Below are 57,544 nucleotides of genomic sequence, written 5' to 3'. Positions count from 1 at the left end.
ATGGCGCTTTGCGGCATTTGTCGGAGCCGGTGTGGACGAAGTTCTAACCACACTGGGCAATCAACGAGAAGGCCTCCTCGGACCTGCCCAATGGCTCCCGACGGCAGCCTTCGAGCCCGATGAAGGCCCAGATTCGGATTGGTTTGTTGAGGCCTATCGGAAAGAGGCGGGGAACGATCCTCCTTACGTTGCGGCACAGGCTTTTGCGGCCGGCGTTCTGTACGCACGATGTCTGCGAGAGGCGCAGCAAACAACCGACGCGGCCATCCAAGCCGTGGCTCAAACGCTAGAATGCACAACACTTTTCGGCAAATTTCGGCTCGACCCTTCCAGCGGCTTACAGTCGGGGCATCAGGGTCTGATCGTCCAGTGGCAACAGGGGAGACGCCGTGCCGTGTGGCCGCCAGAGCGGGCGGAATGCCCCGTTGTTTTCCCCTTACCGTCGCAGCATCGCCGAGCTGGCCGGTGAACCTCGGGGCACCCACGACATCGTTCGTGGGGGCACGTGTTACCTCGCAACTGGTGGAAATGGAACAAACGGCATGGTTACCCGCCGGGGAGGTCCGCGTCGACCCTCGGGGCGCAAGCGTGGCCGCGGCCAACCGAGATCCGCGACGCTTAGATGACCCCGACCGCGTTCTGATCACCCGGTCTGCGTACTGTCCTGCGTGATTCCTCCACTTCGCCGTCCCGCGATCCCGCGGCGATGTCAGCTTGCGGGCCGCTCACCGGCTGCGACTTCGTCGGGATAGTCGTCGTAGTACGGGACGTAGCCTTCCTCGCGACCGTTGAGCACGTAGACCGGATCGTCGACGTCGGGTCCGTATCCTTGCTCGCGCAGATCGACCTTCTTGGTCTTGACCGTCGCGGTGTGCTCCAGCGAATCTACGACCCTTATGAACAGCGGCACCGCGTAGCCGGGGAGGCGGTCGTACACGGTACGGGCCAGCGACGCGCCGTCGAACTCTGTGCCGTCCTGCAACACCGCGGCCGCCATCCCTGCGCGCCCGTCCGCGCCGGGCACCTTCACCCCGAAGACCGTCACCGCCTCGACCCGCGGGTCGGCCGCCACGGCGGCCTCGACGTCCGTCGTCGCCACGTTCTCGCCCTTCCATCGGAAGGTGTCACCGAGCCGGTCGACGAACACAGCGTGGCGCCAGCCCTGTGGGCGCAGCAGGTCACCGCTGTTGAGCCACACGTCACCGTCGCGAAAAGCGTTGCGAATCAACTTCTTCTCGCTGGCTTCCGGGTCGGTGTAGCCGTCGAACGGCTGTGCCTTGGTGATTTTGCTCAACAGCAGACCGGGCTGGCCGCGACGCACTTTGCGGACCCGGCCGTTCTGATCGCGAACCGGCTCGCCAGTTTCCGGGTCGTACTCGACGAACCTGACCGCGGTAGGGCAGAGGCCAGCGGTCTTGGGGATGTGAAAGATATTGACGAATCCCGTGTTTCCCTCACTGGCCCCGTATAACTCGAACACCTGCGGGATATTGAAGCGAGCAGTGAACTCGTCCCAGATATCCGGGCGCAGTCCGTTGCCGCCGATCACGCGCACTTTGTTGGTTCGGTCCGTGTGCCTCTCGGGCTGGTTGAGCAGATAGCGGCAAACCTCGCCGATGTAGACGAAGGCGGTGGCGTCGTACCGAGTCACGTCGTCCCAGAACCTCGAGGCCGAAAACGACTGGCCCAAAGCAAGAGTGGCCCCTGCGCTGATCACTCCCGACACCGCCACGGTCAGCGCGGTGTTGTGGTACAGCGGCAGGCAGCAGTACACGGTGTCGCTGCTCTTCAACCGCATGCCTATGGCGCCGGACCCACCCATCGCGCGCAGCCACCGGTAGTGCGTCATGACGCTGGCCTTTGGGGCGCCGGTGGTGCCCGAGGTGAAGATGTAGAACGCGGGGTCCTTGGCCCGCACCGACGACGTGACTGCCGGGTTGTCGGTGGGCGCGTCGGCAGCGAGGCGATCCAACTCGTCGATGGTCACGGTGTCGGCGACTTCCGCCCCTGATTCGTCGACCGCAGAAAGCAGGTCCTGCTCGCCGACGATCACCTGGGCATGCAACAGCCCGACGCTGTGTGCCAGCACGTTGCCGCGCTGCTTTTCGTTCAGCATTCCCGCGATCGCACCGAGTTTGACCGCGGCGAGTATCACTAGCAGCGTTCGCGCCGAATTGCGCATGATGATGCCCACGACGTCACCGCGACCGACGCCGCGTTCGGCCAGCGTGGCCGCGTAGCGGTTGACGGTTTCATTGGCCTCGCGGTAGGTCAGCCCTTCGTCGTCGAAGTGGATGAAAACGTGGTCGGGGTAACGCGCCGCACGGTCTTGGAAGACCCGGCCGATCGACTTCTTTGCGGACCCGCGGACGAGAATTGCGGTGAGCGTGCCTCGCGCAACGACGGGCGCGTCCAGAACCAAGGCCGGCAGGCGCGCGGCGATGTCGATCAGCCCGACGGTGTCACCGGCCACTGGCGCCGGCTCAGTCCGAGTGCTTGGCGCGTCGCCGCCACCACTCCTGCGTCGCCCGCTCCACCGGCGCACGCAGCACGACGGAGGCGACTTCGGCCGGCCACAACCACCACGGGGCGATCGTGCGGGGTCGATCGGTGATCGCCTTTGCAACGATCTCCGCCGCCTGCTCGGCAGACAGGCCGGGCGCGTTGCGCAGGCTCTTGGTCGGTTCCATCATCCGGGTGTTGACGAGTCCGAAGTAGATCGATGTGACGTCCACTCCGTCGGTGTGCAGCTCGGGTGCAACGCTGCGCAGCCACATGTCGAATGCCCCCTTCGACGCCTGGTAGGCGCCCCACCGGGGTCCCGGCGGGGTGCGGATGCCGACGCTCGACACGTTCACGATGTGCCCGCTGCCGCGCCGCCGCATCTCTGGAACCAGTTCCAGCAGCAGCCGAATAGGGCCAAGGTAGTTGACGCCGATCGTGCGGTCGAAGTCGTGCGGTCGCTCGTACTGTTCGTGCAGCGACCGGCGGATCGACTTGCCCGCGTTGTTTACCACGATGTCCGGCGCGCCATGCTCGGCGCAGATGCGTTTCGCCAATTCAGCGACGGCGGCCTCGTCGCTGATGTCGGCCGGGTAGCTCACCGCATGCCTGCCGTCGGCGGCGATCGTCGCTGTGAGTTCGTCGAGTTTGTCCGCCGATCGTGCCGCGAGCAGCACGGTCGCTCCCGCCGAGGCGAGTTTGCGTGCGGTGGCCGCGCCGATGCCGAACGAGGCGCCGGTGACCAGCACGGTCGCGCCCGACACCGCGTCATGCAATCGGTCGGGGTCGGATGCTCGCGGATGGTTCACAAGCATCCCGAGCACTGTTCTGGCTGAGCTCACGAAGTGGGGCTTCCCACGATGCCGCCTGATCAATCCCGGGCGATTCCTTCGTCGCTCCCGGTCGGCGGCGGGATCTCGTTACCGGTGTCGACGATTTAGCCCATGCCGCCCGCACCAGTCCGCTGGCCGTAGCTGACACGCATTGCCCCGATAGTTACTTGCCGTGCAACCGGATACAGGTACTCGGGACGCGCCGGGCGGACCTTGTGGGACGATAGCCTCGATCGCTACCCTGCGGCGCCGCGCGGGAAGGAAGCGCCACGCCATCACGTCGCCCTGAGCTCTCGAGCATGGCGGACGACTATGCGCGACACGCCCTCTCGCAGCGCGCATCCTTCGAGGCGACCCACCCTGCCGTGCTGGCCGCCGCGGCGCAGCTTGTGAACGAGCCCGTGCTCTGGGTGGCCGATCTGGGTGCGGCTGACGGGGGAAACTCCCACGGCCTCATCCGTGACCTCGCGGCGCTGCGCGCCGGCCGGCCGCTGATATACGCCCTCGTCGATCTCCCGACAAATGCGTGGGGGGTCGCAGCCGCGAATCTCCGGAACACCTTCGGCCCAGCGGCGGACCAGGGTGCGATCATCGTGATCCCTGCGCCGGGCGAGGCCGGGCCCGAGGTCGCCGACACGGGCACGGGCGCCCATTACGCCTTGCCGGAGGCCCACGGCCAGGCCTGCCGGCGAGCGCTCGATCGCGTTCCGCCGCCGGCGACGGTCGTCTCCATGGCCGGAATTCCGCTCCACCAGGCGCCCTCCCTTCCAGGGGGCACAGTGCACCTCGCGGTTAGCGGGACGTGCATGCACTGGATCGCCGACGCCGCCGGCCTGGCGTCCACCGGCTCAATCTTTCCCGGCCACCCGGACCACGGGAACGAGGACGAGCGGCGCAACTGGCGCGTCGCCGCGGAACGGCAATGGGAGCGACTACTCAAGATGCGCGCGGCGGAGCTGGCCCCGGGGGGATGGTTCATCGCCGCAATCCCGGCTTCCCCCACGCCGTGCCCAGACAGGACGGGGCTCTACGTCGAGATCATCGGAGACATGAACCGGCTGCTCGCCGACTGGCGCCACGTGGGGCGCATCGGCAGCGCCACCGTCGAGGCCGCCGTCGTTCCGGTCTGGTCGCGCACGCTCAACGAGTTCCGGGCCCCCTTCCAAGCGGACGGCGGGCGCTTCGCTGGGCTCGAGCTCGAGAGCGTCGAGCTATTCCGTCTGGACAACCCCTACTGGCACGACGATCCCGCGGTGTTCGCGCGCGACTACGTTCAGAGCTTGGCTGCATGGGGAGGGCCGCTTCTCCTCCGTGCCTTCGCGCACGAGGGCGAAGCGCGCGCTGCCGGTCTTCTAGCGGAGTTCCTCCGAGAGCTCCAGAAGCGCGTCGCGGACGCCCCGCACCGCTATCGCTGGGATTATGTCGAGGCCCTCGTCATCTGCCGGAAGGTGGACGAGGCGGGTACCGACGCAACCAGCGGCTCGGCCACGATCACCATCGGCATCGAGGCGGTCAGCGCACCACAAGCAACACTTAATACAACGCCACGCAGCACCACGTCAGCACAGACCCTACAAGTCTACTAAAGTACTAAAATGTCCATGATAGTGGACACTGCCTGCTAGGGTCTTGCTCCGCGAACAAGCTTTTGATCGTCCCTGCAATGACCCTTGCTGCCCTGGCGTTCTCGATACCACGCCCGCACCGGCCTGGACGGAGGCAGTGCGGGCCAGTGATATACCCCTTAGGGGGTATGGCGGGGACGGACTGTCACACAACTAGGAGCGGCACCCGGCTGTAAGCGCCTCGGGCCCGTACTCTTCGACGGTGAACGCGATCGACCCGGAAAAGCTCAACACGTGCCTGATGGTGCTGGCCGACATCGAGTCGTTGCCGCCCGAGCACCCCGATGCCGTTGCCGTCCGTCGCGCGACCGCGGGCATTTTCAAGTCCGTGAAGAAGGCCCGCCGCCACGCCAAGCGTGACGCGGTGGCAGCCGCAGATCACGCCGTCACCGCGGCCACCGCCACCGGTGCGCCCGGCCGCATCGACGACGAAACCGCGGGCCTGCCATTGGTGTCCACCGCGGTTGGTGCCACCGCAGGCAAATTGCTCCGGTCGCGCGCCTGCTACATGTGCAAGAACCAGTACACGGTCGTCGACGCGTTCTACCACCAACTCTGTCCCGAGTGCGCGGAACTCAGCCACGCCAAGCGCGACGCCCGCACCGACCTCACCGGTAGAAGCGCCCTGCTCACCGGTGGCCGCGCCAAGATCGGTATGTATATCGCGCTGCGACTGCTCCGCGATGGCGCCCACACGACAATCACCACCCGCTTTCCGAACGACGCCGTGCGCCGCTTTGCCGCGATGCCCGACAGTGCCGACTGGCTGCACCGGCTACGCATCGTCGGGATCGACCTGCGCGACCCCGCTCAGGTCGTCGCGCTCGCGGACACCGTCGCGGCGCAGGGCCCGCTGGACATTCTGGTCAACAACGCCGCCCAGACGGTGCGCCGACCCGCCGGCTCCTACGCTGCGCTCGTCGAGGCGGAACGGACTCCGGGGCTGGAAGTCGCCGATGTGATCACGTTCGACCGCGTCAGCGACGCCCATCCGGCGGCGCTTGGCGGCAGCCTCGCCGAGCATTGCGCGCCGCACGCCTTGACCGAATTGGCCCTCGCCGCCCGCAGCGCGTCCCCGGACCGGATCGCCGCGGGCACCGCTATCGACGCCGGTGGCCTGCTGCCCGACACCGCGTCGATCAACAGTTGGACTCAACGCGTGCACGAGATCAATCCGATGGAATTACTTGAGGTTCAACTCTGCAACCAGACCGCGCCGTTCATTCTGGTGAGCCGGTTGCGTCCGGCAATGGCCGCCTCGCCTGCCCGGCGCACGTATGTGGTGAACGTGTCGGCAATGGAGGGGCAGTTCGGCCGGGCATACAAGGGCCCGGGACATCCGCACACCAACATGGCGAAGGCCGCGCTGAATATGCTCACCCGGACCAGCGCCGCCGAAATGCTCGAGCAGGACGGCATTCTCATGACCGCCGTCGATACGGGCTGGATCACTGATGAGCGTCCACACCCGACCAAGCTGCGGCTAGCCGACGAAGGCTTCCACGCCCCGCTCGACCTCGTCGACGGCGCCGCCCGCGTGTATGACCCGATCGTGCGGGGGGAGTCAGGCGAAGATCTGCACGGCTGCTTCCTGAAGGACTACTCGCCGAGTAACTGGTAGCCGCAGGGGCTAGGCCGCTTGGGTGTCGATCCCGGCCGACTCTGAGCGGAAGACGAGCTGCGTGATGTTCGCCGGGTTGACCGCCGCCGTCGCTTTGCGCACCAAGTCGTTGGGCAGCGAGAGCCGGAACACCTTCTTCCACGCCGAGCCGACCTGCTTGACCATCGGGCCGCTGACGTAAGTCAGGCCGTAGCGGTCGAACAAGGCTTGGACCTTTGGCGCGATCTCCTGGTAACGGTTGCTCGGCAGATCTGGGAACAGATGGTGTTCGATCTGGAAGGACAGATTGCCGGTCAGGAAGTGCAGCAACCGGTTTCCGCTGATGTTGGCGGACCCGAGCATCTGCCGCAGGTACCACTCGCCACGGGTTTCGCCGTCGATCGATTTCTTCTCGTAGGTCTGGACGCCCTCGGGAAAGTGTCCGCACATGATGACCGAGTGCGTCCACAGATTGCGGACCAGGTTGGCGGTCAGGTTCGCGGTCAGCGTGGTGACCGCCGATGGTCCGGACAGCAGCGGGTGCAGGACATAGTCCTTCGTCATCTGCCTGCGGATCTTGTCGAGCACATTCTTGCCTTGGCGGCGGAATTCCTCTTTGTCCGTTTTGCCCTTGAGGTACTTGCCGATTTTGAGATCGTAGGCGGCGATTCCGTACTGGAAGAAGCAGGCGTTGATGAAGTTCCACAGTGGCTGAGCGAGATAGAAGGCTATCCAGCGTTGGTCCTCGTCAACTCGCATGATGCCGTATCCGAGGTCCTCGTCTTTTCCGACCACGTTGGTGTAGGTGTGGTGGATCTCGTTGTGCGAGTGCTTCCACATGTCGGAGGGGGAGGCGTTGTCCCATTCCCATGTAGTGGAGTGGATCTTGTTGTCGCGCATCCAGTCCCACTGACCGTGCATCACGTTATGGCCGATCTCCATGTTCTCGACGATCTTCGCGACCGAGAGTCCGGCCGTGCCGGCCAGCCATGCCGGTGGGAACAGCGAGAACAACAGCACGGCGCGGCTGCCCAGTTCGAGCTTGCGCTGGAAGTCGATAACGTTGCGGATGTAGTCCGCGTCGCACTCGCCGCGGCTGTCGAGCACCTGCTGACGGATGGTGTCGAGTTCGCGGCCGAGATTCTCGATATCGTCCGCACTGAGGTGGGCGATCGGATTCTGTTCTTGGCGTTGCAGAGTGGTCACTAAAGTTCCTTTACAGGTCGATGTCGCAGGTGCCCGCTGCTGCGGAAACACAGGTCTGAATCAGGACGCCGTCACCGGGTGCGGCGGTGGTGACGTCGCCGTTACGAAGGTCGCGTACCGCTCCCTGGCGCAGCGGCGCCACGCAGCCAAAGCAGATGCCCATCCGGCATCCCGAAGGCATCAGTACACCGGCGGCTTCGCCGGCGTCGAGCAGTGTCTGGTCGCCCGAGACGTCGAGGGTGGTCGCTGACTTGCTGAAGGTGACAACCCCTCCTTCACCGGCGGTGACCACGGTGGGCCGGAACCGCTCGGTGTGCAGGCGCTCAGGTATGCCGTTGTCATTCCAGTGCTGCTCGAGTGCGTCGAGCATGCCAGTCGGTCCGCATGCCCACGTCTCGCGCTCAGGGAGGTCACTGACCAGATCGCTGAGTTCGGCGGCGCTGAGCATGCCGTCGGTGTCAGTGTGCTTCTCGATCAAGCGAATTCGGCCCTGGCGGGCCAGCATGCGCAGTTCGCCGGCGAAGATCACATCGTCGGGTGTTGGCGCGCTGTGCACCACCACGACGTCAGTGTGTTCGACCATGTTGCGAAGCATGCCCATCACCGGGGTGATACCGCTGCCCGCCGTGAGGAACAAGATCTTGGCCGGCGCCGCGGCTGGGAGCGTGAAGTCTCCTGCAGCGTGGTCGAGTTGGACGATGGTGCCGACTGTGGCCCGTCGCACGAGGTGGTTGGAGACCTTGCCATCGGGGATCGCCTTGACGGTGATGGCGATGCAGCCGTCGGCCCGCTCGGTATCGGAGGTCAGGGAGTAGGCGCGCCACTGCCGCACGCCGTCGACGTCGACACCGATGCGGATGTACTGCCCGGGGGTATGGCTGCGCCAGCCGCGGCCCGGCTTGATGACCAGGCTGACGGCGTCGCGGGTTTCGGGGTGGATTGCGACTATCCGGCCGCGCAGCGTCGTGCCGGAGCGGAGCGGGTCGACGATGTCGAGGTAATCGGCGGGGACCAGCGGCGTGGTGATCCGCTCGGCGAGCCGGAGGAACCGGTCGCGCAGCGTGCCCATCGGGGCGACCCTGGGTGCTGTTGTTGTCATGAGACCACGATCCCTCGATCTCAGGTATAAACTCTTGACCAGCTAGGGTAAATTACTGTCATAAAGTTGTTCGGAAAGAATAGATATGATGGACGACGTTGCAGAAGCTGACGACCGGCGGGACACCGGCTTGGTGCTGAATGACCAGGTCGTCGCCGCTTTGCAGGGCGTTCTGCCCGCCGTCGCCGAACGCACTGTGGCAGCAGTCACCGTCGAAGTACCCAGCTACGCGGATGCGTTCAGCGGGCGGATGGGTCAACGGATCGAGAGTGCAGTCCAGATGGCGCTGGGTGCCTTCCTCCAACTGGCAGCCCGTCCACGCGATTCCGATCCCGGCCCGCCGTTGTCCCCTGCGCTCGAAGGCGCCTACGAACTCGGGCGCGGCGAGGCGCGTCAAGGGCGTTCCATGGACGCGCTGTTATCTGCCTATCGCGTCGGCGCGCGGGTGGCGTGGCGCGAGCTGTCGGAAACCGCCGTCGACCGGCGACTGCCACCGCTGATGATCGCCCGGTTCGCCGAATTGGTGTTCGCATTCATCGACGAGCTCTCCGCGGCAAGCGTTTCCGGGCACGCCGACGAACTGGCCTCCTCGGACCGAGAACGGCGGCGTCATCTTGACCGCCTCGGGCAGCACCTGCTCGCCGGGGCGCCGACCGAGATACTGCTGGCAAGTGCCGAGCGCGCCGAGTGGCATCCCCCGGACACCCTTACCGCGGTACTACTTCCTTCGGCCCAGATGCGTGGCGTGGTATCCAGGTTCGGACAGTCCACATTGCAACTCAGTGGGGACCTGCCCGGTATCGAGTCCTCCGAGGATGTCGGTGTGCTGCTCATCCCAGATATGCACGGCCCCAACCGATCCCGGCTGCTGCGAGAACTCCAAGATCGCCGGGCGGTGGTCGGTCCTTTCCGCACGTGGACTCAGGCTCATTCGTCCTATCGTCGCGTCGTGCAGGCGCGCGAACTCCATCTCGCGGTAGACGACATCGGCACGATCGACACCGACACTCATCTTGTCGCACTCGTGCTGGGCGCCGACCGCGAAGCCGCTGACGATCTTCGCCGCCAGGTGCTCGCACCGCTCGATCAGTTGCGTCCCAACACCGCCGAACGGCTCGCGGAGACACTGCGATCGTGGCTGTTACATCAAGGCCAACGCGATGCTGTGGCTGCCGATCTCTTCGTGCACGCCCAAACCGTGCGATATCGGATGACCCAACTCCGTGAGCTCTACGGCGAACGCCTCAACGACCCCCAGACTGTCCTCGAACTCATCGTGGCCCTGTCCATTCCGACAACGGCCGGCTCACCTGCCGCGTCATGAGGTTTGTCGTTCGTATGCTGCGCGTCGTTTTTCCGCTCGTCGCAGGTGGCGGACGCTTAATCTCCTGGCATGGACCGCATCTGGCAGTGGACGTGGGACCGGTACGGAACGAGGTACGGGTGGGCGCTCAGCGTGATCGCCTTTCTCGTTTCGCTGCCGATCTACTTCGCGTTTTCACTCTCGACTCAAAGACCTCGTCGTCAAGCTGATTTCGCGTCGCCTGGCGCACTAACTGTTAGGGCCAATGACGAAGCACCGCCCAGCGCTCGTCGTCAGCAAGACCTCCATTACTGCTGATGCATCGATGCCGGGGAACTGAATCCGATCGTTCGCTTGACCCGGTTCGATCGCGGCGATCTGGGAGGCCGTGCTGCCGTCCTTCAGGCGAACGTCGGCGGTCACCTGCTCGCCGCTAGCTGCACTGGACGACTCGGGGAAGTAGTAGACGTTGATCCCGGAGCCAGCCGTGTCGGCGGCCCAACCATCGCGGTAGTAGCAGGCCGCGTTGCCCTCGGCGTCCGGCGGCGGCGGGGTGCAGATCGACAACCCGACGCAGGGTGTGGTCGTGCTGGGAACGGCAGTCGCACTGGGCGCTGCTGTGGCGCTGGGGGCGGCCCCGGTCGTGGTAACAATTGGCTGGATCGTTGAGCTTGCTGTGGCGGCTTGTGGGCGCGGCGGGGACGACGACGAACAGGCGGCCAGGCCCAAGCAGCCCCCTGCGGCGACAAGTGTCCACACAACAGAGAAGGACAGCGAAAGCCTCATGCCGGGAAATTCCTGCCGCTCAAGGCTATCCGACGGTGTGGACGATGAGGATGTCTACTTTGGCTCTGCGGGCGACGGTGTCGGGCACGGAGCCCAGTAGACGCCCGGCGACCGTGCCCAGTCCCAAGTTGCCGACGACGAGCAAGTCGCCGTTGACCTCATCGGCCAAATGCAGCAGCGCAGTGACTGGCGCGCCGACAATCGCTTGCTCTTCGATCTCTCGGGCGCCGGCGGCCTTTGCTCGGTCGCGGGCATCCTGAAGGATCGCGTAGACAGAGGCGCTTCCATGCATCCTGTAGCCCGCGCCCCCGAGGCTGTCGGCGGCGCGACCGTCAGTCAACCGATCGGGGGCGGGCGCTCTTGACCAGCCGCCTTTTTCCGACGTGTCGAGATGCGCGCTCGCGATGATCAGCTTCGCATGCTCTTGCGCCGCGAGTGCGGCTGCGCGGTCGACCGCACGTAACGACGATTCCGAACCGTCCGTCCCGACGATAATTGTCCGATAGCTCATGTCGCTCCATCAGTCGGTCAACGACGACAACCAGACAATATCGGTCCGACTACTTATTCGGAGCGCATTGGGCTCATCCCGGCGCACGCTCTGGCTCCACCGAACATGGCCGACTAATTGCCTGCCTCGATAGCCGCAACTCGTGCGGCAGCGTCGGGTCCGCAAAAACGTTGGAGATCAACCCCGCCGGCGGCAAGCATGTCGTCGATGCGGCGTTTGAGGTCACCGGAGGAGAGATGGGCGTAGAGGTTCGCGCCCGGGCAAGAAGTCGCGGCCAGGTCGCGGTGGCCTGCCAAAGTATTGGACGCGATGCGAAAATTCTGAGCGGCCCATGCGAATGCGACAGCGGTTCCATGAAGTTGCGCCTCCGACACCGCCTCTTTATCGAAGTCTCCTTCGCAGAGGACCAGGAAGTGGCCCGTGGTGTCGTAGTCCGTCGCGGTGTCGCCGGCAATCTCGGTGCTCCGCAGTTCGTAGATGTTGCCGTTGCGATCGACGCCGACGTGATACGCGATGTCGACCCACCCATGTTGGTCTTGGTGGTACCGCTGATCCTGGCGGAATCGCCCTGGGGCATTGCGGTTGTCGCCGAGGACCACGGCCTCGTGGTGCAGGGTCATCCGGGTGATGGTGTGACGCTTGCCTCCCGGCCGGGCGGGTCGCGCGCCCCACGAGTCTCGGCACAGCAACATTGCCGACGTGGTAGCCGTCAGGCGGGTATTGATAGTCCGGGTTTCAGGTGAGCAGGCGCTGACTATTGACGCAAACCCGACGCCGCCTGCCAGCCGGAGCAGCTGACGGCGGTTGACGAAATTGGGATTCACCAATTCACCCTACGGATGGTCGCGACGGCACTTACCCGGAGAACAGATCGGCGGGGTTGAGCAGCGTCCCAAGGTCGGCCAGCAGGGCGCTCCCAGTCGCCTGGACCAACTCCGACATGTTGGCCCACTCCAGGGTCGCCAGATTGCCCAGCTCAGTGGGCCAATCGTTGTTGGCGGTCAGGACCGCGGTTGCCAGGTCGTCGCGGGCATTGAGGAACCCGGCGAGGATTCCGGTGTTCGGGTCGAAAACCGTGTCATTCAACAAAGATCCGAGCTGCTGGGGCAACAGCAGCGACAGCACGGTCTGGCCCATCGCCAATTCGGTGGGCAAGTTGATGTCGCTGGCCGCCAGCGGCAGATTGTTGAAGATTGCCTCCAGGCTGCCGACCGGATTGGTGAGCAGGTCGTGGTCGACGGTGGCCCAGTCCGGAGACAACGCCGGGGTGAACCTCAGCTCCAGCGGAGTGGTCGGGTCGCTGCCGAACACCGCGGCGAAGTTGTCGCTACCCATCACGCCCTGCAGCCCGTGGAGCAGCAGTTCCTGAAGCACCCAGTCGGGTTGGGCATGTTCGCGGGACACGTCCAAGGCGTAGTCGTAGGAAAAGACGCGCTGTGCCATGTCAGCGGCATACTCCGCGGGACTGACGGTCGGTGTATCGGCGGGCAGATAGCCGGCAACGTCGGCCACCGGCACCACTTCGGTCGTCACCGGCAGGCCTGTCGGGTCCGTGCCGTCGGGAAGATTCTCGAACCGGGCGAAGATCTCACCGCTGTTAACACCGCTGCTGTCAAGCCAATTCGCCACGCCCGGGTTGGTCGCGCTGACCACGTAGTAGGTATATCCGTCGGGGTCGGCAAATGCCGTGGTGTTGTTCAAGGTGGTCTGAGCCAGGGTATACGGCAGAGCCGCGCCGAAGACGTTCATCAGCTCGATCCCGCTGTAACCGGACGGCACGTCGGGTACCTGGACGATCAGCGCCTGGTCGGCAGTCAGGTCGAAGTTACCCCCGGAGACGTCCGCACTGGGCAGACCCGTTGCAAACACGCTTGTTTCGGGGGCCAGCGGGCTCATCGTATTGGCCGGTAGCTCGATGCCGGCGACCTCGGCCAGGCCCATGTTTTCTTGGTTGAAAGGCCCGACGATGTTGCCGAAGGCAGTGAACAATGTCGTCAACAGCGAGTCGACCGAGGTGACCTGAGTCGTGGAAGTTCCTGCGAGCGAGCCGATCTCGGCAGCAGACCCGTCGGCGCCGGGAAATATGCCCGTGCTCGGTATGGAGAAAAACGCCGGGCAGTCGGACACGCAGTGGATGCTGATGCTCCCAGGGCCCTGCGCCCAGTCGCCCAGCACATCTCGAATCAGCAGGGAGGCATCGCCGTTGGTGGTGGCATCGGTGTCATTGATGAAATTGACTGCGTCGCTTGGTTCGGTGGGGCCGATGTCGACAGTGAACGTGCCGTCGGGATTGACGACGAGGCCGTGATCGAGTTCCAGGCTCTCCTTGCTGACAGCTGTTGAACCGGTGATTGCTTCGGTCGCAATGGCCAGGGCTTCGGTCCCTTTGCCGAGCGTGCCGGTGAGCTCGTAGGTCGCGCCCGGAGCCAGGCCGGCGGTCGCGTGGTAGTAGATATCGGGGGTGAAGAATTGAAAGTACTGGCGGGAATCGGCGGCATCGCCGGCCACCGCTTCCGGCGACTGGAAAAAGACCCCTTTGAAAAGCTCGGTGACCCTGGATAATCCGGCCGAGAGCAATTCGTAGTTCGTGTTCTGCAGGCCCGTCAGCAGCATGGCGTCGCTGTCCGGTGTCGCAAACGGCAGTGCCGAGTCGTAGGCCGCCGCCTGCTGCATGGCGCTCAGGAGTTGATCAAGCGCCGGCTGGTAATCGGCGGCTGAACTATCAGCCGCGGCGTGCGGCGCGGTCATCATGACCGACAGCGCGCCGGCCAGCGCGGTCGCCGTCATTCCTACCTGCCGCGTCCAACGCGGCAGGAATGAAAACATCGTCTCGTCGCGCATCGCCGTGGTCATGCCGGTCCCTTCGCTGGGATGCGATCCACGAATTATTCGTCATGTCGACGACAAAGACAGTGCTTTCAGACTTACTGCTCAGCAAGGTCTGCGAGCTGGTGATTCCGCGTCAAAAAGGTGAAGGGCGCACCCCCGTGGTTCGGGCTATGCTTCAGCGCGCAGGACCACTGAACAGAAGGGATCATCGTGGCCGACAACTTGAAGGTCGATCCCGTCGCGCTGCACAACGGCAGCAACGACATGCTCGATTCGGTCGGCGAGGCTGCCTTGAGTTTCGTCAGCCATGAGGATGGGCTGGCCGAGGCCGCGCCCGGCTGGATCGGATCCTCGCAGCAGGCGTTGGGTGAGCTGGCGTCGCGGTGGGAAGCCCGGCACGGCCACCACAAGTGGCAGGTGGGCGGGCTCGGGTCGCACGTTGCCGACGCGATGACCCGTTTTGTCGAGAACGAAGACGAGTCGGCCCAGGCGCTCCATTCGGTAGGAGAGTAAGGGGGCAGCGCGTGGAGCCGCTGACCCCGGCGGACGCCAGACGCTGGGATCCCGGTGCGATCCACGACGTGTTCCAGACCGCCAGCAATCGGGCGGCTACCTTGCACAGGTTGGGCGACAGCCTGCAGCAGATTCACAACAATCTCAGCGACTGGCACGGCGAAGCGGGAGATGCCTTTCGTGTCGATCTGGGTAAGACACGGCGCGACGTCGAGGCCGACGGTCAGGAATCCAAGCAGGTAGCCGCGGCGGTATCGCGCGCCGAAGCGGACGTGCGCGCGGTCAAGGCTGAACTCGATGGAATCGAGCAAACCGCCGAAGGCTACGGCTGGACCATCACCCCGGACTGGCGAATCGACATCGGCGACACCGGGTTTGGGGTCGATCGGCTGGCGCTAGCCGCAGAACAACAGCTGCTGCAGGGACAGCTCGACACCTGCAAAGCGCACGCCGACAACGCCGACCACGAGCTTGCCACCGCTGTGCGGGGCGCCGTCGGCGACATCCCGCTGGATGCCACCGGGCATCAACCGGGCGATGCTCCACCGGGACCGGGTGCCGGCGGGCCGAAGCCAAAGTCGTTGCAGGACATGCTGTTACCGGCTGGCCCCGCCAGCGCCGGGCCGGGCGCTGGCCAGCCCAAAGGTCCGCCGGTTCCGGCCGGCGTAGGGGGCAAGCCACCGTCGCTGGAAGACCTCATGATTGGGCGGGGTCAGCCGTCCGGGCCTGACGGCCAAAAGCCGCCACCTGGCAGCCTGCCGGATCTGCTGAGTCGACTTCACCAACCGGGTGTCCCGGCCGCTCCGCCGCCTCGGCTTAAGCCCGCGGAAGTGGAGAGCTTCAAAGCGATGGCCCGCCAAACGATGATCAGAGACGGGATGCCGCCGGATCAGATCGAGGCAAGGCTGGATGATGTCGTCGCTCGCACTCAGCAGTGGATGGACAACGGGATGCCGAATTACGTCCCGCCGGAGCCGCCGCCCCCGCCGCCACCGGGATTCGGCGAAGGGTTCGGTGACCGGTGGTTTGCCACCGAGCAGGGCATCAAGAACCTCATCGGGCAGGGAGGCCCGGGCGCGCCAGGCGTCTTGCAGTCGTGGGAGCAGATGCTTAAGGGCACCGTGGAGACTGCCCAGAATCCAATAGGCGCCGCGATTGGGGAAGTGCAACACGCCCTCGACTCACCGAGCCTGCCCTATTACCTGGGTGAGAAAGGCGCCGACGGTGCCTTCACGCTGCCGGCACTGATGTTCGGCGGCGAGGGAGCCGCTGTTAAAGCAGGGCTCCCCGCAGAAACCGTCACCCCGGGCGGCGCACCGCTAGCCGTAATGCACGGCTGGGATCCATTAGGCGGAATGCCATGGGATGACTTTGCGTCCCATTTTGGCACCCTCGAGACGCGCGTTTGGCCTGGAAATGACGGGTTCCCGCCGGCGTATGACCCCCAGCCAGCGCATCTGCCTGCGGGCACGCTCATCGACCGGTTCGGTTCTGAGTACGGCCGCTATCTTGCACCCGACGGCACACCTTTTGCAGATCGAGCGCTACCGCCGGAATCGATGGAAGGAGATTACAACCGATACATGGTAACCGGAAAGCCACTGCCTCCGGGATGGCAAATTGTAGAAGGGCCGGTTGAACCCTGGTACGGCCAGACGCTTTCGCCGGGCTCGCTTCAGTACATGATTGTGGGCCCCGACGGCGTGAAAGTGAATGTAAAAGAACTGGTAGATAGGGGAATTCTTGACGAATACGGACCGCGTCTCGGGCGATAAATCTGGTAGACTGCAGAGCGAGATAAATCGACTGTCAAATGAGTTGGGTGTACCTCCTATGCAGGTGGGCCTTCGAACAACCGATGGCCTCAATATCTATGTTGCCGAGGATGGCGTATATCATTTCACTTTCTACGAGCGAGGAAAGCTCGGCTTCGATCAAGCAGGCAGTCTTGATGACCTCCTATATTGGTACTGCGAGGGCATCGTCACGCGTAACGCGGCCAAATTGGTTGGGGATCGCGCAGAACGCTTCAAGTACGAATATCAGGTTCTGAGTCGCTTTGACGTTCGGTGGGCAAAACGGCGCGTACACGAACTTGCTGCTCTCTTCCGTAACGGACAACCCGAGGATATTTCCTTGCTTCCCAATATCGGCGAACCTCTGTGACGGTCGCTCATGCCAGCATCTTTTGTCGGAAAGAGATAACCATGACGGCTGAATTCTCTGCAGATGTCCAAATAATCGTCGGACCGTTGTTGGAAGGGTTCGGCTTAGTACTCGATGAGGTCGACAATACTCCCGATAAGGGCGGACGACCTCAGCACATCGTGTTCTACCGTTCGGATGATTGCAAAATTCAGGTCTACGACTCATCTCGCGAGGGCGAAGTAAATTGCATGATTGCGCCGGTAAACGCTCCCAATGAGTTTGGTCTACGGGCAAAGAAGTGGCAGTTTCTTAGCCGATTTTCGACACGACCTGATCTTCCGCTGGACGAACTGGCAGAATTATCTAGAGCCGAATATGAGGATTACGCGAATCCATTGGAATGGGTGCGTGACCGCATTGGGAAATACTATGAGGCGGCACGCAAGGGAATTCTCGAAATGTACGGGACGGGCTAATCGATATCAAGTGTCCGCGCTTCCTATTGCGGACGCAGTGGTCCATCGCAGGCCCCCAGAGCTGACTCCGTTGACCGGCCTGTTCCAAGACGGTGCGTTCTGGGTACAGGATCGGCATGCGTCGCCCCGACACGATCATCGAGATCCATCGCGAACGCGTCCAGGATCAGACCGTCGAAATGTTCGGTGGCGACAAGTACACGAAGTCCGTCGACGGCCCCGGCTACTCCGCGACAGCCACCCTCGACCTCACGCTGGACCGCGTCTGGTTCGTCTTCGATGCACAGCAGCGGCTGTGGCAGGAGGTTGACGAAGATGAATCCCACGACCCGCTAAGGCATTTCGCGATCGATCTGACCATCTTCGATTCGAAGATCGTCATCGATTCGGTGACCTGTATCCCGCTGGTGTCATTGCCGCCGACGACGATCACGATCCCTGAGGGTCCGCGCGCCGAGGAGTCGCGCGAAATCCCATACAACGAGATCCCGCTGTTCGGACGGTTGACGATTCATGACCAGCTCGAGCCGCGGCAAACCGAGCGAGGCAAGCAGACGATCGCGCTTGACTTCACCACGCAGGATTCCCCTGTGCTGCTTGCCAACTCGCTGAGTGGAGACTACGGACCGCGCTTGTTCGGCGCGCACATCGATCGGCGCTCCGACGGCAGCATCGCTTTGACCGGTCAAGACCCCCGCATCAGCTGGGAACTCGACTACGCAGAGGCGTACTGGATCACCCACAGCATCGCCGGAGAGCTGCTGGTGAACCTGGAAAAGCTGCAACACCCCAGGCTCTCCGACGACCAAGCCAGAATCAGAGTGCTCGATTCGCTGGCCACCCAGATCTCCGACGCTGTCCGTCCCAAACTCGCCGAGATGGGCGTCGACGGGGTGATGGACCTGCTGCCCGCTGCGATGGACGTCGACCCCGAATCGCAGGACGACAGCGCGGTGAAGGTGCTCGACGCCGTCGTGCAACGCTTCGACGTCGGCGGGGTCGCGCACGAATCCATGGTGGTCCAGCTGCAAACACTGCGCGCATTGCCGCTCGGAGAAGAACTGCCTGCATCGATCCTCGCCGAAAACCCTGATGAGAGAACCGGATTGGCTGTCACCGGCTGGAGCATTCTTCGCCAGGTCCGTGACACGGTGATGAACACCTTCGATCTCGACTACAGCGATTTCGACGCCGACGTGCCGTGCCTGCTGGCAGGTCCGAAGACCATCACGATCGGCGGGCAGGACCGCTGCCTGCAGGCTCTTGACGCCGACATCGTGCCCCGCACCCAGGACGGCCGGTTGGTCGTCGACGGCACCGTCAGCGCCGAAACCACGCTCTACGACTTCAACGCGACCTTCAAGGTCACCTACGAGATGGGCCTCGATGACATCCCGCGTGATCCGGATGCGCAGGAGGCCCGACGAGCCGACCTGGAAACCATCGAGAGTCTCGAGCAGGCGTTGAAGGCCGCCGGCGACCGGAAACGTGCCGGCCAGTTGAGCAACCAGGACTACGAAGCGGAAGTCAAACGAGTCCGCGATCGGCTCGAGAACCTCCCCAAAACCGTCGGCGTGCGACCGACTCAGAATCCGCCCGAGGCGGAGGTCAATCCGGACTTCAGCCTGACGGTGCCCGGCAAGGTGGCCGCGGCCGCCGGCGCTGCGGCTACCGTCGGATTGCTTGCGTTGCCGGTGACGTGGGCCGCGGGAGCGGCCGGAGTGGGGGCTGCCGGCGCCGGCGGTCTGCTGACCCTGGCGATCGTGCAGTACCTCACCACCGTGCTGACCATCGACTGGTTTGGTGTCGGGCTCGGATCGCGGCAAGTCAAACAGTCGCTGAATGATCATCCGGAAGGCACATCGTTGCCCCCGATTGGCATACCGGTCGACGTGGATTTCAACCGGCAGCGCCTCGCGGTGTACTTCCGTCCGCTGCCGGCCAAGTTGTGGATCGGTTGCGTGACGACCGACAACGAGGAAGCTGACCGCACCGAGGTCCGGCTCGTCGGCGGTCGCTGGCCCACCGACGGTCAGCCGTGGAAGCTGTCTAACGACGACGCCATGCTCTACGCCGAGTCCGGTGAACTGCAGTTGCGGATGGAACCGGACAGCGTCAGCGGTGACGGGCCGGCCATCAGCGTTGGGACCGCCGCCGATGGCCGCCGTTACCTTCAGGTGGACAACGAGGACGCCGACAAACTGCAACGGCTTCCGCGGTGCTGTGGTCAAGACAACGAGATCGACTGAAAGTGAGCCCCCGAGGTGGAACGAACGGACAGTTCAAGACTCATCTGCAGTGCGCCGCCGGGTCAGCGGCGCGCACGTCGGAATCGACGTCTGTAGGGTTGTTCAGGTGTGTGGAGCCACCGGTGAGGTGCGACTCGACGGCCGAGCGCCCGATGTAGCAGCGGTGGCGGCGATGGCCGCCGTGATGACGCCGCGAGGGCCGGATAGCTCGGGCGTTTGGTCACAAGGTCGAGTCGCCTTGGGTCACCGTCGTCTCAAAATCATTGACTTGACCGAGGCCGGCGCTCAGCCGATGGTCGACTCCGACCTGGGGCTGACGATCGCCTGGAACGGCTGCATCTACAACTACAAGGAGCTCCGCAGCGAGCTCCAGGGTTACGGCTACCGGTTTTTCTCACACAGCGACAGCGAGGTTCTACTCAAGGCCTACCACCGCTGGGGCGATGACTTTGTCAGCCACTTCAAAGGCATGTTCGCATTCGCCATTGTCGAGCGCGACAGCGGTCGGGTGCTGCTCGGCCGCGACCGACTCGGCATCAAGCCGCTGTACGTGACCGAGGACAGTCATCGAGTCAGGTTCGCCTCGACGCTGCCGGCGCTGCTGGCCGGGGGCGGCGTGGACACGCGCATCGATCACGTCGCGCTGCACCACTACATGATGTTCCACTCCGTCGTGCCCGCGCCGGCCACCATCCTGCGCGGCGTGCGCAAAATCCCGCCGGCATCGCTGCTCGCCATCGAGCCCGACGGCCGCCGCGTCGCCACCACCTACTGGACGCCGGACTTCAGCCGGCACGCGGATCGTGCCGACTGGTCCGAGCGCGACTGGGAAGACGCCGTGCTGTCCTCGCTGCGGACCGCCGTGGAGCGTCGACTCGTCGCGGACGTTCCGGTCGGATGCCTGCTTTCCGGCGGGGTGGATTCCAGCTTGATCGTCGGCCTGCTCGCCGAAGCCGGTCAGCACGGGCTGTCGACGTTCTCCATCGGCTTCGAGTCGGTCGGCGACGTCCGAGGTGACGAATTCCAGTACTCCGACATCGTGGCCAAACGGTTCGACACTGATCATCACCAGATTCGTATCGGCACCGAGCGCATGCTGCCCGCGCTGGACGGCGCGATCGGGGCCATGAGCGAACCGATGGTCAGCCACGACTGTGTGGCCTTTTATCTGCTCAGCCAGGAAGTCGCCCGACATGTAAAGGTCGTGCAATCGGGACAGGGCGCCGACGAGGTGTTTGCGGGCTACCACTGGTATCCGCCGATGGGGGCACCGGCCGCCGCCACTGTCGAGGGCTCGGTCGCCGAATACCGGACTGCCTTTTTCGACCGTGACGAGGCCGGCCTGGCCGCCCTTCTCGCGGCGGGCAACGTCGCGCCGGGAGATCCAAGCGAGCGTTTCGTCACCGAGCACTTCGCCCACGCCGGCGCCGAAACCGGCATCGACCGGGCACTGCGGCTCGACACGATGGTGATGTTGGTCGACGATCCGGTCAAGCGGGTCGACAACATGACCATGGCGTGGGGGTTGGAAGGGCGGGTTCCTTTCCTCGACCACGAACTGGTCGAGCTCGCGGCCACCTGCCCCCCAGAGCTGAAGGTCGCGCACGGCGGCAAGGGTGTTCTCAAAGAGGCTGCGCGACGGGTCATTCCGTCCGAGGTGATCGATCGTCCCAAAGGCTACTTCCCCGTCCCCGCGCTGACCCACCTCGAGGGGCCATACCTCGACATGGTCCGCGATGCGCTCTACGCACCGGTCGCCAAAGAGCGCGGGCTGTTCGACACCGCCGCGGTGGACGCGCTGTTGGCCGACCCCAATGGCCGGCTGACCCCGCTCCGCGGGAATGAACTCTGGCAGATCGCGCTGCTCGAGCTCTGGTTGCAACGCCATGGTGTGACCGGACCGGCGGCATGACCGCCACCGGTCCTTCAGGGGACCATACCGAGGCGATCACGCTCGGCCTGCACGACGCGTCGCCGCCGGATTTGGTGGACGCGATGGCCAAGGACGTCGAGCTTGAATTAGGCTGGGGCAGGCTGATTTTCGGCCAGACCTTCGCCGATCCCGACACTCTGGCAGAGGCGCTTCGACGCGAGGCGCCCGGGCGCCGCGACATCTGCATCTACGCGCGCGAATCCCACGTCGTGGTTGCCGGAGCGCCGTCGGAGCTCTTCATCGACCCCAGCCATACTTACCGGCTGCGCTTCACCGATCCGCCTCCCGGGGAAGAGCCGACGCCGTCGCCGGTCGGTGTCACGGTGCGCACACTCAACGACGCTGCTGATGCAGATCTCATGAACCGCGTCTACGTCCGGTGCGGAATGGTCCCGGCACCGGTCGAGGTGATTTGGGACAACCACCAGAATGAGCGCGCCGTCACCTACCTGCTCGCGGTGCGCGAGGACGACGGCGCTGTGGTGGGAACGGTGACCGGCGTCGACCACGAACTGCTCTTCTCCGATCCCGAAGAGGGTTCGAGCTTATGGACGCTGGCCGTCGATCCCGCGGCCGGGATACCGGGTGTCGGCATCGCGCTGACCCGAAAGTTGGCCTCGCACTTCAGAACCCTGGGCCGCGCCTACATGGACTTGTCCGTTGCCCATGACAATGCGGCGGCTATTCGGCTGTACGACAAGTTGGGTTTCCGCCGCGTGCCGGTGCTGGCGATCAAGCGGAAGAACGCGATCAATGAGCCGTTGTTCAGCCCGCCGCCGGAGACCGTCGACGACCTCAATCCCTACGCGCGGATCATCGCCGACGAAGCGTTGCGCCGGGGGATCTGGGTCGAGGTCCTCGATGCCGAGACCGGTGAGATGCGGCTCAGCCACGGTGGTCGAAGCGTGATCACCCGTGAATCCCTGTCGGAGTTCACCTCGGCAATTGCGATGTGCCGTTGCGACGACAAAAGGTTGACACGGCGACTGGTCTCGGATGCGGGAATCACCGTCCCGCGGGCCCGGTTGGCCACTTCCGACGAAGGCGACTACGAGTTCCTCGACGAGGTGGGGGAGGTGGTGGTCAAACCCACGCGGGGCGAGCAGGGCAAAGGCATCACGGTGGGCATCACCGTCGACGACGGTCGCGACGAGCTGTCGGCCGCGGTGGCGCGCGCCCGGGCGGAGTTCCCCGAGGTGCTCATCGAGCAGCGGGTGAATGGCGACGACCTTCGACTGGTGGTTATCAACGGGCAGGTGGTCGCCGCGGCCCTGCGGATGCCGCCCGAGATCATCGGAACCGGCGAGCACTCGGTGCGGGATTTGATTATCGCGGAGAGCCGTCGGCGCTCTGCGGCTACCGGCGGTGAGTCCCGTATCCCGCTCGACGAGCTCACCGAGGCGACTGTCGTCGAAGCCGGTTGGCAACTGGATAATATTCTCCCGCAAGGAAATCGGCTACGCGTCCGCCATACCGCCAACCTGCATCAGGGCGGCACCATTCACGACGTCACGCCCGAGGTGAATTCAGAGTTGTGCAAGGTCGCGGTGGCCGCCGCCGAGGCGATCGGCATACCGGTGACCGGGATCGACCTCCTTGTTCCCGACATCACCGGCGAGGACTACGCCTTCATCGAAGCCAACGAGCGACCGGGTCTGGCCAATCATGAGCCACAGCCCACCGCGGCGGCTTTCATCGATTTCCTGTTTCCCGGCCAGCCCGGCCAGCCCTTGGCGTGGACTCCCGAAGAATCTCCGCGGGTAAACTGATTCACCACGGCGACGGTACGCCGGCGCGGATCCGGGCGACCTCCGAGCGGGCGAAGCGCACCCGGTCGGTGTCGGTGCCACGCGCTGTGGCTAGTTCGTCGGCGAGCGCGTAGGCGGCATTGAGAATGTAGCGTGCGCGCCTGCGTTCGTGACGACTGCGGCCGGCTTTACGGTAAGCCTTGCGGGCCTTACGGTTACCGGCCATCGCGTCCAGTTCGACCGGAGTGATGACGTCACGGGCCTGTTCGGGAGCCATCACGTCGCGGACGAAGTCGCGTTCCCTGGATACGGTCAACTTGTAAACCCGCGCAACGATGATCAGCGCGATGACGACGGTCCCGACCAGCAGTCCGATCAGCGCTAGCACGTTGGGGCCGGCGGTGGTGGCCACCGAGTCCCAGGTCCCGTGCAACAGCATCGGTATCGCGATGAGAAGCAGGCCCCGACCGATCTTGCGCGGCTCAGCCGGCCGGCCGAAAAGGTAGACGACGCCGGCGCAGAAGATTGCGCTGTAGAGGATGTGAGCGGCCACCCCACTGACCATCCGAAGAACGATGGTCCCCACCGATGCCCCAATCTGGTTGGCGCCGAACTGGGTTCCGGCCGACGTCATGGCATAGGTGATGTCCTCGACAATCTGAAAGCCCAGGCCGATGAACGCGCCAAGGATGAACCCGTCGAACGCAGTCCGGATGTGCCGTCGCGCCAACGCGATGAGCAACAGCAGTCCCGATCCTTTGGCCAGTTCTTCGGTGAACGGGGCGGCGAGCCCGGCCCCCCAGTTCAGCGCCCAGACCTGACCGAAGGTCTTTGCGTACAGGGCGAGGATCGCGTCGTTGGCATTGGCGGCCATCGTGCCGGTGGCCGCGAACCCGCCCCACAGGAACGCGACGGCCATCAGCTTGTGCGGCAGTTTGGCGTAGTGGTCGATGCGGTCGGTGAACCACCAGAACAGAGCGGCGTAGATGGCGAATGACGTGACCGCCAGCCCGATCGCCTCGCCGTAGGCGTTGTATTCGCGGGCCAGTGTGGAAAAGAACGTGAGAACGCCGATCCCGACCAGTGCCAGATATCCCCAGAATGCAAAGTTGCGCGGCTGATAAAAGACGAACCGCCTGCCCCAGCCGGAAAGGTCGAGGGCGACCTCGCGGGCACGATCGAGTTCGGTGAGTGTCGTCGTCATTGCTTTTCCTGCCCGGATTCGCTGATGCTGCCGATCATCCGCAGCACCGCGGCGCTCGGTTCGGAACCGGCGTCGGTCGGTCCGGTCGCCACCGCTTCGACTCCGCGTCCGTTGAATACGAACGCGGCAATCAGGCCCGCGGTGTGCGGCCCGGTGACTCGAACTGTCGCGCCCTGTTTGCCCTGAGTGGTGACGATGTTGGCGGGGGCGCCGGTGATGTGGACGCCGCGGCCTTGGTTGAGCGCGTCGGAGGTCGCCTCGATCTGATCGAGCAGTTGATCGGCGTCGCCGTGGAACGATCCGGTGCGGACGGTGAACTTCAGCGCCCCGTCTTCGACAGTCGCCTTCGCGGGGTATTGGCCGGATATCGGGCCGTGCCCGGCCCGAACACCGGAAGTGATGCCCCAGCCGGCTTCCGGGATGAACGTCACCTGGCCCTCGAGCTCAACGACATCGCCGGCTCTGACGATGTCGTGATAGGGCACGGTTGCATTGATGACCGGCAACACCACCGACATGATGAAGACCAGCGCGAACACCGCCAGCGTCGGGCGTAGCGTACGCCGATCCAGACCGAGCCGCCGCTCATCGGCCGGCACCCAGCCCTCGTCGGGTTCGAATCTCGGTGCTGAGGCCGGTGGGGATACTTCGATCATGGTCTCACTTCCTCGTTGGCTCGATGAATTGTGGCATCCGGTTGCGCGGCACGAACGTCGACATGGTGGGAAATTTTCCGCGGTATCGCTCAACGACTCGACGCTCGTCGAACCATCTAAGCTGTGAACCCATGACTATCGACCGTTTGGCGCTGGCGGCAGGCAGCATCCGACTTACCTCGGGCATCTCGTTCCTCGTCGATCCGCTGCGGGCGAACCGGCTGTGGGGCGATCCGGAGCAGCCCACGCCGACCGCGCAACTCCTGCTGCGGTCGATGGGATATCGCGACGCGTTGATCGGTGGGCTGCTGGCAGTTGCGGCGTTGCGCGGCAAAAACACCCGCGGATGGTTCCTGGCCTCCGCCGGTGCGGACGCTGCCGACCTGCTCGGCGGAATGAGCGTCCATCATCAGATGAAGCGCTCACAACAACTGATTGGCATGGGCGGCGCCGCCATCGGTGTCGGGACTGGGCTGTGGGGCGCGGCGCGCCGGACTGCCAGAGGTATCGAGACGCCCGCTTCGGCTACCGGCAAAGCTCGGTAAGTCCTTGTGCGTCAGTCGACGTGACGCATCAGGGTGTCGGCGAGTGCGTTGACTGCGGGTTCACAGGGAGGACGGGCGCATGCGGGCTCTGCGTTTCACCGAGTTTGGCGACCCGAACGTTTTGCACGTGGCGGATGTACCGGATCCCACCGGGACGGCACGAGAAGCGGTGATTCGAGTGGACGCCGCATCAGTCAACCCGTCCGACGTGAAAAACGTTGCCGGGGCGATGGATTGGACAGTGCTGCCGCGCACGCCCGGGCGTGATTTCGCCGGCGTGGTGGTCAGCGGCCCAGCGGAGTGGGAAGGAACCCCGGTCTGGGGCACCGGGGGAGACGTCGGGTTCACCCGCGACGGTTCGCACGCGGAGTTGATGTCGGTGCCACTGGAAGCTCTGGTACGCAAACCCGAACGATTCAGCTTCGACGAAGCCTCCACCGTCGGCGTCAACTTCGTCGTGGCGTGGTACGGGACGGTGGAAACCGCGCAGCTGGCGGCCGGTGAAACCGTAGCTGTGTTCGGCGTATCCGGTGGTGTGGGAGGCGCAGTGGCACAAATCGCTCATGCGCTCGGCGCCAACGTGATTGGCGTAGACCGGCGCCCACCCGGGTCTGACACTCCCGCAGCGGCGGTCATCGATCACTTCATCACCTTCGACCCGGTCGCCGACGTTGGCGCAGCGATCACAGAGCTGACTGACGGCGAGGGCGCTGACGTGGTGTACGACGCGGTGGGCGGTGTGACCACGCCGTCGGCCCTGTCCGCGCTGACCCACCGGGGCCGGCTGGTCGTGATCAGCGCCGTCGGCTCGCCTAACGTAGAAATCAACCTGCGCGACCTGTATCACAACGAAACCCGCATTCTCGGTACGGACAGCGGACGCCTGAGCGTCACCGACTCGGCGCGACGGCTCGCGCAGATGGCACCGTTCTTCGAATCCGGCGCGTTCCGACCGCTGCCCATTGCCGGCAGCTACTCGCTCGACGACGCCAGTGCCGCGTACCGGGCCGTCGCCGACCACACTGTCGGCCGGGTTGTGATCCGGCCCTGATGCTCCGATCGCACAGAAAGGAAAGGCATTGTCATCCGACTTGAACGAACACACGATCACCGGGGCCGTCCAGCGGACCTTCGACGGCGCGACCGATGATCGCTTCCGGCAAGTGCTCGTCTGCCTGGTGCAGCATCTGCATGACTTCGCGCGTGAGGTGCAGCTGACCGGTGAGGAATGGTTCACCGCAATGGATTTCCTGGAACGAGTCGGCAAGATATCGACCCCTACGCGTCAGGAGGTGATGTTGCTATCTGACATTCTAGGGTTCAGCATGCTGGTGGACGGGATCAACCAGCGCAGCGGGTCATCGGTCACCGCCTCGGCTTTGCTCGGCCCGTTTTACGTCCAGGGCCGTCCGACGGCCAACAATGGGGACGACATCTCCGACGGCGTGGCGGGTACGCCGATGTTCGTCACCGGTCGGGTCGTCGACGAGCGGGGCAGGCCGGTTGCCGGCGCCCATGTGGACACCTGGCATAGCGATGGTGATGGCTTCTATGACGTTCAGCAGGCCGAGAAGCTGCACGACGAGTTCGCCATGCGGGCACTGCTGACCACTGATGACGACGGACGGTTCTGGTACCGATCCGTCACGCCCCACTACTACCCGGCGCCCACCGACGGCCCGTGCGGGGAAATCATGCGTGCCGCAAACCGATCCGTCATGCGCCCGCAGCATGTGCACTTCTGGTTCCGCGCGGACGGCTACCAACCGCTGATCACCCAACTGTTCTACCGAGACGATCCGTACATCGGCCGCGACGCGGTCTTCGCGGACGTGGAATCGCTGCAGGCGGATTACGTGCGCCACGAGCCCGGGGTTGCCCCAGACGGCACGACGGTCGAGGAGCCCTTCGTAACTCTGGACTGGACCTTCACCCTCGCCGCCGACACCGAATAGCAAAGGGACGAAGCCAATGTCACGGATACCGCTCGCCGGAGTCGAACAACAACCCGAACCCATCCGCGATTTCATGGCACGCCGCGGTGCACTCAACGCGTTCCGACTACTCGCCAACGCCCCCAACGTGTTCGTCGGCTGGTCGCAGATGGTCGACGAGTTGTTCGACAGCCCCACCTACAGTCTGAGGATGCGGGAAGTGGTCATCCTGCGGGTGGCCCGACTGCAGAACTCACGCTACGAACTCGGCCAGCACATCGAGATCGGCCGTGAGGCCGGCCTGACCGAACAGCAGATCAGTGCGATCGTCGAGACCGAAGACCTCGACGCGGCCGGCTTCAGCCGCACCGAGCGCCTGGTATTGGACGTGGTCACCGAATTGTGCAGCACGCACCGTCTCAGCGATGACTCATTCGCCACCGCCCGTGCCGAATTGGGTGACGGGGGACTGACCGAGTTGCTGATGATCGTCAGTTGTTACTACGGGCTGGCCTTGGTGCTCAACGCAGTTGACCTCGATGCCGACACCGACGCCAGATTCCAGGCCCGAGGAGGACAAACCCAATGACCCGGATCGCCTACCGTGAACCGGAAGAGATGACGCCGCAGGCCCGCGAATTGACAAGAGCACGTGGCAATCTCAACGTCTACCGGGCATTGGCAAATGCCGAGAAGGTGTTCACCGGCTGGATGTTGGCCGGGAACGCCGCGCTGACCAGCCCGGTACTGCCGACCAGGCTGCGTGAACTCGTCGTGCTGCGCACGGCCTATCTGATGGACTGCCCCTATGAGCTTGGTCAGCACCGCGACGTGGCCCGCACCGCTGGTGTGGACAGCGACGAGATCGGCGCGGTCCTGTGCGAATCCGACTGGGGAACAAGTTCTTTCAATGCGGCCGAGCACGCGGTGCTGCAGTTGACATCGGAGTTGCTGACCACGCGGACCGTTTCGGCCGGGACCTTCGATGGCGTGCACCAGGAACTCGGCTCGGAGGCCACCGTCGAGGTGCTGATGGTGATCAACCGCTACGCCGGGCTGGCGCTGATGCTCAATGCCCTCGACGTCGACCTCGATGAAAGTGCCCGACTGCCGATCCCCGCGAGGCAGGATCGCACCGATGGCGTCACATTTTGATCGCCGGTATCAGCCTGTTGAGATTCCAGAGTTGATCCCGCCGTGCCGACAGGCACGAGATAGCCAGCGCGACAGCCGATATCGCGAACATCACGATAACCGCCTGCCATAGGCGGCCGTCGATCCCACCCAGTATGAGCTGGCGCAGCCCGTTGACGCCATAGGTCATCGGGTCGAAGCGGTGCAGGACCTGGAACGGCTTTGATGTGGTTTCCACCGGGTACATCCCGCCCGCGCTGACCAGTTGAAGCATGAGCAAGGCCATGATCAAGACTCGGCCCACCGCCGGGCCGACGAGCGCATTGATCGCCTGCGTCGCAGCTACGAACGCACAGGCGATGAGGATCATGAATGCCAGCATCGAGACGGGGTGCACCACGTGCATCCCGAGGGCGAACCGCACCACGCAGTACAGGATGACCGCCTGGAACATCGCGATCACCGCCGCGGGCAGATAGCTGGCCAACACCACGCGGATGGCGAGCACCTCCGCGGCGATCGCGCGACTCTGCAAGGGCCGCAGTACCATCCACAGCACCAGCGCGCCGAAGAACAGGGCCAGGGTGACGAAGAACGGCGCCATGCCGGTACCGAAGTTGGGGGCGGCATTCTCATGTGAGGTCTCGAGTTGTACTGGCCCGCCGATGGTGTCGGCGACCGCATCCTTCTGTTGCGTTGTCCAGTTGGGCACCTGGCTGGCTCCGTCGCGGAGTTTGGTCGCCAGCTCGGCCGAACCGGATTTGAGCTGCTGTGCGCCGTCGTCGAGTTTGGCTATCCCGCTTGCCAACTGGGTGTTACCCGCGGCGACTTGCGTGGCACCGTCGCGCAGTTGGGTGAGTTTGTTCGTCAGCTCCTGGCCTTTGCTACCGACTTGGTCGAGGGCCGACCCCAGTGGGCTGCCCGGTGCCCGCAGCCCCGACGTCATGGCGATCGCGGCGTTTTGCGCATCGGTGAGGCGTTGCCGGATTTGAGGCGTGAACTGATGTGCTCGGAGCTGATCCTGCACACCGCGCAGCGTGTTCGCCAACGGATCCTGTCTCGCGGACAGCTGGTCGATCACCGACGAAAGTGCACCGGCGGCATTGTCCTGAGCCGTGGCGATGCCGCCGATCTGATCATTGGCCTGCTGTAGCGCGGTCGCCCCCTGTTGCAGTTGGTCGGTGTTGCCGCCGATCAGGGACAGTGCTTTGGTCACCGCCAGCAGCGGCTCGGTGGACGAATTGATCCCGTCGGACAGCTGCTGCGCGCCGGTGGCAAGCGTCGCCGAGCCGGACCGGGCGGTGTCCAGACCGGCCGCCAGCTGACTGGTGCCGTCGGCGAGTTGGCCGGCCCCTTCGGCGGCCTGCTTGATGCCGGATCCCGACGAAACCACCACGGACAGCATCTGATTGACCGCCTGCCCGGAGATCCGGGACGAGACTGCGTTGAGTACCTGGCCGATCGCGGTGCGGCCGATGCTCGTCGAGATGTAGTTGTTGGCGTCGTTGTACACGGCGATCAGGTTGGCCTTTTTCGGCTGTCCGGTCACCGGCGATGCGATCGCCGCGCTGAAATCCGGTGGCAACTCGAGCATGAAGTAGTACTTGCCGTGTTCGACTCCGCGGTGCGCGTCCTCGGGGCTCACCACGTGCCAGTCGAGGCTGCGGTCGGCGGTCAGGCTCTTGGCGATCTCGGCGCCGGCGTTGAACCGCTGCCCGGACACCACCGCGCCGCGGTCGGAGTTGACCAGTGCGACAGGCATTTTGTTGACGTGGCCGAATGGATCCCAAAACGCCCACAGGTACAGCGCGCCGTACACCAGTGGCAACAGCATCAGCACGACGATTGCTGCCCGGGTCAGTCGGCTGCGGCCGAAACGTTTGATTTCCGAGCCGAATGCAAGTCCAGCCAGCATCGTCAGTCCCTCCCGGTCAGGATGCGGTGATCGTGTAGTTGGTGGTCCGGTGCGTCGGCACCGAGTGGATTGGTCACTCCGACAACGACGGTGCGCTGCGTCGCGAGCGCACCCAGCCGGTCCACCGCGATCGCACGGCGGGAGTTGTCGCGTACCTGCTCCAGGTCGCCGACCACCAGAATCGGCCGGTTCGACATTGTCGCGAGAGTGATCCGGAGCAAGAACAACTCCAGATCCGACAATTCGACGATGTAGGTCTCGGGAGACGGCGCAGGAGTCTCGCCGAACACCTCGGTCAGCTCGGTCCGGCCGGCCTGGCGAGGCACCGGCGAATACCACGGTGCCAGCCAGCGCCGCTGCTCGGCGAGCACGGTCTGTACCGTCACCGATTCCTCGAGCTCGTCGATGTCGGGAAAGGCCGCGATCGCGCAGTGTCGGCGGATTGCGCGCGGTTTGGTATCGCCGAGGACCGTCAGGGTGCCGTGGGCGGCTTTGAAGCGGCCCGCCAGTGTCAGCAACAGGGTGGTCTGTCCTGGTCCACCAGGCATCTGAATGGCGTGAAAGCCCGCCGTAAGCGCCACGTCGATATCGGAGAACAGCGGCCCGTGCTCGCCGTCCACGCCAAGTCCGGTTGCCGTGATCAGCGCAGGCACGTCGTTGTCGTCTTGTGTGTCCATCTCTTGCTCTTTTCGAAATGTCTAATCGCGTTGAACCGCAACAGGTTCCAGGAGGACGTTGATCAGATGCGCCAGCAGGTCCGCGTCGATGGTTCCCGGGCGGAGGATTTCCTCCATCGCGATCCCCAAGTTGATGGTGACCACGAGCTGAGCGAGGTCGGCCAACTGCGGGCCGGACGGTACGGTGGCGGTCGTTTCGGCGATGTGGTGTGCCTGGTCAGCGGCCGCCGCACGGCGTCGCGCGATCAGGCGCTCACGCAGCTCTGGGTCACGCACGGCGCGTAGCCAGTACTCGGCGAACAAGGTGTAGTACTCGGCATTGGCGTGAACCCCATCGAGCACCGACCGGCTCAACGCCCGCGCCGCCGCGGCGGTGTCGCTACCGCTTTCCAGCGCTGTCGCGATCTGCGCGCCACGAAGCTCAAATTCGCGGTCGAGCAGGGCCAGAAACAGTTCGTCTTTGGATTCGAAGTTCGAGTAGACCGCGCCTTTGGTGAAGCCCGCGGCCTGACCGATCGCATCGATGGTGGCACCGGCGAACCCGTGGGCGGCGAAGACCGTGGCGGCGGCGTCCAGGATCCGGTCCCGCACTTCGCCGCGGGTAGGGCGGGTCCGCGGCGGCTTGACGGGCGACATGGGCGAAAGCATACCCTTCGGTATCTAGTAGATACTACTCAGTATCGAAGGATTGGTGTCGACGGCGAGCTACGAGCAGTCAGGTGACCGACGCGGCGTAGATTTCGTCGATGTTCGACTTGAGCTTCTGGTCGAATTCGGCATCGGTCTGGTCGACGGTGAGGCCCTCGGTCAGGGCCCGCGAGAAGCTCGCTATCAGCCCGTGGTTGCGGGCCAGGGTCGCGGCGCTCTGCGCCAGGCTGTAGCCGCCGGACAGGGCGACCACCCGCAGCACTCTGGGATGGTCGATGAGGGGCGCATAGAGGTCTTGCTCGTCAGGCAACGTCAGCTTGAGCATGACCTGCCGGTCATTAGGAAGCTCATCGAGCTTCGCCTGCACCGCGTTTACCAACAGCCGATCCGCGGCCGGCTTATCGGGGCATTTAATGCTGACCTCGGGTTCGATGATCGGCATGAGTCCGTGCGGCGCGATCGCCTCGGCGGCCTCGAACTGCTGGTCGACGATCGCTCTGATCCCGCCGTCGTTCGGCTCCTGGATGAACGAGCGCATCTTGGTGCCGAAGACGCCCTTTTCGACGGCACGCTCGAGCAGCGAATCGAGTTTCGTCATCGGCTTCATGAGCTGGACGCCGTACTGCACATCGGCGAGCCCCTGGTCGACCTTGACGAACGGCACGATGTGTTTCTGCTTCCACAGAAACGCGACGGTGTCCTCGCCGTTGATAGTGCGATCCATCGTCTGCTCAAAAAGAATGGTTGCCAGGATCTTGTCGCCGGTGAAGCTGGGACTGTCGATCAGCCGCGCGCGCGCCTCGTGGATGAGGTCGAACATCTGCCCCTCGTTGCCGTACGCGTGCTCGGGAATTCCATAGAGCTTCAGCGCTTTGGGGGTGCTGCCACCGCTTTGATCCAGCGCGGCAATGAAGCCACGGCGTGACGCCATCTCGTTGCGTTGCTCTTCGTTCACTGCGATCCCTCCACCTTCGGCGTTGTCGAGCCGGTGCATTCAGCATCGCGCAACATCAGCACTGCGGCTACCACTTCTGACAGGCCCGCAAACCACGCCAGCGCGGCCGCGAAGGCGATCGCTACGGTTAGCAAAGACGGGAGAGGATCCGATGGGGCAGCGCGACCTTGATTCGACCGAAAATCTCTTGCAAGAACTGCTGTGGACGTATGGGCCGGGCGGCCAAGAGGACGCGGTGCGAGCGATATGTGCCCGCGAACTAGAACCCCTGGTCGACGACATGTGGACCGACGACGCGGGCAACCTGGTCGGCTACATCGGCGCCGAAGCGAGCACCACGGACTCGTCCGGCCATCGCCAGCGAACGAGCTCGATTTCCGGTGGGTCGGCAACACGGGTGATGGCCCACATGGATGAGCTGTCCATGCTGGTCAAACGAGTGGAATCCGATGGTTCGCTGCACATGACCCAACTCGGCACGATGTATCCGGGCAATTTCGGATTCGGCCCGGTCGCCGTGCTCGGCGATCATCAGACGCTGACCGGTGTGCTCACGCAGGGTTCCGAGCACACCACCAAGGAGAGCCCGCGGATCTGGGAGACCAAACCCGACAAGGGCGATCGCGCGCTGGATTGGCAGCACGTCTACGTCTTCACGGGGCGAACACCCGAGGATCTCGAGGCCTCCGGCGTGCGCGCCGGCACGCGGGTGTGCGTGGACCGCAGTAAAAGAGACCTCGTCGAGTTCGGCGACTATGTGGGCTGCTACTTCCTGGATGACCGCGCCGCGATTACCGCGCTGCTGCGCGCCGCGCGCACGCTGCACGAGCATGGTCAACGGCCGAGCGAGGACGTGTATCTCGTCTTCACCACCAACGAGGAGATCGGCGGAGTGGGGGGCACCTACGCGAGCGGCACGCTGCCCGGCACCCTCACCATCGCTCTGGAGGTCGGGCCCACCGAGCAGGAATACGGGACCACCGTCACCGGCGGTCCGATCATCGGATATAGCGACGCGTTGTGCGTCTATGACAAGGACGTGGCCGATCGACTGATGAAGACTGCCACCGAGCGCGGATTGTCGCCCCAGGCTGCCGCGCTGGGCGCGTTCGAGTCGGACGCCTCGCATTCGAAGGCGAGCGGCCTGACTCCGCGTGCGGCGCTGCTGTGTCTGCCCACGCTGAGCACCCACGGCTTCGAAGTCATCCGGCGAGCCGCGATCGATGACATGGCCGGCATCGTCGCGGATTTCCTACGGTGAGCTGCGGGCGCAATCAACGAGCTACGGGTGGCAGGAACTTGCGGTCGATGAGTGACTGCAGCGCGTCGCGGAATGCGTCTTGGCTGTCAACGACTTTGGTGAAGCCGGCCTGGCGCAACTTGATCGTGCTGACAAAAGCGCGGGGCCCTTCCGGGGCGCCGTAGGCGAAAGCGAAATCGGCGTGCTGGTCACCGTGACCGACCAATTCGCGCAGACTCAGCGACCGAAGGTCGTACTTGGTGACAATGCGATCCCACAGTCCGGAATTGTCGGCGAGGTAGGCGGCCAAACTCATCGGGCTATCCGGTCCGGTTTCGACGCCGAGGGTTGTCGCGAGTGCAGGCCAGACATTCCGCCACTCAAAAACGTCACCGTTGGTGATATTGAAGGCCTCGTTGGCTGCGCGAGGTGAATCCGCAGCCCAGACCATCACGTCGGCAACAAGGTCGGCGTCGGCTGCTTCCCAGACGAACGACGGGCCACCGGGGAAGCCAAACGGCTCGCCCTTTTCGCGTTGGATCGCGGCGTAGACACCGATCGCGGGAAGCACGTTCAATGCACCGGGCGTGCGGCCGGTGACCAGTTGCGGGCGCAGTGCCGTGTAAGTGAAGCCATGTTTGGCGCCCATTTCACGGACATAGTCTTCTTGATCCAAGAAGAAGTTGTCATGCGGGTCACGCGGATCGCTTTCCCGCGCCGGGATGGGAATCGGGTGCAGATGCATGCCGTAGACCTTCGTTCCCTGCAGGATGCTGATGTGTTGAAAGTCGTTGGTGCTGCCTAAGATCGGTTCCACCACGTTGCGCAACATGGCGTTGTTGGTTTCGATCTGGTCTTTGCTCGACCAGCCCGTGCGCCGCACCTGGGTGGTGTGGCCGGCGGAGTCCCGGCGGCGCGATGTCGGCCGTCTGATTGCGTCGTTTCAGCCACCCGAGGGAATCTGACTCAACAGCGCGCTGAGCCCGAACTCGAACACGGCGTCGTAGTCAGTGGGGGACTGGAGCGCCTGCACCAGTTCCTGATCGGGCCAATCGTCATCCCACAGCGAGGGATCCTCTTCCTCGTGTTTGGCCCCGCGAACCGCCGAGAACTGCATCACCGCAGACGATATGACGTGAACTTGCACCGCACGCAGCACCAGTGCGGCCTCGGACCCGCTGACGCCCAACTCCGCGAGCAAGGCGGCCAGCCTTTGCTGAATCGGCAGAAACAGCGTCGGCGTCCGGTCGCGTTCGTGTGCGATGGCCAGCAGGTGTTGTCGGTGGATCAGGATCCGGCGTTGCGAGCGGGCAAGAGACGCAATACGTTCCACCGGGGTCCCGCCGTCGACGGGCAGATGTGCCATCTGGCTGAGCAAACGGTCGACCAGGCTGTCGAAGAGTTTGTCGCGCCCGCCCACATGCCAATAGATCGAGGTGACGGCAACTCCGAGTTCTTCGGCGAGGTTCCGCATGGTGAAGGCGTCCACGCCCTGGCGCTCGATCAAGCCCGCGGCGGTATCGAGGATCGTTTCCGCGTTAACTGGTTGCGTCACCGGCCTCACCCCCCGTGACCCGTTCTGGCTCAGGCAAGTCGAGATAACGTTCGAGATTGCGGTGCATGTTGATTACACGTCGCTCTTCGTTGGAAAGCGTCAGGTGTGTGAAGCCGGGCTGGTGCAAACCGCGCTGGAGCCCGCCCAGCACCGAGATATCCTGTGTCAGAACCAGGCCCGGCTCGGCCTCATCCGCGGTCAGCCGAACGTCGGCGGGTTTGCAGCGCCCGGCGCCGGGCGGAATGCGCGTCCACAACATCATCACCAGTTCGCCGTGGTCAGGATCGGGCCCTGGGTGCGACGTCATCACGGTGAGGTGATCGGCATTGGCCAGCAATGTCATATTGGGAAAGATGTTGTACTGGTATAGCCGCATCACCTGGTCGGTGCTTGCCCAGCTCAAGTCGACACCGCGTCCGGCCGCGAAAGCTCTTGTACGCTTGGCGATTACCTCCGCGACCGACTCACCAGGCTGACGTTGGTCCGCCGGGAACGGAGTGCCATCTGCGGCACCCATCAGCGCACCCTGAGTGCAGACATAGGCGTCCCACACCTCAGCATCGCTCAGCGGGTGCTTGAGATGCGGACTCGGCACACCGTAGATCTGTTCGGACTTGCCAGTGTGCCCCCAAATCACCTGCGGCGCATAGATATCGTCCATGCACCTGTGCAGCTCCGGATGCAACGTCTGAATGTGGTACGTCTCGCTGAATCCGTCGGCGATCGTCTTCCAATTAGCGTCGATCTCGACGGTCATGGTTGCGTAGCAACGGAAGTCGCCGAGGCCAAGCCAGGCGATGTCGTTTGGCACCGCCTCGAGATAATCGCCAAGCGGCGGCGAGTCGAGATCGAGATTGACGAAGACCAGTCTCTCCCACGTGTCGACGCGGACCGCGAACAACGGAAGCTCGGCCATCGGCAGCGTTCCGAACCCCTTGCGGTTCGGGACCCGTTTGAGTGTGCCGGCAAGATCCCACGTCCAGCCGTGATAGCCGCAACGCAGTTCGCCCAAACCCGAACCCGCGCCGGCGCACAGCGAGTTGCCGCGGTGACGGCACACGTTCTGAAAGGCGCGCAGCGTGCCGTCGTCACCGCGAACAATGAGTACCGAGTAAGGCCCGCAACGGTATTCGAAGTAGTCGCCGGGCTCGGCGACATGGTCGACCGTGCACGCGACCTGCCAGACTTTGGGCCACATCCGCTCGACTTCGAGCTGTGCGAACGCCGGCGAGTAGTAGCGCTCCGCGGGCACCAGGGTCGGCCGTTGCGGCGGCGTGCCGATTGCATCTTCGCGCCGGACGTCAGGCGCTGCATGGGTCATATGCGCCGCTCCTCTCCCCCGGAAGCGGGAGGTGCCCGCACTGAGCACTCCCGAAGCCTCTGTAACGGTGTTACATTGTCCACTGTAGCGGGCGGCGGCGCAGACATAGGGAGTAACCGTGTTCGACCTCAAAATCACCGGGGGCACCGTCGTGGACGGCACCGGTGCGGACCGATTCGATGCCGACATCGCCGTCAAAGGCGGCAAGATCGTCGAGATTCGGCGTCGCGGTGCGGGCAGTCCGCCGCTGGAAGGCGATGCCGCCGAGACCATCGACGCAACCGGAAAGTTCGTCGCGCCCGGATTTGTCGACATCCACACCCACTACGACGGCCAGGTCAGCTGGGATGCCCTGCTGGAGCCGTCCAGCGGTCACGGGGTGACAACGGTCGTCACTGGTAACTGCGGTGTCGGGTTCGCGCCAGTGCGGCCGGGTACAGAGGACTGGCTGATCGGCCTGATGGAAGGTGTCGAGGACATTCCCGGCGCCGCGCTCACCGAGGGCATCTCCTGGGGCTGGGAAAGCTACCCCGAGTACCTCAATGTCATCGGACGAAAGGAATTCGCCGTCGATGTGGGCAGCCAGGTAGCCCACGGGGCGGTCCGCGCCTATGCGATGGGCGAGCGCGGGGCCCGCAACGAGCCCGCCTCGCCCGACGACATTGCGGCGATGGCGCGTCTCGTGCAGGAGGCGATTGAAGCCGGCGCGCTGGGCTTCTCGACCTCCCGCACCATCGGTCACCGGGCCATCGACGGCGAGCCGGTTCCCGGAACCTATGCCGCAGAGGACGAGCTGTTCGGGCTCGGCCGGGCCATGGCGGCCGGCGGCCAGGCGGTCTTCGAGCTGGCCCCTCAGGGCGTAGCCGGCGAGGACATCATCGCACCCAAGAAGGAACTGGACTGGATGCGGCGTCTGGGCGCTGACATCGACCGGCCGATTTCGTTCGGCATGATTCAGGTCGACGCGGCCCCGGATCTGTGGCGCGAACAACTGGACATCTCGGCAGCCGCGCATGCTGCGGGCAGCAGGTTGTACCCCCAGATCGCCGCACGCCCGTTCGGCATGTTGTTCGGCTTCGACGGGCATCACGCATTCACCCACCGTCCGACCTTTCGCCGGCTGAAAGCCGAATGCGACCGCGACGAGCTCGCGCAGCGTTTGGCCGATCCTGCCGTCAAGGCCGCGATCCTTGCCGAAGACGATTTGCCGCCGGACCCAACTCTGTTGTTCGACAACATGTTTGCCCTCGTGCAATATGGCCTCGGCCGCATCTATGCGCTGGGCGATCCGCCCGACTACGAGCCCACCGACGAGCGCACGGTGGAGAAGATCGCCGCCGGACGTGGCGAGGATCCGCTCTCGACGCTGTACGACCTGATGCTCGAGCACGACGCGACGTCGATGCTGATGCTGCCGTTCTACAACTACGCCTACGGCAACCATGACGCGATTCGCGAAATGCTCACCCACCCGGCCGGCGTCGTGGGATTGTCCGACGGTGGCGCGCACTGCGGGATGATCTGCGACGCGTCGTTCCCAACCTTCCTGCTCACCCACTGGGCACGCGATCGTCACCGCGGAGAGAAGCTGCCGCTGGAGTACGTCATCCGCAAGCAGTCCTACGACACCGCGCAGCTTTTCGGGCTGTCCGACCGCGGCGTCGTCGAGATCGGAAAACGCGCCGACGTCAACGTGATCGACATGGATGCGATCACCTTGCATCGGCCCCAAATGGCCTATGACCTGCCGGCAGGCGGCAAGCGGCTGATCCAGGGCGCCTCCGGCTACGACGCCACGATCGTCAACGGGGTGGTGACTCGCCGCGACGGCGTCGACACCGGTGCACGGCCCGGCCGATTGGTGCGCGGCGCGCGCTAGCCGACCGCGCGGTCGATCAGCGCCTCGGCCGCCCTGCTCCACTACCGCAGTCATATTCGGGAAGTGTTGGTAGAGAGTGCGTTTGGAGACCGATGACTCGGCCGCGACTCGTTCGATGCCGGTCGCGTTGATGCCTCACGATGCTTTGATGTACCTGCGAACTAAGTCGTCTTCGCTGAACATGTTTGCGTGTTCGGAGCCTCTGTCGTCGCGGCCGAAGAACGTCCATCGCCGTGGACTTGTCTGGGGGACGCTGATCAGCTTGACGGTGTAGCGCAGGCTACTTTCGCGCAGCGACCCGATGATGTCGCCGACGCGGACCTGCGACGGGTGAATCTCAGGTGCGTCACACCAATTCTGTACGGACACTATTTCCTTTACGGTTGTCTACCACTGTACCCGCGATCGGTGCACGGGCCGACGCTTTGTGCCGGTCTAGTGAATCCCTGGGTTACCAAGCAACCGTTTGGTGGCGTAACGTCAGCTGTGAGCCGTTTCGTTGTCAGCGGTGGTGCACCGTAGCGCACGCGGATCGCATTCACCGGCAATGGGATTCCTCCGCTTCCCTGCGCTGGCGGGCAAGCGACCCCAGCCATGAAGGAATTCCCTTGAATAGTTTCGCTTTTACCGTAGACCGATTTGTCGGCGGATGACCGATCGGCGCTCGGCCAATCCCGTCCGGCTCTCGGTTGCACACGAGTTGGGCGGGGACATTGACGGGGCATGGTGGCCGCGCGTGGACCGCATGACCAATGAATTACCCAACCTCGTTTCAGCTCTGACCCCGCTGCTGGGCGAGATCACCTCCATCAACGTCAACTGGCCGCCACTGCAACGACCACCGGACTTCAATTGGCCTGGATGGGAACACAAACCCCAGCATGTGATGACCGTCAACGGCGGAGATGCCCGGGTCAATCTGCTGATCATCCCGTACACGACATTCAGTGGCCTTGCCCTGATGGTGCTACGCCGCGCCGCCAACTTGCCCGTCAATCCTGCCGACCGCGACAAACCCGCATTTGTGACCGCCGGCACGATCCTTCAGGCCGCCCTCAGACAGCGCGCCACCAGTCTCGACGCTTAGGTGCCGCAGAAGGTCCGGTAGTCGCCGAAGTCTTCCGGCGCGGGCGCGGCGTAGCGCTCGAAACCGGGTCGCTTGTCGTAGGGAGCGGTCACCGCAGCGAGCAGCTGCTGGAACGGGTCGAGGTCGCCGGCTGTCGCCGCGGAGAGTGCCTCCTCGACGAGATGGTTTCGCGGGATGTAGATCGGGTTGCTTCGTTCCATCGCTTCGGCATCCGGACTCAGCGCTCGCCAGCGCGGGAGCCATCCGTCGATACCGGCCAGGTTGATGAACAGTCCGCGGGTGGGCTCGGCGTCGCCGCGGCATGCCTGACTGAGTCCGTGGAAGAACGACGTGTAGTCCACGTGGCTCTCTTTTAACAGCGCGAGCAAGTCGCCGACCAACGAAGTGACCGCCGTTGGGTCGACGTCTGCGGACAAGCCGAGCTTGGCCCGCATCCCGGACGTCCATGTCTCGTCGTACTGGGCGCGGAAGACCCCGAACGCGTTCTCGGCGAGCGCGACGCCCTCGTCGACGTTGTCGGCAAGAAGCGGGAGAAGCGCCTCGGCGAACCGGGCGAGGTTCCACGCGGCGACGGCGGGCTGGTTGCCGTAGGCGTATCGGCCCCGGTGGTCGATCGAGCTGAACGCCGTGTCGGGGTCGTAGGCCTCCATGAAGGCGCACGGCCCGTAGTCGATGGTCTCCCCGGAGATCGTCATGTTGTCGGTGTTCATCACGCCGTGGATGAAGCCGATCAGCATCCACCGGGCGACCAGCGATGCCTGGACGGCGGCGACCGATTCGAACAGCGCGAGGTACGAGTGGTCGGTCAGTGCGGCGCCGGGGTAGTGGCGCGCGATCGCGTGGTCAGCCAGTCGTCGAAGCAAGTCGAGATCGGCTGTGGCCGAGGCATATTGGAAGCTGCCCACCCGCAGGTGGCTGGCGGCGACGCGGGTCAACACGGCGCCGGGCAGCAGCGTCTCGCGTTGCACTGGACGTCCCGTGGCCACCACGGCCAGCGATCGCGTCGTCGGAACACCCAGCGCGTGCATCGCTTCGCTGATCACGTATTCGCGCAGCATCGGTCCCACCGCCGCGAGGCCGTCGCCGCCGCGGGCGAATGGCGTGGGCCCCGACCCTTTGAGGTGGATGTCGCGGAGGCGCCCGTCGGGGTCGGCAAGCTCGCCGAGCAGCAGCGCGCGACCGTCACCCAGCCGCGGGACGTAGCCGCCGAACTGGTGTCCCGCGTAGGCCTGCGCGACCGGCGCGGCATCGCCGGGAACCAGGTTGCCTACCAGGAAGCGCAGCCCGTCCGGACTCTGAAGCCAGGCCCGGTCCAGACCGAGCTCGCCGGCCAGCGGCGCGTTGACGGCCAGCGGTCGCAGGTCGGGAAAAGTCTGAGCCTGCCAGCGGACGGCCATCTCGGGCAGGTCGCGCGCGAAGCGGTTCTGCAGAGCAACGGTGGTATCCGGTGCGACGCTCACAGCACCCACCCTACGGACGGTGGGGCCGGTGAGCTGTGTCCCGTCGTGACCAGCGTGACTACCATCGACGAGGCGAACCATCCCCGATAGGAGCCGTCACCGGAATGCTGGAGCCGCACGAGGTCGACAACCTCTTTCCCGCCGACCTGCCCGCACCGGGTGAGTGGGAACAACGCTATCCACCCCGTGACCTGCCCGCCGATGCCCACGTGACTCGGTTAGCCCCATCGCCGACCGGCTTCATTCACCTCGGCGGCATCTACGCCGCGATGATCGACCGCGCGGTCGCGCACCAGAGCGGCGGCCGCTACTTCGTGCGGATCGAGGACACCGACCAATCGCGGGAGGTGGCCGGAGCGTACGAACAATTCGACCGTGCCTTCGCCTACTTTCGGGTCAGGCCCGACGAGGGGGTCGGCGGCGGCGACTACGGGCCGTACCGCCAGTCGGAGCGGGCGAAGATCTACCTGACTTTCGCGCGAGAGATGTTGCGCTCGGGCAAGGCATACTTGTGCTTCGCCACCTCCGAGGAGCTCGCCGGGATCCGCACGCGCCAGCAACAACTCAAGCGGCCGACCGGCTACTACGGCGAATGGGCGATTTGGCGCGACGCCGATGTCACGGCCGTTCGTGAGCAGTTGGAGAAGGGGAGGCCATACGTGCTGCGTTTCCGTTCGCCCGGCCGGACCGGGGGGCGGGCCTCCTTCACCGACGCCATTCGGGGCGAACTGTCCATGGAGGACAACTACAACGACGTGGTCATCCTCAAGTCGTCGGCAGCCGTGCAGTTGCCGACATACCACTTCGCCCACGCCGTCGACGATCACCTGATGCGCTGCAACCTGGTGATCCGGGGCGAGGAGTGGCTGTCGTCGACGGCGTTGCATCTTCAGTTGTTCGAGGCGCTGGGTTTCGAGCCGCCCACCTACGCCCATATCGCGCTGTTGATGAAGCAGATCCCGGGCGGCAAACGCAAGCTGTCCAAACGCAAAGACGCCGAAGCCGACGTCGACTTCTATATCGGATCGGGCTACCCCGCCGACGCGGTGCTGTATTACCTGCGCGGCCTGGCCAATGGACGCCTTGCCGAAATTCCGTTGCCCGAAGCGCTCGCCGCGCCGATCTCACTGGCCGAATGCGGAGGCGCCGGCCCACTGGTCGATTTGGTGAAACTGGAAGACATCAGCGCCGACTACATCGCGACGCTGAGCGGGCCGGAAATTTATGCGGCGGTGACGGCGTGGGCCGCGGAATACGATCCCGACCTGCAGCGCGTCATCGAAGCCCATCCGGACCAGACACTGGCCGCCCTGGCCGTCGAGCGCGACGGCGTCGCCAACCCGCGCAAAGACCTGCGCAAATGGTCGGATTTTCGCGCCGCGTACGGGTTCTTCTTCGCCGAGCTGTTCACGCCGGCCGGTTCGGACGACTCGCAGCTGGGGCTACCGACCGACCTGGTCCGATCGTTCGCGGGTGCCTTCGTCGCGGATTATCGGGATCTCGACGACCCGGTGCAGTGGTTCCAACAGGTGCGCGACCTGGCCGAGAAGTTCGGCTTTGCCGGTAACGCCAAGGAATACAAGAAGAACCCGGATGCTTATCCTGGCTCGATCCGGGAGGCCTCGCAGCTGATCAGAGTCGCCTTGACCGGGTCGACCAAGAGCCCCGACCTGTTTCAGATTGCGCGCACCCTTGGCCGCGACGAGGTCGTCCGTCGGGTCGGCAGCCTGACCGGCTAGCGCTGTCAGCCGAGCCCGTGTTGAATCAAGTCGCGGGCGCGGTCGAGCATTGACGCGAACGGCCCAACCGCGAAGTTCAATCTCGCCGATTCCACGCCGGCGTGCGGACGGGTCGGCGCGATGGCTTCGGCGGCCCGCACCGCTGTCGTCAGCCGCTTGGACTCGTCGTCGTCGAGTTCCTGCTGCAACTTCGGAAATTCGTAAGTTTCCTCGTGCTGGGCGTGGTCCAGCACCGCATCCCGAAGCTTGGTGAGTTCCTCGATGAACTGCTTCGAGCTGATGTCGATCTTCTCGATGCTCGACAGCAACTCCTTGGCATCGTGCTCCTCTTCGAGCCGAGCATCGACGATCGAGTCGGTTGCCTCCGCCGCGTGGCGGGCCCGGGGATGTACCACCATCTCCTCGGCGGTCTCGTGCACGGCCAGCAATTGGCGCAAGTGCACAAAAGGCTTCTCTCGGGCCTTCGGGTCCGTCGCGTGCAGTACTTGGTCGAACATGTCCTCGATGAGGTTGTGCTGTGCTTTCAGGAATGCGATCACTTCGTCGGGCGATTGGATGATCATCTCGGACATGCCACATACCTCCAGTGTTCGAAAAGTCGGCGAAGACGGGCAGTTGGCCGGCCGACCCGTTCTGGACCGGCGTACCCCCTGCAGGGATGCGAGTAAACGCCGCGGAACTGGGCGCTAGTCTGCATTCGGCACCAAGTCGAGGAGACGGGCCTGTGGTGCCGCGCCGACGGCGAGCAGAGCAACAGAGCGATGTGGGGGCACCTCCCGCTTGCGGGGGAGAGGAGCGGCGCATTGAACCCTGCGGATCGCGACGTCGCTGACATCGACTTCGACGATCTGACGTCGCCCCAGCTGACCGAAGTCCAGCGTCAGATTCTCGAGTTCACCGAAGCCAGACCTGTCGAATTCGACATCGACCAGATGCTGACAGAGGCGATCGACCAGGCCGCGGTGGGTGATGACCTGGACGACACCGATGGCTTCAGCGAGCGGCTGAGCACGCACGTCGCCGCGATCGAAGCCGACGAAGGCCTGACCCAGCTCGCCAGATCCTCGCTGCGGCAACGAGTCGTTCGCCTGTTGCGCAATCGCCTGTCGCTGACCGAGCTCGTCAAGCGATATCCCGAAATCGAGTCGATCCCGATCGAGAAGCCGTTCATCGTCGTCGGGATGCCGCGGTCGGGGACCACGCATCTGGTGAACCTCATCGCCGCCGATCCGCGTCGCCGGGCCTTGCCGTATTGGGAGAGCCAAGACCCGATTCCTGCCGTCGGTCATGGCCCTGACAGCTTCGGGGTCGATCCCCGCTATGCACGGGCGAAGGCCGAGCATGACGCGCTGATGGCCAGCGCCCCTCTGGTCGCCGCGATGCATGACCGCTTCCCGGAAGCGATCGAAGAGGAAGTCGAGCTGCTCGACCTGGATCTGGCCGGCTATGTTCTGGAATGGCATGCGCGGGTGCCGGATTGGCGCGACTACTACCTGAGCCTCGATCAGCACCGACACTACGCATACATGAAGAAGGTATTGCAGGCGCTGACGTTTCTGCGTGGTCCGCGAACCTGGATCCTGAAGAGCCCGCAGCACTGCGAGCAACTCGGACCGCTGGTCGCGACCTTCCCCGATGCGACAGTGGCCTTCACCCACCGCGATCCGGTCGCGGTCATCCAGTCGGCGATCACATTGATGGCCTATTCCGATCGACTGCGCCGAACGAGTATCGACCCGGGCTGGCTACTGGACTATTGGAGTGATCGCGTACACCGGCTACTGGGTGCGTGCGTGCGCGACCGCGAGCTGGTGCCGGCCGACCGCAGCATCGACATCAGCTTCCACCACCTCAACGGCAATGAAATGCCGTTGCTCGACGAGCTTTATCGTTGTGGCGGGGCGGAATTGACACCGAAGGTGCGCGGACTTTTCCAGCGGTATCTGGACGGCAATCCGCGGGGAAAGCACGGCACCATCCGCTACGATCTGCAGCGGCATTTCGGCATATCGGCCGACGAGTTGCGGCAGCGGTTCGACTTTTATTTCGACAGGTTCGACGTCCGGCCCGAATGAAGGAGTCAACAGCGATGTTCGAGCCGATCTATCGCACCCGGCCGGGCGCCGACGCCTTGCGTCCGGCTTCCGCCGAGGAAGCCGAGCAGCTCGCCCCGGGCTTGTGGTGCTCGCCGGGTCTGTCGAATTCCTACCTGCTGACCACTGATGAAGGCCGGGTCATCGTGAACACCGGCATGGGCTTCGAGGGTCCGGTGCACCGGGCCAACTTCGACGCCGTCGATTCCTCGCCGGTGCGCTACATCATCTTCACGCAGGGCCACGTCGATCACGTCGGCGGGTTGGACAGCGTGCGAGATCCCGACACAACGGTTGTCGCACAGGCGAACTGGAAGCTGTGGCGCGATGATAACGAGCGGCTCATCCCGTACCGGGCGAGCCGCAGCGCGTTCGCGTTCAAAGACATCCTGGCGACCGGCATTCAAGCGATCCAACGCCGACTTGGCACCAAGCGTCTGGCGGGACAGAGTGTTCCGACCGTCGACCTCGACTTCGAGGACACCCTCACGCTGGAGGTGGGCGGCCGCCGGATGGAGCTCGTCGCGGTGCCAGGCGGGGAAACCAACGACTCGCTGGTGGTGTGGCTGCCCGAGGAACGCATCTGTTTGTGCGGGAATACCTTCGGCCCGATCTTCGGCCACATTCCCAACCTGGTCACGATGCGCGGCGACCGTTACCGGGACGCGCTGACCGCGATCGCCTCGGTCGAGCGGGTGCGGAAACTGCAGCCCGGGCTGCTGGTGACCGGCCACTTCGCGCCGATCGCCGGCGCGGAACGCATCAGTGCCGAGCTGACCCGGTTGCGTGACGCGATCCAGTACGTTCACGACCAGACGGTGGCAGGCATGAACGCGGGCAAGGATGTCCGAACGTTGATGCGCGAAGTCAGCCTGCCGCCGGAATACGAAGTGGGACAAGGCTATGGCAAGGTGGCTTGGGATGTGCGGGCCGTCTGGGAGAACTACTCGGGCTGGTTTCACCACGGCTCCACCACCGAGCTGTACCCGGTCGCGTTCGACGACGTAGCTGTCGACGTGGTCGAGCTGGCCGGCGCCGACGCGCTGGTGCAGCGGGCGCGAGAACACTTGGCCGCCGGTCGCCCCTTGCACGCTATCCACCTGGCCGAGCTGCCGGCCGGCGAGCATTCGGGAGCGCGCGACGTGCTCAGGCAGGCTCACGAAAATCTGCTGGGTGAGACCACGAACTTCTGGGAACGGGCCTGGCTCACTGAGCAAATAGCGAGAAACACATGACGGGGCAGGTCAGTTTCGACTTCACCGGGACCACGGTGCTGATCACCGGCGGCACCAGCGGGATCGGGCACGCAACAGCGTCACTATTCAGAGATGCCGGGGCGCACGTCACCATCACCGGTACCAAGCCGGCCGCGGCGGACTACGCCGCGGATCTGTGCGGCATGGCCTATCACCAGCTGAAAATCACTGATCACGATTCGGTGGATGCGTTGGCCGGTAACTTCAGCCAGCTCGATGTCTTGGTCAACAATGCCGGTGCGAATTTCCCCGGCGGACTTGACGAGTCGAAGCCGGATGGGTTCGAAGCATCGGTAGCACTCAACCTGACCGGTCCGTACCGCCTCACCGTCGGGCTGTATCGCGCGCTCAGGACGTCAACGGCGACCGGGGGTGCCAGTGTGGTCAATTTGGCGTCGATGTCGGCGTTGCGTTCCGTTCCGATGGTGCCCGGCTACAGCGCCGCCAAGTCCGGCATCATCAACGTCACCCGAAATCTCGCGGTCAAATGGGCGGACAAGGGAATTCGGGTCAACGCTGTGGCGCCGGGCGCGATCGACACCCCGATGACCGCGCCGATGCACGGCGCGGCCGAGTTGGTGGAATCCGAGCTCGCTCACATCCCGCTGGGGCGGTTCGGATCGGTCACGGAGATCGCGCCCACTGTCGCGTTCCTGTGCACTGAGCAATGCAGCTACACCAGCGGAGCAGTCTTCGTCGTCGACGGCGCATCGGATTGCGTCTGAAAATTTAAGGAAACCAATGACATTCGCACTCAAACCCGAGGACTACTATCACACCGGCATCGTCGTGCCCGATCTCCAAGCCGCGATGGACCGGCTCAGCGCGCTCGCCGGCTACCAGTGGATCACGCCGCTGACGTATACCCTGCCGTTTCGCACCGTGAACGGAACCCGCGAACTCACCTCGACGTTCGTCTACTCGCTGCAGAGCCCGCATGTGGAACTCATCCAGCAGGTCCCGGAGAGTCCGTGGACGGCCGCCGCCGGCAACTCGGTGCACCATCTGGGCTACTTTGTCGATGACCTTGCCGAAACCGCCCGGGCGCTGGAGGCCAACGGCTTTGCCTTCGAAGCGACTGCCGATGTCTCGCCACCGGATTTGGCGCTGTTCGCCTACTACGTCGACGCGTTCGGCACCCGTATCGAGATCGTCGACCGCAAGCTGTTCCCCGACTTTCCCGCGTTCCTGCAATCGGCCGCGCCGCCGGCCGACGCCTGACCGGAGTGCCGAACATGGTGCTGCCGGTGCTGCGCTTCAACTTTGCGTCGCCGCAGGGGGAGCCGCGGACCCAAAGCGAATTGATCCGGGCTGCACTCGAGTTGGCGCAATGGGGCGAGTCGCGCGGCATCATCACCGTGAGTGTCGACGAGCACCACGCCACCGGACAGGGTTGGAGCTGCAACCCGATTCTGGCCGCCGGGATGTTTCTGGCACGGACGTCGACGCTGATCGCCAGCGTGGACTGCGCTTTGGGGCCGTTGTGGAATCCGGTCCGGCTCGCCGAAGACATCGCCTTGGTCGACAACATGAGCCGCGGCCGGCTGCACACCACGGTGGGCCTGGGTTACCGGACCGTCGAATATGACGCGCTCGGAGTCGATTTCGGCCAACGCGGACAATTGATGGACAGCCTGATCGAGCGAATGCTGTCCGTATGGTCGGAGACCGGGTCGTGGACACGGCCGCATCCACCGTTGTATGTCGGCGGCGGTGCCCGGGTTACCGCGCGGCGGGCTGCGCGGTTTCGGCTGCCGCTCAGCCTTGCCGACCATCTGCCCGACGTCGCCGCCTACTACCGCGAGCTGTGCGCGGAGGCGGAAATGGCGCCGCTGGTGATCATGCCCGGGCCGATCAACCGGGGAATGATTTACCTGCACGAAGACCCTGACCGGGCGTGGGCCGAGCTTGGTGAGCACATCCTGTGGGAGGCAGTCACTTACGGCGGATGGTCGGAAGACCAGCGCTCGCTGATGCACCTGCCAGGGGTCCGGACGCTCGACGAGGTACGTGCGTCGGGACGCTACCGTTTCCTGACTCCCGACCAACTGATCACAGAAATCCGCGCCTCGCCCGACTTCGGGCCGGTCGTGCTGCATCCCCTGGTGGGCGGCATGCCGGTCGACGAGGCGTGGAAGTCGGTGCAGCTGTTCGTCGACAGCGTCCTGCCCGCGCTGACTTGACGGCGCTACCCGGTCGAACCGAGGAGACTCAATGGACTGCGGATCGTCCCTCCGGAATCCCCGCGGCCACACCCGCACCGCAAGGAACTGCAGGGCAGCGAATCGCTCGACGAGTTGCGCAAGCTGATGAAGCGCGGCGTCGTGACGCTGGTGACCGCCACTCGGGACGTGGAAGGCAGCCAAGCCGCGGTGTTGGCGGCGCTACTGCGTGCGCACTGATCAATAGTCGTGGCGGGCCAACCGCGTATCACCGTGGCGGTGCGGCCCGGCGATGGTCACCACCGCAGGGACCATCTCACTGGTCACCAAGCCATGGTCTGCGGTCAACTCGTGAACGATCTCGAAGCTGCGCGCGATCCATTCAGGCGTGTCGATGATGATCGTGACCACGGGCATGCGTCGTGTCAGCTGAAAGAGCTTGTCGCCGTGAGGTTGATGATCTCCGTGAAATCCCCAGATGCCACGCAGCACGGTTGCGCCGCGGGCCATTCCCGATTCCAGCAGCCGATGGATGAGCGCGCGGTGAATCGGCACACCGCGGTGGCCGGTGGCTTCGCTGGTGTGCACCATCAGCTTCTGCCAGAGTGGCCGACGCTGGCCGTCGGTATCCGGCAGCCGATGCGGTCGCGCAAACAATTCGCCACCGCGCTTGCACAACCGCACCCGTTCGACTGTCAGCAACGGGTTGGGCACGACGGCGCTTAGGTCGGCGACCACCGCCGAAACCTGCGCCGCGGTGCCGACGGCGATGATCATCAGCGGAACGTTGACATTGCGGCTGAAGAAGGTGGCCCGGTAACGCTCGCCGTGCGCGGTGCCGTCGACGCCCAAAAAGACTGCGCCGCCTGAGAATCCGCGCCGGTACAGCAGATCGCACACCGCGCGGTATGCGGGCAGCCCAGCGATGCGCTCCTGGCGACCCACGTAGACCGTGAGCTTGACGGCGTCGTCGCCGCCGGTCTCGAACGCATCACCGCCACCGACCAAGCGTGCCCGTTCCAGCGTCACCAGACCCCGGCCAGTCATCGCGACCACGTCGTCGACCAGGCTGCGGATCTTCGATTCGACGTCGACGGCGGCGATCGCCACCGGCGGATCCTCGGATAGGCTCAACGACTCGTCGGTGCGCAACACATGCCGCGGACCGAAACTCGCGATGCCGCGCAGCATCACGCTGGTCGCGGTTTCGCGGGTATCGAACAAGTTCAACATCGCGTCGGCCAAAAAGCCGGGCCGGCGGACGTCGGCGATGGCGCGCTGGCGTTCGCCGAAGTACGTGGTCAGCTTCAAGCATGGCTCGTTCACAGGCGGCCCGCGATCCACTGCCCGAGCAGTGCAGCGCCGATACCCAGCACGATGCTGACGACAATATTGGCGACGGCATTTCGGACCTGCCGCTCTTCGCTGAGCCGCTGCGTTTCCAGCATCCAGGTGGAGAAGGTGGTGTACGAGCCGACGAAGGCGGTGCCGGCGAGCAGCGCGGTGTGTCGACTCAACGCCAAGCCGCCGAGCAGCCCGAGTAGGGCGGCGCCGCTGAGGTTGACCACCAGCGTTCCGCAGGGCAGGCCTACGAAGGGCAGCGACCGCGCCGCCCGGTGAGCGACCGCGCGATCCACCAGAAAACGCAGGACTGCCCCGACGCCGCCGGCGAGCACCACACCAACCCAGAGCATTCAGCGCACCGGCACCCGACGGACCAGGGCAGTGGCCAGATACACCGCTAGCAACCCCAAAACGATGCTGGCGCAGGTATATTCAGCTGCCAAGCCGTAGCGGTGATGTTCGATCATCTGCAGCGTTTCGACCTGCATGGTCGAGAAGGTGGTCAGACCACCGCACAGCCCCGTTCCGAGCAGGGGACGGCGGTAACTCGACAACGGCAACCGCTCCAACAACCGGGTAGTGAAATAACCGACCAGGAACGCGCCGACGATGTTGACCGCGAACGTCGGCCAGGGCCAGCGCACCGGGTCGGCGGCCACCAGAAGGCTCAGGCCCGTGCGCGCCACGGTGCCCAGCGCGCCGCCAGCGAACACCGCGGCCAACTCCCGGTAGTCGCGGGGGAACGAAGAGTTTGCCACTCGTCGAAATCCCTTTCCTTGCAGGGCGTGCTCCCGCAGCTTATTCGGCACAATTGGGGCTATGGTGGCCAACCCGCGTGCCGGTCAGCCGGCCCAGCCCGAAGACCTCGTCGATCTGCCTCATCTGGTCACGTCCTACTACTCGATCGAACCGGATCCCGACGACGTCGCCCAACAGGTGGCGTTCGGAACGTCGGGGCATCGCGGCTCGGCACTCAACGGCGCGTTCAACGAAGCTCACATCCTGGCGATCACCCAGGCCATCGTGGAATACCGCGCCGCGCACGCCACCACCGGACCACTGTTCATCGGCCGCGACACCCACGGCCTCTCGGAGCCGGCGTGGGTGTCGGCGCTCGAGGTGCTTGCCGCCAACGACGTCGTCACGGCCGTCGACTCGGCCGACCGGTACACGCCGACCCCGGCGGTCAGCCACGCGATCCTCACCTACAACCGCGGCCGCAGCGACGGACTGGCCGACGGGATCGTGGTGACGCCGTCACACAACCCGCCCTATGACGGCGGCTTCAAATACAACCCGCCCAACGGCGGCCCGGCTGACACCGACGCGACCAACGCAATTGCCAAGCGCGCCAACGCGATTCTCCGAGGCGGCGAGGTGGTGAAGCGGGTGCCGCTGGCCCGCGCGCTTCAGGCCGTCGAGCACCACGACTACCTGGACGGCTACGTCGATGACCTGCCCAACGTGGTCGACGTCGACATCATCCGCAAGGCCGGGATCCGGATCGGCGCCGATCCGCTCGGTGGGGCCAGCGTCGACTACTGGGCCGCGATCGCCGAGCGGCACAACCTCGAGCTGACCGTCGTCAACCCGCTGGTCGACGCGACGTGGCGATTTATGACGCTCGATCACGACGGCAAGATCCGGATGGACTGCAGCTCGGCGGACGCGATGGCGGGGCTCATCGCGAACCGCGACCGCTACCAGATCGCCACCGGCAACGACGCCGACTCAGACCGGCACGGCGTCGTCACCCCCGACGCCGGGCTGATGAACCCGAACCACTACCTGGCGGCGACCATCGACTACCTGTACACGCATCGGCCGTCGTGGCCCGACGGTGTCGCGGTCGGTAAGACCGCGGTCAGCTCGTCGATCATCGACCGCGCTGTCGCCGGGATCGGACGCAACCTCGTCGAGGTGCCGGTCGGGTTCAAGTGGTTCGTCGACGGTCTGATCGGCGGGACCATCGGCTTCGGGGGTGAGGAATCGGCGGGGGCATCGTTCCTGCGCCGCGACGGATCGGTGTGGACCACCGACAAGGACGGCATCATCCTGGCGTTGCTGGCCAGCGAGATCCTCGCCGTCACGGGCGTCACGCCGTCGCAGCGCTATCAGGAGCTGACCGAGAAATACGGCGCCCCGACGTATGCGCGCCTCGACGCGCCCGCCGACCGCGAGCAGAAGGCCCGGTTGGCGAAGTTGTCGCCAGACCAGGTCAGCGCCACCGAGCTGGCCGGAGAGCAGATCACCGCAAAGCTGACCACGGCGCCCGGCAACGGCGCACCGCTGGGCGGTTTGAAGGTGACCACGGCCAATGCCTGGTTCGCCGCGCGGCCGTCGGGCACCGAAGACGTCTACAAGATCTACGCCGAATCATTCCGCGGACCCGAGCACTTGGCCGAGGTCCAGCGAGCGGCGCAAGAGGTTGTGGATAAAGTCATCGGGTGACCCTCGTCTCTCAACGCGCCCGCTTCGTCGCGTGGCGTCGCGAGAAGACGGTCCTGCCGCGCGAAGCCTGGGTGCTGATCGCGGCGAACGCGGTGGCCGCGCTTGGCTACGGCGTCGTGTCGCCGGTGCTGCCGGCCTTCGCCCGAACGTTCGGGGTGAGCCTCGGAGCGGTGACCTTCTCGATCACGATTTTTTCGGTGATGCGGCTCTTCTCCGCTCCACCCACCGGACTGCTGGTGCAGCGGCTGGGGGAGCGGCAGGTCTACGTGGCCGGGTTGCTGATCGTTTCGGTGTCGACCGCAGTATGCGCGTTCGCCCAAACCTATTGGCAGCTATTGGTATTCCGCGCGATCGGCGGAATCGGGTCGACGTTGTTCTTCATCTCCGCGTTGGGTCTGATGATCCGAATCAGCCCGGCCGACGCGCGCGGGCGGGTCGCGGGCCTGTTCGTAACCTCGTTTCTCATCGGCTCGGTCGCCGGCCCGCTGGTGGGCAGTCTGACCGCAGGTTTGGGGCTCAAAGCACCGTTTCTCATCTACGGAGTTTCGGTGCTGATCACCGCGATCGTCGTGTCCTACAGCCTGCGCCGGTCGACGCTGGGCGCACCGGCCGAACACGCCGAGCCGGCGGTGACGGTGCGTGTCGCGCTTCGGCACCGCGCGTACCGCGCGTCGCTGGTGTCGAACTTCGCGACAGGCTGGGCGGTGTTCGGATTGCGAATGGCCATCGTGCCGCTGTTCGTGTCGGACGTGTTGGGCCGTGGGCCCCGCATGACGGGTTTGGTGCTGGGGATGTTCGCGCTCGGCAACCTGGTCGTGGTGTGGCCCAGCGGCTACCTGTCGGACCGCATCGGCCGGCGCACCCTGGTGATCGGCGGGCTCCTCGCCTCCGGGGTGGCGACCATCTGGTTGGGCGCGTCGTCGTCGGTGCTCGTCTTCCTCGTTGCGGCGTGCGTGGGGGGCGCGACCTCGGGCGTGTTCTCCTCGCCGCAGCAAGCCGCGATCGCCGATATCCTGGGCAGCACCGCACGCACAGGCACGGCGGTTTCGACGTTTCAGATGATGGTTGATCTGGGCGCCATCGTCGGTTCGTTGTCGGTCGCTCAGATCGCTGAACACCTCAGCTACGGATGGGGATTTACGCTCAGCGGCATCGTGCTGCTGGCAGCCGGGGTCGGCTGGATGTTTGCACCGGAAACGCGGGTAGCGGGCCACACGCCGCCGCCCGGTGAATGGGAGACCGGGGCCGCGTCGGAACTGGCCTGAGCAGCGTCGACGGCATTAAGCGCGGATCCGCGCCACCATGGACGTCGACAGCGTCGCTCGGGAGGTTCTTGATGGCTGACATCCACCGGATTCGACCGCGATCAGCGATCGTAGTGGGTGCCGGCATCGTCGGGTTGTCCACGGCGTGGTTTCTGCAAGAGCGCGGTGTGTCCGTGACGGTGGTCGACCGCACTGGTGTCGCGGCCGGTGCCTCGTGGGGTAACGCCGGATGGATCGCTCCGGCGCTGAGTATCCCGCTCAACGACCCGCGAACGCTGCGATACGCTTTGCGCTCATTGCCGAATCGTGCTGCGCCGGTGCGGATTCCGCTGAGCACCGATCCGACTCTGTGGAGATTCTTGATCCGGTTCGCGGCGAACTGCCGGGAGTCGTCGTGGACGCGCGCGGTGCGGGCGAACCTGACGCTCAACCACGAGTGCATGGCGGCGTACGACGAGCTGGTCTCCAACGGGGTGGACGCGCCGGTCACCGCCGCGCCGATCACCGCGTTGTTCCGCAGTTCGGCAGACGCCGAACACCTGCTGGAGCAGCTGCAACGTCTACACGACGCCGGGCAGCCCAGCTCCACCACGGAATTGACCGGTGCGGAGTTGCGCGCGCAGGTGCCGCTGGCTTCGAGCGAAGTAGCCGTCGGGGTCCGGATCAACGGTCAGCGGTTCGTCGACCCGGGTCGGTTCGTGCAGTCGCTGGCGAGCTCAGTCGTCGAACGGGGTGCGGCATTGGACACCATGGATGTCGCCGACGTGCGGCCCTCGGGGCACGGCGTCGCGGTGCAGCCCCGCACTGGTACCGCTTTGACGGCCGATGTGGCGGTGATCGCGACCGGCGCATGGTTGCCGAAATTGGTAAGCCGCTGGGTTCGGGTTCCGGTGCAGGCCGGGCGTGGCTACTCCTTCACGGTGCCGGTGCAGCGTCAAGTTCTCGGGCCGATCTATCTGCCGGATGTGCGGGTGGCGTGCACGCCGTTGAACGGGAAGCTGCGGGTCACCAGCATGATGGAGTTGCGTCGTCCCGATGCCCCCGTGTCCGCTGCCGTCGTCGACGCGATTGTCGATGCGGCGGGCGGTTTCTTCGACGGGGTTCGCTGGGCGGAACGCGACGAGATATGGGTTGGGCCGCGCCCGTTGAGTCCCGACGGGCGTCCGCTGGTCGGACCGGTGCTCGATAACCGCATCTTCGTCGCGGGTGGGCACGGCATGTGGGGCATGAAGCAGGGCCCGGCGACGGGTCGGCTGTTGGCCGAGCAGATCACCGCCGGCAAGCAGCCGGCAGGCCTGCGCGAATTCGACCCGCTGCGCTAGCGCGATCGCCCGATCCCTCGTGATCAGCGACTTTGAAGGCAGGTGGGCCGTGGTGTAGCTTCGATGAGCACATCACTTGGGGCTATGGCGCAGCTGGTAGCGCACCACACTGGCAGTGTGGGGGTCAGGGGTTCGAGTCCCCTTAGCTCCACTCTTTCGACTATCCCTCACGGGGGTGATGGTAGGCGAGCCGCTGTGAGACTGTGTGGCGGCGCCGGGGAAGTAGTCAGGTCGATGTGGCCGAGGCCATATTTTGTCGCAGTAGTCCCAGCCGCCGTTTGTATTCGTCGTCGTCGATGTCCCCACGCGCGTAGCGTTCGGCGAGCACTTGCTCTGCGTTGCTCGCACCCGTGGCGTGGGTAGTGCCGGTGGTCCGCTGCGACAACGACAGCAGATATCGCGCGAGCAGCACCACGGCGGTGATTACCAGCGCCCAGAACACCACCGTTGTTAGGGTCGTGAGGATCCAGCTGCCCCATCCCCAGTGACGGTCGTCCATCATCATCATCATCGAGACCACCTTTCCAGATTGACTATGCTCCAACGCCTTCGGCGGTGAGGACGCTGCGATTAGTCCTACTCCGTTTGAGTTGGCGTTTGCATGCATGCCCGGACCCCACACATGAGAACGCAAGATGCAGTCGGCCACGGCGATCAGGGGCCCGGCGGCCATGACGGCAATGACGCTCGCTAAGGCAGCGCGAGTTTTGACTTTCACCGACTCCTGTGACGGCGTCGCGAGCCGTTCGGCTCGCGCCAGCACGGCCAAATCGGCCGCCGCAAGCGCTTCAGCGGGGGCCGACGTAGACAGCGTGATCAGCCCCGATAGCAACGCACGGCTGCTATGCCGACGCGCCGCAACGTCATCGGCGCACATCTCCAATAAGCGTGAAACCTGTTGCGCCCCTTCGGTAATTAGGCTCAGGCGAGGAAATACTGCGGCCAGAGCGCGCAGCGCGCTGACGATCGCCGCGTGGTGCCCGGCCAGGTGGGCGCGTTCGTGAGCGAGCACCGCGGCCAGTTGGCGATCGTCGAGTGCAGCTCGGGCCGCGCTGGTCACGACAATGGCCGGCGGTCGGCCCGCGACACAGTACGCGGCAGCTTTGCTGGCCTCGACCATCACCACGTCAGCCTCGCTCGTGCGATGACCGACCAACCGCACAGCCCGAGCGTGCTGGTGCGCGCGAGCACGCATTCCCAGCACGGCGGTGGCCAGCCGCGCTCCGGTGATCGCGGCCACCAACGTGGCCGCCGCAGCGATCACGACCAGCGTGATCTGCGGCGCGATCCCGGCATCTCCGCTGATCGTGCGCTGCAGGCGGGCCAGGCAGGATGCGGCGACCGTGCGGGGATGAGTCCAGTGGCTTATCACTTCGACGATGATCAGCACGGCGGTCGCCAGCCAGGACCCCATCACAGTGCCGATCGCGCTCAACCATGTCGCCACCCCAAGGCGGGGAGCGTTTCCGCTGTAGGTCAGTGCCCGCAGTAGCGGAGGGGCGGCGACCAGCATCGCGATGCTGTAGAGGAGAAGTCCAACCACAACGCTGATCACGGGTTCGTTCCTTTGGGCAGCCGTCGCAGAACAGAGCGCAGGCGCTCGGATTCTTCGGCGCCGATTTGTTCGACGAAATGCTGCAGTACTAATTCGGGGCTGCCGCCGCCGTCGAGGGCCTCGTGCATCAACCGCGCGCTGTGCTGCTCACGCGACAAGGTGGGCCAATACCGATAGGCCTTGCCGTCGCGTTCCCGCGCCAGCCAGCCCTTGGTGTGCAGGTTGTCCATGGTGGACATCACGGTGGTGTAGGCGATGCTGCGCTCGGTGGCAAGTTCATCGAAGAGCTCACGCACGGTGGTTGGTATTGCGGAGTCGCGGCTCCACATGCGGTCCATGATGACCGCCTCGAGTTCGCCGAATCCTCGGATCCGCACTGCTGATCTCCTGGTTACCCCAAAGCCGCTTGGCTTGGTCGCGAGGGTTGAAACTGCGACAGATCGGACACGCACTCTCCTAACATCTACGTACCAAGATAGTAGACCATGATGGCAGGACGCGAGCCAACTGCAGGCGCTCAGCGCCGAGCCGATCCGCCGTCCGTAGCCGCCTCAAAGCTCTGGTTGCCGGTCCTCGCAACTCGCGTCTAGGATCTACGTAGCTAGATAGTAGAACAAGGGAGGTGCCTCCCCGCGATGTCATCTGGTTGTGGAGGCGCCTCTTCACCCCGACCGAGAGGAATCGACGATGGGATTTTTTGGCGAGTTGGGTAGCGATCTTCGCGAGCGCAAGCGTCTGATCGCTGCCGTCTTCGCTTCCGCCTGTATCGCGGTGGCGACCTTCTTA

General features: G+C 64.7%; 53 protein-coding genes, 1 tRNA gene and 1 pseudogene (1 of these 55 cut by a window edge). 29 read left to right on the top strand and 26 right to left on the bottom strand.

The window, feature by feature from the left end; genetic code table 11:
- Positions 1-469, top strand: partial view of an ABC transporter substrate-binding protein gene (locus tag VGG53_RS24050; RefSeq protein ID WP_414688978.1) — the final stretch only. Its footprint begins 617 nt before the window's first position; only the last 469 of its 1,086 coding nucleotides appear in the window; its start codon lies beyond the left edge, outside the window; the stop codon is at positions 467-469.
- Between the two features lie 240 nt (positions 470-709).
- On the opposite strand, the gene fadD6 is transcribed toward VGG53_RS24050, so the two are convergent.
- Both fadD6 and VGG53_RS15600 read right to left on the bottom strand, forming a co-directional pair.
- Positions 710-2,473 carry a long-chain-acyl-CoA synthetase FadD6 gene (gene fadD6, locus VGG53_RS15605; RefSeq protein WP_331518968.1) on the bottom strand — a complete coding sequence of 588 codons (1,764 nt, stop codon included), beginning with the start codon at positions 2,471-2,473 and terminating at the stop codon, positions 710-712.
- Positions 2,474-2,483: 10 nt separating this feature from the next.
- The gene (locus VGG53_RS15600; protein WP_331518967.1) at positions 2,484-3,317 is read right to left on the bottom strand and encodes an SDR family NAD(P)-dependent oxidoreductase; all 834 of its coding nucleotides are present in this window, start codon (positions 3,315-3,317) and stop codon (positions 2,484-2,486) included.
- A 317-nt stretch (positions 3,318-3,634) separates the two neighbouring features.
- On the opposite strand from VGG53_RS15600, the gene VGG53_RS15595 reads away from it, so the two are divergent.
- Both VGG53_RS15595 and VGG53_RS15590 read left to right on the top strand, forming a co-directional pair.
- Positions 3,635-4,921 carry a hypothetical protein gene (locus VGG53_RS15595; RefSeq protein WP_331518966.1) on the top strand — a complete coding sequence of 429 codons (1,287 nt, stop codon included), beginning with the start codon at positions 3,635-3,637 and terminating at the stop codon, positions 4,919-4,921.
- 241 nt (positions 4,922-5,162) lie between these two features.
- Positions 5,163-6,581 (top strand): SDR family NAD(P)-dependent oxidoreductase, encoded by a 1,419-nt coding sequence (locus VGG53_RS15590; protein WP_331518965.1) that lies wholly within the window; start codon positions 5,163-5,165, stop codon positions 6,579-6,581.
- Between the two features lie 9 nt (positions 6,582-6,590).
- On the opposite strand, the gene VGG53_RS15585 is transcribed toward VGG53_RS15590, so the two are convergent.
- Together VGG53_RS15585 and VGG53_RS15580 are read right to left on the bottom strand one after the other, a co-directional pair.
- Entirely contained in the window at positions 6,591-7,766 is a 1,176-nt protein-coding gene (locus VGG53_RS15585; RefSeq protein ID WP_331518964.1) for an acyl-CoA desaturase, read from the bottom strand.
- 10 nt (positions 7,767-7,776) lie between these two features.
- A complete protein-coding gene (locus VGG53_RS15580) occupies positions 7,777-8,865 on the bottom strand; it encodes a ferredoxin reductase (protein WP_331518963.1) in 1,089 nt (362 codons plus the stop codon).
- Between the two features lie 88 nt (positions 8,866-8,953).
- Here VGG53_RS15580 and VGG53_RS15575 point away from each other — a divergent pair, with 88 nt between their 5' ends.
- Positions 8,954-10,189, top strand: a complete 1,236-nt coding sequence (locus VGG53_RS15575; protein ID WP_331518961.1) for a helix-turn-helix domain-containing protein — start codon at positions 8,954-8,956, stop codon at positions 10,187-10,189.
- Positions 10,190-10,417: 228 nt separating this feature from the next.
- Here VGG53_RS15575 and VGG53_RS15570 read toward each other — a convergent pair whose 3' ends face one another.
- The 4 genes from VGG53_RS15570 to VGG53_RS15555 all read right to left on the bottom strand — a co-directional run bounded on the left by VGG53_RS15570 (position 10,418) and on the right by VGG53_RS15555 (position 14,318).
- A complete protein-coding gene (locus tag VGG53_RS15570) occupies positions 10,418-10,735 on the bottom strand; it encodes a hypothetical protein (RefSeq protein WP_331518959.1) in 318 nt (105 codons plus the stop codon).
- Positions 10,736-10,979: 244 nt separating this feature from the next.
- Positions 10,980-11,465 (bottom strand): universal stress protein, encoded by a 486-nt coding sequence (locus tag VGG53_RS15565; protein WP_331518958.1) that lies wholly within the window; start codon positions 11,463-11,465, stop codon positions 10,980-10,982.
- Positions 11,466-11,578: 113 nt separating this feature from the next.
- Positions 11,579-12,157, bottom strand: coding sequence for an N-acetylmuramoyl-L-alanine amidase (locus tag VGG53_RS15560; RefSeq protein WP_331518969.1), 579 nt, complete (start codon positions 12,155-12,157; stop codon positions 11,579-11,581).
- A 163-nt stretch (positions 12,158-12,320) separates the two neighbouring features.
- Complete coding sequence (locus VGG53_RS15555) at positions 12,321-14,318, bottom strand: hypothetical protein (RefSeq protein WP_331518957.1); 1,998 nt, start codon at positions 14,316-14,318, stop codon at positions 12,321-12,323.
- A gap of 186 nt (positions 14,319-14,504) precedes the next feature.
- Between VGG53_RS15555 and VGG53_RS15550 the strand changes: the two genes are divergently transcribed.
- The 7 genes from VGG53_RS15550 (at position 14,505) to ngg (ending at position 23,382) form a co-directional block, all read left to right on the top strand.
- The gene (locus tag VGG53_RS15550; protein WP_331518956.1) at positions 14,505-14,807 is read left to right on the top strand and encodes an RNA 2'-phosphotransferase; all 303 of its coding nucleotides are present in this window, start codon (positions 14,505-14,507) and stop codon (positions 14,805-14,807) included.
- An 11-nt stretch (positions 14,808-14,818) separates the two neighbouring features.
- Positions 14,819-16,582: a TNT domain-containing protein gene (locus VGG53_RS15545; protein ID WP_331518955.1), complete on the top strand. Its 1,764-nt coding sequence runs from the start codon at positions 14,819-14,821 to the stop codon at positions 16,580-16,582.
- 58 nt (positions 16,583-16,640) lie between these two features.
- Positions 16,641-16,973 (top strand): hypothetical protein, encoded by a 333-nt coding sequence (locus VGG53_RS15540; RefSeq protein WP_331518954.1) that lies wholly within the window; start codon positions 16,641-16,643, stop codon positions 16,971-16,973.
- 41 nt (positions 16,974-17,014) lie between these two features.
- Positions 17,015-17,431, top strand: coding sequence for a hypothetical protein (locus VGG53_RS15535; protein WP_331518953.1), 417 nt, complete (start codon positions 17,015-17,017; stop codon positions 17,429-17,431).
- Between the two features lie 116 nt (positions 17,432-17,547).
- Positions 17,548-19,680 (top strand): hypothetical protein, encoded by a 2,133-nt coding sequence (locus VGG53_RS15530; RefSeq protein ID WP_331518952.1) that lies wholly within the window; start codon positions 17,548-17,550, stop codon positions 19,678-19,680.
- Between the two features lie 106 nt (positions 19,681-19,786).
- Positions 19,787-21,592, top strand: a complete 1,806-nt coding sequence (locus tag VGG53_RS15525) for an N-acetylglutaminylglutamine amidotransferase (protein ID WP_331518951.1) — start codon at positions 19,787-19,789, stop codon at positions 21,590-21,592.
- The gene (gene ngg, locus VGG53_RS15520; RefSeq protein ID WP_331518950.1) at positions 21,589-23,382 is read left to right on the top strand and encodes an N-acetylglutaminylglutamine synthetase; all 1,794 of its coding nucleotides are present in this window, start codon (positions 21,589-21,591) and stop codon (positions 23,380-23,382) included. The genes VGG53_RS15525 and ngg overlap by 4 nt, the downstream gene beginning before the upstream one ends.
- Position 23,383: 1 nt before the next feature.
- Here ngg and VGG53_RS15515 read toward each other — a convergent pair whose 3' ends face one another.
- Positions 23,384-24,565 (bottom strand): PrsW family intramembrane metalloprotease, encoded by a 1,182-nt coding sequence (locus VGG53_RS15515; protein WP_331518949.1) that lies wholly within the window; start codon positions 24,563-24,565, stop codon positions 23,384-23,386.
- Complete coding sequence (locus VGG53_RS15510; protein ID WP_331518948.1) at positions 24,562-25,221, bottom strand: hypothetical protein; 660 nt, start codon at positions 25,219-25,221, stop codon at positions 24,562-24,564. Before VGG53_RS15510 ends, VGG53_RS15515 begins: the two co-directional genes overlap by 4 nt.
- Positions 25,222-25,352: 131 nt before the next feature.
- Between VGG53_RS15510 and VGG53_RS15505 the strand changes: the two genes are divergently transcribed.
- The 5 genes from VGG53_RS15505 (at position 25,353) to VGG53_RS15485 (ending at position 28,855) form a co-directional block, all read left to right on the top strand.
- Entirely contained in the window at positions 25,353-25,766 is a 414-nt protein-coding gene (locus VGG53_RS15505) for a DUF4267 domain-containing protein (protein ID WP_331518947.1), read from the top strand.
- A gap of 79 nt (positions 25,767-25,845) precedes the next feature.
- Positions 25,846-26,817: a zinc-binding alcohol dehydrogenase family protein gene (locus VGG53_RS15500; RefSeq protein WP_331518946.1), complete on the top strand. Its 972-nt coding sequence runs from the start codon at positions 25,846-25,848 to the stop codon at positions 26,815-26,817.
- A gap of 28 nt (positions 26,818-26,845) precedes the next feature.
- Positions 26,846-27,721, top strand: a complete 876-nt coding sequence (locus VGG53_RS15495) for a dioxygenase (RefSeq protein WP_331518945.1) — start codon at positions 26,846-26,848, stop codon at positions 27,719-27,721.
- A gap of 16 nt (positions 27,722-27,737) precedes the next feature.
- Complete coding sequence (locus tag VGG53_RS15490; protein ID WP_331518944.1) at positions 27,738-28,289, top strand: carboxymuconolactone decarboxylase family protein; 552 nt, start codon at positions 27,738-27,740, stop codon at positions 28,287-28,289.
- Entirely contained in the window at positions 28,286-28,855 is a 570-nt protein-coding gene (locus tag VGG53_RS15485) for a carboxymuconolactone decarboxylase family protein (RefSeq protein ID WP_331518943.1), read from the top strand. Before VGG53_RS15490 ends, VGG53_RS15485 begins: the two co-directional genes overlap by 4 nt.
- Here VGG53_RS15485 and VGG53_RS15480 read toward each other — a convergent pair.
- The 4 genes from VGG53_RS15480 to VGG53_RS15465 form a co-directional block, all read right to left on the bottom strand.
- On the bottom strand, positions 28,845-30,749 hold the full coding sequence (locus VGG53_RS15480) for a YhgE/Pip domain-containing protein (protein ID WP_331518942.1): 1,905 nt from the start codon (positions 30,747-30,749) through the stop codon (positions 28,845-28,847). The two genes, VGG53_RS15485 and VGG53_RS15480, sit on opposite strands and share 11 nt — an antisense overlap.
- Positions 30,750-30,751: 2 nt before the next feature.
- Positions 30,752-31,426, bottom strand: a complete 675-nt coding sequence (locus VGG53_RS15475; protein WP_331518941.1) for a hypothetical protein — start codon at positions 31,424-31,426, stop codon at positions 30,752-30,754.
- Between the two features lie 21 nt (positions 31,427-31,447).
- A complete protein-coding gene (locus tag VGG53_RS15470; RefSeq protein ID WP_331518940.1) occupies positions 31,448-32,074 on the bottom strand; it encodes a TetR/AcrR family transcriptional regulator in 627 nt (208 codons plus the stop codon).
- Between the two features lie 67 nt (positions 32,075-32,141).
- Entirely contained in the window at positions 32,142-33,068 is a 927-nt protein-coding gene (locus tag VGG53_RS15465; RefSeq protein WP_331518939.1) for a fructose bisphosphate aldolase, read from the bottom strand.
- A gap of 112 nt (positions 33,069-33,180) precedes the next feature.
- Here VGG53_RS15465 and VGG53_RS15460 point away from each other — a divergent pair, with 112 nt between their 5' ends.
- Positions 33,181-34,290 carry a M42 family metallopeptidase gene (locus tag VGG53_RS15460; RefSeq protein WP_331518938.1) on the top strand — a complete coding sequence of 370 codons (1,110 nt, stop codon included), beginning with the start codon at positions 33,181-33,183 and terminating at the stop codon, positions 34,288-34,290.
- A gap of 13 nt (positions 34,291-34,303) precedes the next feature.
- Here the strand turns inward: VGG53_RS15460 and VGG53_RS15455 are convergent, their stop codons facing one another.
- Genes VGG53_RS15455 through VGG53_RS15445 form a run of 3 tightly spaced genes read right to left on the bottom strand, consistent with a single transcriptional unit; the run spans position 34,304 to position 37,145 of the window.
- Positions 34,304-35,152: a hypothetical protein gene (locus VGG53_RS15455; protein WP_331518937.1), complete on the bottom strand. Its 849-nt coding sequence runs from the start codon at positions 35,150-35,152 to the stop codon at positions 34,304-34,306.
- 60 nt (positions 35,153-35,212) lie between these two features.
- Positions 35,213-35,824, bottom strand: a complete 612-nt coding sequence (locus VGG53_RS15450; RefSeq protein WP_331518936.1) for a TetR/AcrR family transcriptional regulator — start codon at positions 35,822-35,824, stop codon at positions 35,213-35,215.
- Entirely contained in the window at positions 35,808-37,145 is a 1,338-nt protein-coding gene (locus tag VGG53_RS15445; protein WP_331518935.1) for an aromatic ring-hydroxylating dioxygenase subunit alpha, read from the bottom strand. The genes VGG53_RS15450 and VGG53_RS15445 overlap by 17 nt, the downstream gene beginning before the upstream one ends.
- A gap of 118 nt (positions 37,146-37,263) precedes the next feature.
- On the opposite strand from VGG53_RS15445, the gene VGG53_RS15440 reads away from it, so the two are divergent.
- Positions 37,264-39,024, top strand: a complete 1,761-nt coding sequence (locus VGG53_RS15440; RefSeq protein WP_331518934.1) for an N-acyl-D-amino-acid deacylase family protein — start codon at positions 37,264-37,266, stop codon at positions 39,022-39,024.
- A 48-nt stretch (positions 39,025-39,072) separates the two neighbouring features.
- Here the strand turns inward: VGG53_RS15440 and VGG53_RS15435 are convergent.
- Positions 39,073-39,156: pseudogene (locus VGG53_RS15435) on the bottom strand (TetR family transcriptional regulator); the annotation flags it as partial.
- Between the two features lie 3 nt (positions 39,157-39,159).
- Complete coding sequence (locus tag VGG53_RS15430; protein WP_331518933.1) at positions 39,160-39,393, bottom strand: hypothetical protein; 234 nt, start codon at positions 39,391-39,393, stop codon at positions 39,160-39,162.
- 280 nt (positions 39,394-39,673) lie between these two features.
- Here VGG53_RS15430 and VGG53_RS15425 point away from each other — a divergent pair, with 280 nt between their 5' ends.
- Positions 39,674-40,111, top strand: coding sequence for a DUF5994 family protein (locus VGG53_RS15425; RefSeq protein ID WP_331518932.1), 438 nt, complete (start codon positions 39,674-39,676; stop codon positions 40,109-40,111).
- Here VGG53_RS15425 and VGG53_RS15420 read toward each other — a convergent pair.
- Positions 40,108-41,571, bottom strand: a complete 1,464-nt coding sequence (locus VGG53_RS15420; protein ID WP_331518931.1) for a protein adenylyltransferase SelO — start codon at positions 41,569-41,571, stop codon at positions 40,108-40,110. The two genes, VGG53_RS15425 and VGG53_RS15420, sit on opposite strands and share 4 nt — an antisense overlap.
- Positions 41,572-41,675: 104 nt before the next feature.
- Here VGG53_RS15420 and VGG53_RS15415 point away from each other — a divergent pair, with 104 nt between their 5' ends.
- The gene (locus VGG53_RS15415) at positions 41,676-43,310 is read left to right on the top strand and encodes a glutamate--tRNA ligase (RefSeq protein ID WP_331518930.1); all 1,635 of its coding nucleotides are present in this window, start codon (positions 41,676-41,678) and stop codon (positions 43,308-43,310) included.
- Between the two features lie 5 nt (positions 43,311-43,315).
- On the opposite strand, the gene VGG53_RS15410 is transcribed toward VGG53_RS15415, so the two are convergent.
- Positions 43,316-43,882: a hemerythrin domain-containing protein gene (locus tag VGG53_RS15410; RefSeq protein WP_331518929.1), complete on the bottom strand. Its 567-nt coding sequence runs from the start codon at positions 43,880-43,882 to the stop codon at positions 43,316-43,318.
- A gap of 231 nt (positions 43,883-44,113) precedes the next feature.
- Here VGG53_RS15410 and VGG53_RS15405 point away from each other — a divergent pair, with 231 nt between their 5' ends.
- The 5 genes from VGG53_RS15405 to VGG53_RS15385 are packed head-to-tail and all read left to right on the top strand — an operon-like array spanning position 44,114 to position 48,842.
- The gene (locus VGG53_RS15405; RefSeq protein WP_331518928.1) at positions 44,114-45,385 is read left to right on the top strand and encodes a sulfotransferase; all 1,272 of its coding nucleotides are present in this window, start codon (positions 44,114-44,116) and stop codon (positions 45,383-45,385) included.
- A gap of 14 nt (positions 45,386-45,399) precedes the next feature.
- Entirely contained in the window at positions 45,400-46,638 is a 1,239-nt protein-coding gene (locus VGG53_RS15400) for an MBL fold metallo-hydrolase (RefSeq protein WP_331518927.1), read from the top strand.
- A complete protein-coding gene (locus tag VGG53_RS15395; protein WP_331518926.1) occupies positions 46,635-47,384 on the top strand; it encodes an SDR family oxidoreductase in 750 nt (249 codons plus the stop codon). The genes VGG53_RS15400 and VGG53_RS15395 overlap by 4 nt, the downstream gene beginning before the upstream one ends.
- A 16-nt stretch (positions 47,385-47,400) precedes the next feature.
- Positions 47,401-47,880: a VOC family protein gene (locus tag VGG53_RS15390; protein ID WP_331518925.1), complete on the top strand. Its 480-nt coding sequence runs from the start codon at positions 47,401-47,403 to the stop codon at positions 47,878-47,880.
- A gap of 14 nt (positions 47,881-47,894) precedes the next feature.
- Positions 47,895-48,842 carry an LLM class flavin-dependent oxidoreductase gene (locus tag VGG53_RS15385; RefSeq protein ID WP_331518924.1) on the top strand — a complete coding sequence of 316 codons (948 nt, stop codon included), beginning with the start codon at positions 47,895-47,897 and terminating at the stop codon, positions 48,840-48,842.
- A gap of 219 nt (positions 48,843-49,061) precedes the next feature.
- Here VGG53_RS15385 and VGG53_RS15375 read toward each other — a convergent pair whose 3' ends face one another.
- Genes VGG53_RS15375 through crcB (VGG53_RS15365) form a run of 3 tightly spaced genes read right to left on the bottom strand, consistent with a single transcriptional unit; the run spans position 49,062 to position 50,923 of the window.
- Positions 49,062-50,147 (bottom strand): DUF190 domain-containing protein, encoded by a 1,086-nt coding sequence (locus VGG53_RS15375; protein WP_331518923.1) that lies wholly within the window; start codon positions 50,145-50,147, stop codon positions 49,062-49,064.
- Positions 50,144-50,515 carry a fluoride efflux transporter CrcB gene (gene crcB, locus VGG53_RS15370; protein ID WP_331518922.1) on the bottom strand — a complete coding sequence of 124 codons (372 nt, stop codon included), beginning with the start codon at positions 50,513-50,515 and terminating at the stop codon, positions 50,144-50,146. Before crcB (VGG53_RS15370) ends, VGG53_RS15375 begins: the two co-directional genes overlap by 4 nt.
- Positions 50,516-50,923: a fluoride efflux transporter CrcB gene (gene crcB / locus VGG53_RS15365; protein ID WP_331518921.1), complete on the bottom strand. Its 408-nt coding sequence runs from the start codon at positions 50,921-50,923 to the stop codon at positions 50,516-50,518.
- 61 nt (positions 50,924-50,984) lie between these two features.
- Here crcB (VGG53_RS15365) and pgm point away from each other — a divergent pair, with 61 nt between their 5' ends.
- The 4 genes from pgm to VGG53_RS15345 all read left to right on the top strand — a co-directional run bounded on the left by pgm (position 50,985) and on the right by VGG53_RS15345 (position 55,354).
- Positions 50,985-52,616, top strand: a complete 1,632-nt coding sequence (gene pgm, locus VGG53_RS15360; RefSeq protein ID WP_331518920.1) for a phosphoglucomutase (alpha-D-glucose-1,6-bisphosphate-dependent) — start codon at positions 50,985-50,987, stop codon at positions 52,614-52,616.
- Positions 52,613-53,881: an MFS transporter gene (locus VGG53_RS15355; protein ID WP_331518919.1), complete on the top strand. Its 1,269-nt coding sequence runs from the start codon at positions 52,613-52,615 to the stop codon at positions 53,879-53,881. The genes pgm and VGG53_RS15355 overlap by 4 nt, the downstream gene beginning before the upstream one ends.
- Before the next feature lie 71 nt (positions 53,882-53,952).
- On the top strand, positions 53,953-55,203 hold the full coding sequence (locus tag VGG53_RS15350) for an FAD-dependent oxidoreductase (protein ID WP_331518918.1): 1,251 nt from the start codon (positions 53,953-53,955) through the stop codon (positions 55,201-55,203).
- 78 nt (positions 55,204-55,281) lie between these two features.
- Positions 55,282-55,354, top strand: a tRNA-Ala gene (locus VGG53_RS15345).
- Positions 55,355-55,429: 75 nt separating this feature from the next.
- Here the strand turns inward: VGG53_RS15345 and VGG53_RS15340 are convergent.
- Complete coding sequence (locus tag VGG53_RS15340; RefSeq protein ID WP_331518917.1) at positions 55,430-56,758, bottom strand: M48 family metalloprotease; 1,329 nt, start codon at positions 56,756-56,758, stop codon at positions 55,430-55,432.
- Complete coding sequence (locus VGG53_RS15335) at positions 56,755-57,135, bottom strand: BlaI/MecI/CopY family transcriptional regulator (protein WP_331518916.1); 381 nt, start codon at positions 57,133-57,135, stop codon at positions 56,755-56,757. The genes VGG53_RS15340 and VGG53_RS15335 overlap by 4 nt, the downstream gene beginning before the upstream one ends.
- Positions 57,136-57,544: the final 409 nt, after the last annotated feature.

This window comes from Mycobacterium sp., from assembly GCF_036490025.1.
GTDB lineage: Bacteria > Actinomycetota > Actinomycetes > Mycobacteriales > Mycobacteriaceae > Mycobacterium.
This window is presented reverse-complemented; position numbering and strand designations above follow the sequence as displayed.

What these genes read in the sequence shown, in the direction of transcription:
- VGG53_RS15600 (WP_331518967.1), bottom strand. Translation starts at nt 3,317, where the DNA reads ATGCTTGTGAACCATCCGCGAGCATCCGACCCCGACCGATTGCATGAC.
- VGG53_RS15595 (WP_331518966.1), top strand. Translation starts at nt 3,635, where the DNA reads ATGGCGGACGACTATGCGCGACACGCCCTCTCGCAGCGCGCATCCTTC.
- VGG53_RS15580 (WP_331518963.1), bottom strand. Translation starts at nt 8,865, where the DNA reads ATGACAACAACAGCACCCAGGGTCGCCCCGATGGGCACGCTGCGCGAC.
- VGG53_RS15575 (WP_331518961.1), top strand. Translation starts at nt 8,954, where the DNA reads ATGGACGACGTTGCAGAAGCTGACGACCGGCGGGACACCGGCTTGGTG.
- VGG53_RS15565 (WP_331518958.1), bottom strand. Translation starts at nt 11,465, where the DNA reads ATGAGCTATCGGACAATTATCGTCGGGACGGACGGTTCGGAATCGTCG.
- VGG53_RS15560 (WP_331518969.1), bottom strand. Translation starts at nt 12,157, where the DNA reads ATGTTGCTGTGCCGAGACTCGTGGGGCGCGCGACCCGCCCGGCCGGGA.
- VGG53_RS15555 (WP_331518957.1), bottom strand. Translation starts at nt 14,318, where the DNA reads ATGACCACGGCGATGCGCGACGAGACGATGTTTTCATTCCTGCCGCGT.
- VGG53_RS15540 (WP_331518954.1), top strand. Translation starts at nt 16,641, where the DNA reads ATGCAGGTGGGCCTTCGAACAACCGATGGCCTCAATATCTATGTTGCC.
- VGG53_RS15535 (WP_331518953.1), top strand. Translation starts at nt 17,015, where the DNA reads ATGACGGCTGAATTCTCTGCAGATGTCCAAATAATCGTCGGACCGTTG.
- VGG53_RS15530 (WP_331518952.1), top strand. Translation starts at nt 17,548, where the DNA reads ATGCGTCGCCCCGACACGATCATCGAGATCCATCGCGAACGCGTCCAG.
- ngg (WP_331518950.1), top strand. Translation starts at nt 21,589, where the DNA reads ATGACCGCCACCGGTCCTTCAGGGGACCATACCGAGGCGATCACGCTC.
- VGG53_RS15515 (WP_331518949.1), bottom strand. Translation starts at nt 24,565, where the DNA reads ATGACGACGACACTCACCGAACTCGATCGTGCCCGCGAGGTCGCCCTC.
- VGG53_RS15510 (WP_331518948.1), bottom strand. Translation starts at nt 25,221, where the DNA reads ATGATCGAAGTATCCCCACCGGCCTCAGCACCGAGATTCGAACCCGAC.
- VGG53_RS15505 (WP_331518947.1), top strand. Translation starts at nt 25,353, where the DNA reads ATGACTATCGACCGTTTGGCGCTGGCGGCAGGCAGCATCCGACTTACC.
- VGG53_RS15500 (WP_331518946.1), top strand. Translation starts at nt 25,846, where the DNA reads ATGCGGGCTCTGCGTTTCACCGAGTTTGGCGACCCGAACGTTTTGCAC.
- VGG53_RS15490 (WP_331518944.1), top strand. Translation starts at nt 27,738, where the DNA reads ATGTCACGGATACCGCTCGCCGGAGTCGAACAACAACCCGAACCCATC.
- VGG53_RS15485 (WP_331518943.1), top strand. Translation starts at nt 28,286, where the DNA reads ATGACCCGGATCGCCTACCGTGAACCGGAAGAGATGACGCCGCAGGCC.
- VGG53_RS15480 (WP_331518942.1), bottom strand. Translation starts at nt 30,749, where the DNA reads ATGCTGGCTGGACTTGCATTCGGCTCGGAAATCAAACGTTTCGGCCGC.
- VGG53_RS15475 (WP_331518941.1), bottom strand. Translation starts at nt 31,426, where the DNA reads ATGGACACACAAGACGACAACGACGTGCCTGCGCTGATCACGGCAACC.
- VGG53_RS15470 (WP_331518940.1), bottom strand. Translation starts at nt 32,074, where the DNA reads ATGCTTTCGCCCATGTCGCCCGTCAAGCCGCCGCGGACCCGCCCTACC.
- VGG53_RS15465 (WP_331518939.1), bottom strand. Translation starts at nt 33,068, where the DNA reads ATGCACCGGCTCGACAACGCCGAAGGTGGAGGGATCGCAGTGAACGAA.
- VGG53_RS15460 (WP_331518938.1), top strand. Translation starts at nt 33,181, where the DNA reads ATGGGGCAGCGCGACCTTGATTCGACCGAAAATCTCTTGCAAGAACTG.
- VGG53_RS15445 (WP_331518935.1), bottom strand. Translation starts at nt 37,145, where the DNA reads ATGACCCATGCAGCGCCTGACGTCCGGCGCGAAGATGCAATCGGCACG.
- VGG53_RS15425 (WP_331518932.1), top strand. Translation starts at nt 39,674, where the DNA reads ATGACCGATCGGCGCTCGGCCAATCCCGTCCGGCTCTCGGTTGCACAC.
- VGG53_RS15415 (WP_331518930.1), top strand. Translation starts at nt 41,676, where the DNA reads ATGCTGGAGCCGCACGAGGTCGACAACCTCTTTCCCGCCGACCTGCCC.
- VGG53_RS15410 (WP_331518929.1), bottom strand. Translation starts at nt 43,882, where the DNA reads ATGTCCGAGATGATCATCCAATCGCCCGACGAAGTGATCGCATTCCTG.
- VGG53_RS15400 (WP_331518927.1), top strand. Translation starts at nt 45,400, where the DNA reads ATGTTCGAGCCGATCTATCGCACCCGGCCGGGCGCCGACGCCTTGCGT.
- VGG53_RS15395 (WP_331518926.1), top strand. Translation starts at nt 46,635, where the DNA reads ATGACGGGGCAGGTCAGTTTCGACTTCACCGGGACCACGGTGCTGATC.
- VGG53_RS15390 (WP_331518925.1), top strand. Translation starts at nt 47,401, where the DNA reads ATGACATTCGCACTCAAACCCGAGGACTACTATCACACCGGCATCGTC.
- VGG53_RS15385 (WP_331518924.1), top strand. Translation starts at nt 47,895, where the DNA reads ATGGTGCTGCCGGTGCTGCGCTTCAACTTTGCGTCGCCGCAGGGGGAG.
- crcB (WP_331518922.1), bottom strand. Translation starts at nt 50,515, where the DNA reads ATGCTCTGGGTTGGTGTGGTGCTCGCCGGCGGCGTCGGGGCAGTCCTG.
- pgm (WP_331518920.1), top strand. Translation starts at nt 50,985, where the DNA reads ATGGTGGCCAACCCGCGTGCCGGTCAGCCGGCCCAGCCCGAAGACCTC.
- VGG53_RS15350 (WP_331518918.1), top strand. Translation starts at nt 53,953, where the DNA reads ATGGCTGACATCCACCGGATTCGACCGCGATCAGCGATCGTAGTGGGT.